The sequence below is a fragment of the Streptomyces sp. NPDC005805 genome (assembly GCF_040630445.1).
Lineage (GTDB): Bacteria > Actinomycetota > Actinomycetes > Streptomycetales > Streptomycetaceae > Streptomyces.
Genome location: NZ_JBEXXN010000028.1, coordinates 1 through 56,915, shown reverse-complemented (window position 1 = coordinate 56,915; position 56,915 = coordinate 1). Strand labels below are relative to the sequence as shown.

The 56,915-nt window shown below is 74.5% G+C and carries 44 protein-coding genes, 3 tRNA genes and 3 pseudogenes (1 of these 50 running past the window's edge); 21 read left to right on the top strand and 29 right to left on the bottom strand.

The window, feature by feature from the left end; genetic code table 11:
- Positions 1-384 carry the 5' portion of a hypothetical protein gene (locus tag ABZ457_RS17605; RefSeq protein ID WP_359158464.1) on the bottom strand. Its footprint begins 132 nt before the window's first position, so the window shows 384 of its 516 coding nt (coding positions 1-384); its start codon is at positions 382-384; its stop codon lies off the left edge, out of view.
- A 293-nt stretch (positions 385-677) separates the two neighbouring features.
- Between ABZ457_RS17605 and ABZ457_RS17600 the strand changes: the two genes are divergently transcribed.
- From ABZ457_RS17600 to ABZ457_RS17590, 3 genes are all read left to right on the top strand, one after another.
- The gene (locus ABZ457_RS17600) at positions 678-1,313 is read left to right on the top strand and encodes an NAD(P)H-dependent oxidoreductase (protein WP_359158463.1); all 636 of its coding nucleotides are present in this window, start codon (positions 678-680) and stop codon (positions 1,311-1,313) included.
- A 130-nt stretch (positions 1,314-1,443) separates the two neighbouring features.
- On the top strand, positions 1,444-1,746 hold the full coding sequence (gene cutA / locus ABZ457_RS17595; RefSeq protein ID WP_359158486.1) for a divalent-cation tolerance protein CutA: 303 nt from the start codon (positions 1,444-1,446) through the stop codon (positions 1,744-1,746).
- Positions 1,743-2,186: a gamma-glutamylcyclotransferase family protein gene (locus ABZ457_RS17590; RefSeq protein WP_359158462.1), complete on the top strand. Its 444-nt coding sequence runs from the start codon at positions 1,743-1,745 to the stop codon at positions 2,184-2,186. Before cutA ends, ABZ457_RS17590 begins: the two co-directional genes overlap by 4 nt.
- Positions 2,187-2,211: 25 nt before the next feature.
- Here the strand turns inward: ABZ457_RS17590 and ABZ457_RS17585 are convergent, their stop codons facing one another.
- The 3 genes from ABZ457_RS17585 to ABZ457_RS17575 all read right to left on the bottom strand — a co-directional run bounded on the left by ABZ457_RS17585 (position 2,212) and on the right by ABZ457_RS17575 (position 5,875).
- Positions 2,212-4,374: a molybdopterin oxidoreductase family protein gene (locus ABZ457_RS17585; protein ID WP_359158461.1), complete on the bottom strand. Its 2,163-nt coding sequence runs from the start codon at positions 4,372-4,374 to the stop codon at positions 2,212-2,214.
- A gap of 182 nt (positions 4,375-4,556) precedes the next feature.
- Positions 4,557-5,138, bottom strand: a complete 582-nt coding sequence (locus tag ABZ457_RS17580) for a TIGR03086 family metal-binding protein (protein ID WP_359158460.1) — start codon at positions 5,136-5,138, stop codon at positions 4,557-4,559.
- Between the two features lie 29 nt (positions 5,139-5,167).
- Positions 5,168-5,875, bottom strand: a complete 708-nt coding sequence (locus tag ABZ457_RS17575; protein ID WP_359158459.1) for an ElyC/SanA/YdcF family protein — start codon at positions 5,873-5,875, stop codon at positions 5,168-5,170.
- Between the two features lie 78 nt (positions 5,876-5,953).
- Between ABZ457_RS17575 and ABZ457_RS17570 the strand changes: the two genes are divergently transcribed.
- The 6 genes and pseudogenes from ABZ457_RS17570 (at position 5,954) to ABZ457_RS17545 (ending at position 14,594) form a co-directional block, all read left to right on the top strand.
- Positions 5,954-6,694, top strand: coding sequence for a hypothetical protein (locus ABZ457_RS17570; RefSeq protein WP_359158458.1), 741 nt, complete (start codon positions 5,954-5,956; stop codon positions 6,692-6,694).
- A 344-nt stretch (positions 6,695-7,038) separates the two neighbouring features.
- A pseudogene (locus ABZ457_RS17565) lies at positions 7,039-8,018 on the top strand (CbiX/SirB N-terminal domain-containing protein).
- 105 nt (positions 8,019-8,123) lie between these two features.
- On the top strand, positions 8,124-9,620 hold the full coding sequence (locus ABZ457_RS17560; protein ID WP_359158457.1) for a deoxyguanosinetriphosphate triphosphohydrolase: 1,497 nt from the start codon (positions 8,124-8,126) through the stop codon (positions 9,618-9,620).
- A gap of 311 nt (positions 9,621-9,931) precedes the next feature.
- Positions 9,932-11,209, top strand: coding sequence for an FAD-dependent oxidoreductase (locus ABZ457_RS17555; RefSeq protein WP_359158456.1), 1,278 nt, complete (start codon positions 9,932-9,934; stop codon positions 11,207-11,209).
- Positions 11,210-11,273: 64 nt separating this feature from the next.
- Positions 11,274-13,190: a DNA primase gene (dnaG, locus tag ABZ457_RS17550; protein WP_359158455.1), complete on the top strand. Its 1,917-nt coding sequence runs from the start codon at positions 11,274-11,276 to the stop codon at positions 13,188-13,190.
- 213 nt (positions 13,191-13,403) lie between these two features.
- Positions 13,404-14,594 (top strand): RNA polymerase sigma factor, encoded by a 1,191-nt coding sequence (locus ABZ457_RS17545; protein ID WP_359158485.1) that lies wholly within the window; start codon positions 13,404-13,406, stop codon positions 14,592-14,594.
- A gap of 87 nt (positions 14,595-14,681) precedes the next feature.
- On the opposite strand, the gene ABZ457_RS17540 is transcribed toward ABZ457_RS17545, so the two are convergent.
- From ABZ457_RS17540 to ABZ457_RS17525, 4 genes are all read right to left on the bottom strand, one after another.
- Complete coding sequence (locus ABZ457_RS17540; RefSeq protein ID WP_359158454.1) at positions 14,682-16,640, bottom strand: ABC transporter ATP-binding protein; 1,959 nt, start codon at positions 16,638-16,640, stop codon at positions 14,682-14,684.
- Positions 16,637-18,370, bottom strand: coding sequence for an ABC transporter ATP-binding protein (locus ABZ457_RS17535; protein ID WP_359158453.1), 1,734 nt, complete (start codon positions 18,368-18,370; stop codon positions 16,637-16,639). Before ABZ457_RS17535 ends, ABZ457_RS17540 begins: the two co-directional genes overlap by 4 nt.
- Positions 18,371-18,548: 178 nt before the next feature.
- Positions 18,549-19,997 (bottom strand): FGGY family carbohydrate kinase, encoded by a 1,449-nt coding sequence (locus ABZ457_RS17530; protein WP_359158452.1) that lies wholly within the window; start codon positions 19,995-19,997, stop codon positions 18,549-18,551.
- A 107-nt stretch (positions 19,998-20,104) separates the two neighbouring features.
- On the bottom strand, positions 20,105-20,404 hold the full coding sequence (locus tag ABZ457_RS17525; protein ID WP_359158451.1) for a YtxH domain-containing protein: 300 nt from the start codon (positions 20,402-20,404) through the stop codon (positions 20,105-20,107).
- 173 nt (positions 20,405-20,577) lie between these two features.
- On the opposite strand from ABZ457_RS17525, the gene ABZ457_RS17520 reads away from it, so the two are divergent.
- From ABZ457_RS17520 to ABZ457_RS17510, 3 genes are all read left to right on the top strand, one after another.
- Positions 20,578-20,650 (top strand) — tRNA-Asn (locus ABZ457_RS17520).
- 5 nt (positions 20,651-20,655) lie between these two features.
- Positions 20,656-20,728, top strand: a tRNA-Asn gene (locus ABZ457_RS17515).
- Positions 20,729-20,941: 213 nt separating this feature from the next.
- Positions 20,942-21,018, top strand: a tRNA-Ile gene (locus ABZ457_RS17510).
- A 130-nt stretch (positions 21,019-21,148) separates the two neighbouring features.
- On the opposite strand, the pseudogene ABZ457_RS17505 reads toward ABZ457_RS17510, so the two are convergent.
- The 7 genes and pseudogenes from ABZ457_RS17505 to ABZ457_RS17475 form a co-directional block, all read right to left on the bottom strand.
- Positions 21,149-21,672 (bottom strand): annotated as a pseudogene (locus ABZ457_RS17505) (MepB family protein).
- A 49-nt stretch (positions 21,673-21,721) separates the two neighbouring features.
- On the bottom strand, positions 21,722-22,171 hold the full coding sequence (gene mnhG, locus ABZ457_RS17500) for a monovalent cation/H(+) antiporter subunit G (protein ID WP_359158450.1): 450 nt from the start codon (positions 22,169-22,171) through the stop codon (positions 21,722-21,724).
- Positions 22,168-22,560 carry an MrpF/PhaF family protein gene (locus ABZ457_RS17495; protein WP_359158449.1) on the bottom strand — a complete coding sequence of 131 codons (393 nt, stop codon included), beginning with the start codon at positions 22,558-22,560 and terminating at the stop codon, positions 22,168-22,170. The genes mnhG and ABZ457_RS17495 overlap by 4 nt, the downstream gene beginning before the upstream one ends.
- 37 nt (positions 22,561-22,597) lie before the next feature.
- Positions 22,598-23,230, bottom strand: coding sequence for a Na+/H+ antiporter subunit E (locus ABZ457_RS17490; protein ID WP_359158448.1), 633 nt, complete (start codon positions 23,228-23,230; stop codon positions 22,598-22,600).
- Positions 23,227-24,867: a Na+/H+ antiporter subunit D gene (locus ABZ457_RS17485; RefSeq protein ID WP_359158447.1), complete on the bottom strand. Its 1,641-nt coding sequence runs from the start codon at positions 24,865-24,867 to the stop codon at positions 23,227-23,229. The genes ABZ457_RS17490 and ABZ457_RS17485 overlap by 4 nt, the downstream gene beginning before the upstream one ends.
- The gene (locus tag ABZ457_RS17480; RefSeq protein ID WP_359158446.1) at positions 24,864-25,628 is read right to left on the bottom strand and encodes a Na(+)/H(+) antiporter subunit C; all 765 of its coding nucleotides are present in this window, start codon (positions 25,626-25,628) and stop codon (positions 24,864-24,866) included. Before ABZ457_RS17480 ends, ABZ457_RS17485 begins: the two co-directional genes overlap by 4 nt.
- Positions 25,625-28,528 (bottom strand): Na+/H+ antiporter subunit A, encoded by a 2,904-nt coding sequence (locus ABZ457_RS17475; protein WP_359158445.1) that lies wholly within the window; start codon positions 28,526-28,528, stop codon positions 25,625-25,627. Before ABZ457_RS17475 ends, ABZ457_RS17480 begins: the two co-directional genes overlap by 4 nt.
- A 409-nt stretch (positions 28,529-28,937) precedes the next feature.
- Here ABZ457_RS17475 and ABZ457_RS17470 point away from each other — a divergent pair, with 409 nt between their 5' ends.
- Both ABZ457_RS17470 and ABZ457_RS17465 read left to right on the top strand, forming a co-directional pair.
- Complete coding sequence (locus ABZ457_RS17470) at positions 28,938-29,810, top strand: universal stress protein (protein WP_359158444.1); 873 nt, start codon at positions 28,938-28,940, stop codon at positions 29,808-29,810.
- 478 nt (positions 29,811-30,288) lie between these two features.
- Positions 30,289-32,061, top strand: coding sequence for a GAF domain-containing sensor histidine kinase (locus tag ABZ457_RS17465; protein WP_359158484.1), 1,773 nt, complete (start codon positions 30,289-30,291; stop codon positions 32,059-32,061).
- A gap of 38 nt (positions 32,062-32,099) precedes the next feature.
- Here the strand turns inward: ABZ457_RS17465 and ABZ457_RS17460 are convergent, their stop codons facing one another.
- A complete protein-coding gene (locus tag ABZ457_RS17460; RefSeq protein ID WP_359158443.1) occupies positions 32,100-32,516 on the bottom strand; it encodes a VOC family protein in 417 nt (138 codons plus the stop codon).
- Between the two features lie 531 nt (positions 32,517-33,047).
- Here ABZ457_RS17460 and ABZ457_RS17455 point away from each other — a divergent pair.
- A complete protein-coding gene (locus ABZ457_RS17455) occupies positions 33,048-34,817 on the top strand; it encodes an RICIN domain-containing protein (RefSeq protein WP_359158442.1) in 1,770 nt (589 codons plus the stop codon).
- Positions 34,818-35,509: 692 nt separating this feature from the next.
- Here ABZ457_RS17455 and ABZ457_RS17450 read toward each other — a convergent pair.
- From ABZ457_RS17450 to ABZ457_RS17425, 6 genes and pseudogenes are all read right to left on the bottom strand, one after another.
- Positions 35,510-36,940: a carboxyl transferase domain-containing protein gene (locus ABZ457_RS17450; RefSeq protein WP_359158441.1), complete on the bottom strand. Its 1,431-nt coding sequence runs from the start codon at positions 36,938-36,940 to the stop codon at positions 35,510-35,512.
- Complete coding sequence (locus ABZ457_RS17445) at positions 36,933-38,411, bottom strand: acyl-CoA synthetase (RefSeq protein WP_359158440.1); 1,479 nt, start codon at positions 38,409-38,411, stop codon at positions 36,933-36,935. Before ABZ457_RS17445 ends, ABZ457_RS17450 begins: the two co-directional genes overlap by 8 nt.
- 165 nt (positions 38,412-38,576) lie before the next feature.
- Positions 38,577-39,793 (bottom strand): annotated as a pseudogene (locus ABZ457_RS17440) (MFS transporter).
- A gap of 153 nt (positions 39,794-39,946) precedes the next feature.
- Entirely contained in the window at positions 39,947-41,434 is a 1,488-nt protein-coding gene (locus ABZ457_RS17435) for a GAF domain-containing protein (RefSeq protein WP_359158439.1), read from the bottom strand.
- A 371-nt stretch (positions 41,435-41,805) separates the two neighbouring features.
- Positions 41,806-42,951: a rod shape-determining protein gene (locus tag ABZ457_RS17430; protein ID WP_359158438.1), complete on the bottom strand. Its 1,146-nt coding sequence runs from the start codon at positions 42,949-42,951 to the stop codon at positions 41,806-41,808.
- Positions 42,952-43,101: 150 nt separating this feature from the next.
- Positions 43,102-43,665 carry a hypothetical protein gene (locus ABZ457_RS17425; RefSeq protein ID WP_359158437.1) on the bottom strand — a complete coding sequence of 188 codons (564 nt, stop codon included), beginning with the start codon at positions 43,663-43,665 and terminating at the stop codon, positions 43,102-43,104.
- A gap of 383 nt (positions 43,666-44,048) precedes the next feature.
- Between ABZ457_RS17425 and ABZ457_RS17420 the strand changes: the two genes are divergently transcribed.
- Positions 44,049-44,567, top strand: coding sequence for a hypothetical protein (locus ABZ457_RS17420; RefSeq protein ID WP_359158436.1), 519 nt, complete (start codon positions 44,049-44,051; stop codon positions 44,565-44,567).
- Positions 44,568-44,633: 66 nt separating this feature from the next.
- Here the strand turns inward: ABZ457_RS17420 and ABZ457_RS17415 are convergent, their stop codons facing one another.
- Positions 44,634-45,071, bottom strand: a complete 438-nt coding sequence (locus ABZ457_RS17415) for a MarR family transcriptional regulator (RefSeq protein WP_359158435.1) — start codon at positions 45,069-45,071, stop codon at positions 44,634-44,636.
- A gap of 91 nt (positions 45,072-45,162) precedes the next feature.
- Between ABZ457_RS17415 and ABZ457_RS17410 the strand changes: the two genes are divergently transcribed.
- A complete protein-coding gene (locus ABZ457_RS17410) occupies positions 45,163-46,179 on the top strand; it encodes an NADP-dependent oxidoreductase (protein WP_359158434.1) in 1,017 nt (338 codons plus the stop codon).
- Positions 46,180-46,339: 160 nt separating this feature from the next.
- Entirely contained in the window at positions 46,340-46,762 is a 423-nt protein-coding gene (locus tag ABZ457_RS17405) for an organic hydroperoxide resistance protein (protein ID WP_359158433.1), read from the top strand.
- 93 nt (positions 46,763-46,855) lie between these two features.
- Here ABZ457_RS17405 and ABZ457_RS17400 read toward each other — a convergent pair whose 3' ends face one another.
- Complete coding sequence (locus ABZ457_RS17400; RefSeq protein WP_359158432.1) at positions 46,856-49,444, bottom strand: M14 family zinc carboxypeptidase; 2,589 nt, start codon at positions 49,442-49,444, stop codon at positions 46,856-46,858.
- Positions 49,445-49,603: 159 nt separating this feature from the next.
- On the bottom strand, positions 49,604-50,836 hold the full coding sequence (locus tag ABZ457_RS17395) for a S1 family peptidase (RefSeq protein WP_359158431.1): 1,233 nt from the start codon (positions 50,834-50,836) through the stop codon (positions 49,604-49,606).
- 145 nt (positions 50,837-50,981) lie between these two features.
- On the opposite strand from ABZ457_RS17395, the gene ABZ457_RS17390 reads away from it, so the two are divergent.
- Entirely contained in the window at positions 50,982-51,863 is an 882-nt protein-coding gene (locus tag ABZ457_RS17390; protein ID WP_359158430.1) for an EI24 domain-containing protein, read from the top strand.
- 17 nt (positions 51,864-51,880) lie between these two features.
- Here ABZ457_RS17390 and ABZ457_RS17385 read toward each other — a convergent pair whose 3' ends face one another.
- The 3 genes from ABZ457_RS17385 to ABZ457_RS17375 form a co-directional block, all read right to left on the bottom strand.
- Positions 51,881-52,594 (bottom strand): carbon-nitrogen hydrolase family protein, encoded by a 714-nt coding sequence (locus ABZ457_RS17385; protein ID WP_359158429.1) that lies wholly within the window; start codon positions 52,592-52,594, stop codon positions 51,881-51,883.
- A 50-nt stretch (positions 52,595-52,644) separates the two neighbouring features.
- Positions 52,645-53,907, bottom strand: coding sequence for a pyroglutamyl peptidase (locus tag ABZ457_RS17380; RefSeq protein WP_359158428.1), 1,263 nt, complete (start codon positions 53,905-53,907; stop codon positions 52,645-52,647).
- A gap of 118 nt (positions 53,908-54,025) precedes the next feature.
- Complete coding sequence (locus tag ABZ457_RS17375; RefSeq protein ID WP_359158427.1) at positions 54,026-54,949, bottom strand: SGNH/GDSL hydrolase family protein; 924 nt, start codon at positions 54,947-54,949, stop codon at positions 54,026-54,028.
- Positions 54,950-55,210: 261 nt separating this feature from the next.
- On the opposite strand from ABZ457_RS17375, the gene ABZ457_RS17370 reads away from it, so the two are divergent.
- Positions 55,211-55,705, top strand: coding sequence for a DUF3145 domain-containing protein (locus ABZ457_RS17370; protein ID WP_359158426.1), 495 nt, complete (start codon positions 55,211-55,213; stop codon positions 55,703-55,705).
- A 142-nt stretch (positions 55,706-55,847) separates the two neighbouring features.
- Here ABZ457_RS17370 and ABZ457_RS17365 read toward each other — a convergent pair whose 3' ends face one another.
- Positions 55,848-56,201: an HGxxPAAW family protein gene (locus ABZ457_RS17365; protein ID WP_359158425.1), complete on the bottom strand. Its 354-nt coding sequence runs from the start codon at positions 56,199-56,201 to the stop codon at positions 55,848-55,850.
- Positions 56,202-56,361: 160 nt separating this feature from the next.
- Between ABZ457_RS17365 and ABZ457_RS17360 the strand changes: the two genes are divergently transcribed.
- Positions 56,362-56,805, top strand: coding sequence for a MarR family transcriptional regulator (locus tag ABZ457_RS17360; RefSeq protein WP_359158483.1), 444 nt, complete (start codon positions 56,362-56,364; stop codon positions 56,803-56,805).
- Positions 56,806-56,915 lie beyond the last annotated feature (110 nt).

The following is a 56,915-nucleotide window of genomic DNA, read 5'->3' as shown; positions in this document are numbered from 1 at the left end:
GACGTGGCCGCTCGGGGTGTCCGGCTTGTGGTGGTGGCGCACGGTCACGTCGCCCGTGGCCTCCTTGCCGTTCTTGCAGAGCACGCCGATCCCGTACGTCCCGGAGCGCGTGTCGTGCGGCACGGTGAACTCGCCCACCACGAGCTCCTTGTGCGTGCCCGGCCACAGCTTGAACTCGCCCGCGCCCAGCGAACCGGCGTCGCCGACCCCGCGGCCGTTCTTGCCGCACGCCTCGGTGCTCACGGTGACGGTGTCGCCGGGGGCGACGGCCTGCGGGTAGATCTCCAGCGAGCCGAAGTCCCCGGCGTGGGTCGCCTGGGCGCCCAGGGCCGTCGAGGCGACGACCAGCGCGGCGCCGGTCAGCAGGCGGACGGTGGTGCGCATGTGATCCTCCGTGGAGCGCGGGATGCGGGCTGCGTCTCCTCCGAGAAAAGAGTCCCGGCACGGCCGCTGCCTGCTGATGAGGCATCAGATCAATCGGCCGAAGCATGCGTGTCGCGCTGGACGCGGGGGATTCCCGCAGGTCAGGACGGTGCCTGCGCGGGCTTCCCGGGCGTGGCGCCCGGTGTGGCGAACGGGTGACGGTCCGGTGACGGTCCCCTTACGGTGGGTCACCCGGCGGCCGGGTCCTCGTGGAGCTTGACCTCAAGTTAACTTGAGGTTGAATGCTGCCGTGCATGGACACCGACACGCCCGGCACCACCACGCCCACCCCGACCGCCACCGGCGCCGACCGCGCCCCGCTGCGCCTCGCCGTGATCCTCGGCAGCAACCGTGAGGGACGCTTCGGCCCGACCGTCGCCGAATGGTTCCTCTCCCGTGCCGCCGCCCGCGAGGACTTCGCCGTCTCCTTCGTCGACCTCGGCGAGAACCCGCCACCGGCGGCCCTGACCGCCACCCCCTCGCCCGAGGACGCGGCCCGGCTCGCCGCCGTGACACCGGAACTGGACGCGGCGGACGCCTTCGTCGTTATTACTCCTGAGTACAATCACTCCTTCCCCGCCGTTCTCAAGTCCCTCGTCGACTGGCACTACGGCGAGTGGCAGGCCAAGCCCGTGGCCTTCGTCTCCTACGGGGGCATGTCCGGCGGGCTGCGGGCCGTCGAGCAACTGCGCCAGGTCTTCGCCGAGATGCACGCCGTCACCGTCCGGGACACGGTCTCCTTCCACAACGCCGGGGCCCGCTTCGACGACGCCGGCAACCACCTCGACCCGGCCGGGCCCGACGCGGCGGCCAAGGCGATGCTCGACCAACTGGCCTGGTGGGCGGCCGCGCTCCGGGACGCCAAGGCGGTGCGGCCCTACACGGGGTGACCTCCCCGGGCCCCGGTGCGTACGGTGGACCCGACGCGGGCCCGCGCGCCCGCGTCCGCCCCGGACCCGCCCTGGCTGAGGAGACCGCACCGTGGAGGAACCGCAGGCCGCGCCGCCGCTGCTGGCCGTCATGACCACGACCGACAGTGCCGAGAAGGCGGAACTGCTCGCCCGGGGCGCCGTCGAGGCCCGGCTCGCCGCCTGCGCCCAGGTCTCCGCCCCGGTCGTCTCCGTCTACCACTGGCAGAACGCGATCGAGAGCAGCCAGGAGTGGCAGGTCCTCTTCAAGACCACCCCGGAGTGCTACCCCGCCCTGGAGGCGCACCTCACCGCCGCGCACGACTACGACACCCCGGAGGTCATCGCCTTCCCCGTGGTGCGCGCCTCGGCGGCGTACACGGCGTGGGCGCGGGCGGAGACGGCGGCGCCATGACCGGACCGCTCCCCTTCTTCGTCTATGGCACCCTGCGGCCGGGCGGCCCCAACCACGCGCTCTTCCTGGCCGGCCGCACGGTCGCGGAGGAACCCGCCCTGCTGCCGGGCGCGTTGCTCTACGACGGCCCCGGCTACCCGTACGCGGTCGACGATGCCTCGGGCGCGGGCCGGGTCGCGGGCGAGGTGGTCACGGCCCGCCCGGGGGAGTACGCCCGGCTGCTCGCCGAGCTGGACCGGCTGGAGGAGTACCTCGCGCCGGGCGACCCGCGCAATCTGTACGAGCGGGTCGTGCGCGAGGTCGTCCGCCCCGGCGGCGGCTCGCCGCTGCACGCCTGGGTCTACGTGGCCGGGGCGGAGGTCGCGCGCGGGCTCCTGACGGGCGGCGCCCTCGTCCCGGACGGCGACTGGGCGCGGCGGCGCACGGCCGACCCGGCCTGAGGGGCCGGGCCGCGCGGACGGCCCCTCAGGCCGGGACCGCGACCGGGCCGCCGGCCACCCGTTCCACCCGCACCGCGCACACCTTGAACTCCGGCATCCGCGAGGTCGGGTCGAGCGCCGGGTTGGTCACCGTGTTCACCCGGCCCGCGCCGGGCCAGTGGAAGGGCATGAACACCGTGTCCGGCCGGATCGAGCGGGTGATCCGGGCCGGGCCCTCCGCGCGCCCCCGCCGGGAGACCACCGCCACCGGCTCCCCCTCGGCCACCCCGAGCCGTTCCGCCAGCCGGGGGTGGAGTTCCACGAACGGCCCGGGAGCGGCCGCGTTCAGCTCCTCCACCCGGCGGGTCTGCGCCCCCGACTGGTACTGCGCCACGACCCGTCCCGTGGTCAGCAGCACCGGGTAGGCCGCGTCCGGCTCCTCCCCGGCGGGCCGGTGGGTCACCGGGACGAACCGGGCCCGCCCGTCCGGGGTCGCGAACCGGTCCAGGAACAGCCGGGGCGTGCCGGGGTGGGGTGTCGGCGCGTCCTCGTCGCCGTCTGTGACGGGATCCTCCGGGCAGGGCCAGAACACCCCGTCCTCCGCCGCGATCCGGCGGTAGGTGATCCCCGAGTAGTCCGCGGGCCCGCCCGCCGAGGCCCGGCGCAGTTCGCCGAAGACCTCCTCCGGGTCGGTGGGGAACCCCTTCTCGTGCCCGAGCAGCCCGGCGAGCGCGTGCAGCACCGCCAGATCGCTGCGTACGCCCGGCGGCGGGTCGAGCGCCCGGCGGCGGAGCAGGACCCGGCCCTCCAGGTTGGTCGTCGTACCGGTCTCCTCCGCCCACTGCGTCACCGGCAGCACCACGTCCGCGAGCGCCGCCGTCTCCGAGAGGACGACGTCCGCGACCGCGAGAAAGTCCAGGGACCTGATCCGCTCCTCCACATGGGCCGCGCGCGGGGCCGAGACCACCGGGTTGGAGCCCATCAGCAGCAGGGCCCGGACGTCCCCGCCGAGGGCGTCGAGGAGTTCATAGGCGCTGCGGCCCGGCCCCGGCAGGGACTCGGGCGGCACCCCCCACACCCCGGCGACATGCGCGCGGGCCGCCGGGTCGTCCAGCCGCCGGTAGCCCGGGAGCTGGTCCGCCTTCTGGCCGTGCTCGCGCCCGCCCTGGCCGTTGCCCTGGCCGGTGAGGCAGCCGTAACCGGAGAGCGGGCGTCCGGCCCGGCCGGTGGCCAGGCAGAGGTTGATCCAGGCGCTGACCGTGTCCGTCCCCTTGGACTGCTGCTCGGGGCCCCGGGCGGTGAGCACCATGCCGGTCGGCGCGTCGCAGAACAGCCGGACCGCCTCGCGGAGTTGCGGTACGCCGACGCCGGTGATCCGCTCCACCAGCTCCGGCCAGTGGGCCATCGCCGCCGACCGGGCCTCCGCCCAGCCGGTCGTGCGGGCGGCGATGAACTCCTCGTCCGCGCGCCCCTCCGCGACCACGAGGTGCAGCAGCCCGAGGGCGAGCGCGAGATCGGTGCCGGGGCGGGGCGCGAGATGCAGATCGGCCAGTTCGGCGGTGCGGGTGCGCCGGGGGTCGACCACGATCAGCCGGCCGCCGTTCTCCTTCAGCTCGGTGAGATAGCGCACCGCGGGCGGCATGGTCTCCGCCGGGTTGGAGCCGACGAGGATCACACAGCCGGTCCTCGGCACGTCCTCCAGCGGGAACGGCAGCCCCCGGTCCAGCCCGAAGGCCCTGTGGTGCGCGGCGGCGGCCGAGGACATGCAGAAGCGGCCGTTGTAGTCGATCTGGGAGGTGCCGAGCACCACCCGGGCGAACTTGCCGAGGGTGTACGCCTTCTCGTTGGTCAGGCCCCCGCCGCCGAACACGCCCACGGCGTCCGCGCCGTGCGCGGCCCGGACACCGGACAGTCCGTCCGCGATCGTCCGCAGTGCCTCCTCCCAGGTGGCCGACTCGAGCCGGCCTGTGGCGTGGGACCGGACGAGCGGTTCGGTCAGGCGCACCCGGGAGGAGAGTACGGCGGGGGCGGTGCGGCCCTTGCCGCACAGCGCGCCCCGGTTCACGGGGAAGTCGGCGCGCTCCACCACCTCGGCGACCGCGCCTGCCGCCGCCTCGGCCCCCGTCGCGGCGCGCAGGTTCATCCCGCACTGGAGGGCGCAGTAGGGGCAGTGGGTGGGGGTGCCGGCCCCGCTGGTCTCGTCGCGCATACCGGCCAGCGTGGGACGCGCGTGTTACGCGGGCGGGCGCGGCGCATTACGGGTGCGGTACGCGCCCCTCCGCGCGACCCCGTCGCCGCGGTGAGGTGCGCGGACGGGCCCGGGGCCCGGCGCGCGCGGTCCGCGGCCTGGGGCGTCCGGTCCCGGCCCGGCCCAGGGCCCGGTCCGGTGGGTCAGCCGCGGCGGCCGAGCACGGCCAGCAGCCGGGACTGCGCGCTGTCGCCCGGCGGGGGCTCGACCGGCGGCGCGAACAGACCGGTTCCGGCCAGATCGTCCGCGTACGGCGTGACCTCGGCCAGCGCGAAGTCGACCAGCCGCGCGGGCAGCCGGTCCGGGACGCCGATCGCGCGGGACAGGTCCCAGGCGTGCACCACCGCGTCCGCCGTCATCTGCGCGCAGTAGGCGACCGCGGGCGTCTCCCCGTACGAGAGCACCACCGTCCGGGCCGTCGCGCCCTCGGCCACGAACGCCTCCCGGGCGCCGGCCGCCGCCGCGTCCCAGGCGGCGACCGGGTCCGCGCCGAGGACGTCCCCGTCGTACGCGTCGCCGACCGCCTCCGGGTCCGCGCCCCTGGTCACCAGCTCCGGCACCCAGAGCTGCTCGGCCGTGAGGTGGTTGACCAGATCGCGCACGGACCACTCGGCGCAGGGCGTCGGGGCGTCCCACTGGTCGGGCCCGACCGCGTGGACCCGGGCGGAGAAGAGGTCGAGGGCCTCGGAGTGGCGGGCGAGCAGCGCGGCGGTGTCGTTGTCCATGCGGCAACTGTGGCGCGTCGCGGGCCGGTTCAGCGGGACGCGGCCGCCGACGCCGCCTCCAGCGCGTCGCGGACCCCGGGCTCCCGCGTGCCCAGGAAGTGCGGGTCCGGCTTGAACACCAGGTCGAGTGTCGCCTTGCCCGCCGCGAACAGCTCCCGGGTGCTGCTGTAGTACCAGGTGTGGTCGTGCCGCTCGGAGACCCCGACGCCGTAGGAGTCCACGCCGGCGGCCCGGCACAGGGAGACGGCCCGGCGGATGTGGAAGCTCTGCGTCACCAGCACGGCCCGGTCGACGCCGAAGATCTTCTTCGCGCGGACGCAGGAGTCCCAGGTGTCGAACCCGGCGTAGTCGCTGACGATCCGGTCGTCGGGGACGCCGCGTTCCGTGAGGTAGGTCCGCATGGCGTCCGGCTCGTCGTACTCGACCCGGCTGTTGTCGCCGGTGACCAGGACGACCTTGGCGCGGCCGGTCCGGTACAGCTCGGCGGCCGCGTCCAGCCGGTGCGCGAGGTAGCGGGTGGGGCGGCCGTTCCACAGCCCGGCGCCGAAGACGACCACCACGTCCCGCGCGGGCGCCGCCTCGACCGTGCGCAGCCGGCTGTCGGCGCTCGCGTGGAGCCAGGTCGCGGGCAGCAGCGCGAGCACGCAGCCGAGCATGACCGCCTGCACGGTCCGCCGCCGCGCCCGCCGGCTCGGCCGCGCCACCGCGCGGACCAGTCTTCGGACCTGCTCTCTCATGATCCCCTCCCGCAGGTCAGACGCGTTCCGGCGGAAAAAGGTTCGCTCCGGGGCGGGCCGGGCCGCAGGATCGGCGCCATGACCTCCGCCTCCGCCTCCTCCCTGGCCGCTGGAGTGGCGACCGCCGCCCGCAACAACGCCCTGTGGTGCGCCACCATGTGCCGTGCGCACGGCGTGCCGGGAGTCTTCGGGGAGCGCGTGTGGTCCGCCGCGCGCCCCACGCCCCCGCTGTACCCGGACGCCGTGACCCTCGCCCCGGACGCCTCCGCCGCCGAGGTGCTGGACGCGCTGGGCGACCGCGCCCCGGGCGCCTCGGTCAAGGACTCCTTCGGCGCGCTGGACCTCTCGGACGCGGGGTTCTCCGTCCTCTTCGAGGCGAACTGGCTGTACCGCCCGGCCGGTGCCCCCGCCCCGGCGGCTCCGCCGCGCACCCACTGGTCCGCGGTGACCACCGAGGCGGGACTCACGGAGTGGGCCCACGCCTGGGCCGGCCCGGACGGCCCCGCCACCCTCTGGCGCCCGTCCCTCCTCGCGGACCCGTCCACCACGGTTCTCGCCGCGCACCCCGAACCGGGCGCCGGCCGCCCGGTGGCGGGCGCGGTGGTGACGGCCGCCGGGGGAGCGGCCGGCGTCTCCAACCTCTTCGCCACCGACGACGACCTCGACGCCGCGTGGGCGGGCTGCCTGGCCGCCGTGACGACCCGCCACCCCACCCTCCCGATCGTCGGCTACGAGTCCGGCCCGCCGCTCACCGCCGCCACCGGCCACGGCTGCGCCGCCTTGGGCCCGCTTCGGGTGTGGGTCCCCACCGCCCCCTGACGGCCCGGGCCACGGCCCCGCCCTCACCGCCGCCCGCCACCAGGGCTGCGAGTCCCTGGGCCCCCTCCGGGTGTGGCTCGGCTCCACACCCCCCTGACCCGTTCGCCGGCCGGCCGCCCCTGCGGCCGGCTCGCCGGAGCGCGCCGCTCCGTCCGTTTGGCCCGGCCCCGCCCGGCCCCGCGGGGCCACCCCGACGTGAACGGGTCGCGGTCCCCGGCCGCGACCCGTTCGTGCCGGCCGCATCCGGAAACCGCTCAGCCGGCGAATTCCCCGTGTGAGTCAGGCGAAAAGGTCCGTCACCGTCGCGCAACAAGGAGGCAACCTGCGGCGGACACCATCGGTTCATGACGGAGCCGGAACACCTTCGCGAGTCCCTGCCCCTTCCCACCTCCGCCGCCGACCGGGAGAACCCCGCCGCCGGGGTGCCGCCGCACGAGGTCGCGCAGTTCGACACCACCGCGCAGCTCCTCACCCGCATCACCGCTCAGCTCGGCACCCAGCTGAGTCACGTCCGACTGAACGGAACCCGCCCCGCATGCACCGGACCAGCTCCCGGGCCGCCGACGCCCGGCCCGTCCTCGTCGCCGTCGCCCACGGCAGCCGCGACCCGCGCGCCGCGCGTACCGTGTCCGCGCTCCTCGACCGGGTCCGCGAGCTCCGCCCCGGTCTCGACGTCCGCCTCGGCCACATCGAGCTGAACGAGCCCCGGCTCGACGACACCCTCGCCGGGCTGCGCGGCGCGCCGGCGGTGCTGGTGCCGCTGCTCTTCGGCCGGGGGTACCACGTCACCCACGACCTGCCCCGCGCCGCGGCCGCCGCGGCCCCCGCGCCGGGCGCCGCCGCCCCGCGGATCGCCGCGCCGTTCGGCCCGCACCCGCTGCTGGTCGAGGCCCTGGCCGCCCGGCTCGCCGAGGCCGGCTGGTCGGACCGGGACAGCGGCAGCCGCACGGCCGGTGTGGTCCTCGCGTCCGCCGGGTCCCGCGCCCCCGCGTCCGCCGAGGACACCCGCCGGATCGCCGCGCTGCTCGCCGAACGGCTCGGGGTGCCGGTCGTCGCCGCGTACGCCTCCGCCCTCGCGCCCGCCGTCCCCGCCGCCGTCCGCGCCCTCACCGCGCGCGGCCGGCACCGGATCGCGGTGGCCTCCTGCTTCACCGCCCCCGGCCTGTTCGCCACGCGCTGCGCCACCGCCTCGCCCTGGATCGCGGCCGAACCCCTCGGCGCGCACCCGGCCCTGGCCCGGCTGGTCCTGCACCGCTACGACGAGGCCCTGGCCCGCCCCGGCGTGCCGGCGCCCGCCCGCGCGCAGCACCTCGTGCCCGCCTGAGCCCCGCCGGGCCGGACTCGAGCGCCGGTGGAGCCGCCCCCGGGACCGCGTCACATCAGCCATGTCCTGGTCCCGGCTGTCCGCGCCGCCGGTTACCTTCGGTGCATGGACGGCACTGGCACCACCGGCACCGACGGCATCACCTGGCCCCACGACCCCGAGGCGGCGGCCCCCCGCGCCCCGCGCGGCGGGACATGGCCGCACGACCCCGAGGCACCCGCCACCGCGCCCGGCGCGGCCGACGGCGGCCACCGCGCGGCACCGCGCCCACCCGCCCGCGCCCCCGAGTCGCGGGCCGTCGCCGGCCACACCACCGACGCCTCCGGTGCCGACGGGTACGACGAGCACGCCGTCGAGCGGTACGCGTCCGAGCCCGACAAGCGCCCCGGCCGGACCGCGTTCCAGCGCGACCGGGCCCGGGTCCTGCACTCCTCCGCGCTGCGCCGCCTCGCCGGGAAGACCCAGGTCGTCACGCCCGGCAGCCGCGGCCACTCCTGGGACGCCAGCCCCCGCACCCGGCTGACCCACTCCCTGGAGTGCGCCCAGATCGGCCGCGAGCTGGGCGCGGCCCTCGGCTGCGACCCGGATCTCGTCGAGGCGGCCTGCCTCGCGCACGACATGGGCCACCCGCCCTTCGGCCACAACGGCGAGCAGGCCCTCAACGAGTTCGCCGCCGACTGCGGCGGCTTCGAGGGCAACGCCCAGTCCCTGCGGCTGCTCACCCGTATCGAGCCCAAGCGCTTCACCCGGGACCCGGAGACCGGCGAGCACGTCAGCGTCGGCCTCAACCTCACCCGCGCCGCCCTGGACGCGGCCACCAAGTACCCCTGGCCGCGCGGCGGTCACCCGGCCGACCCCGACCACGTCAAGTTCGGGGTGTACGAGGACGACCTGCCGGTCTTCGCCTGGGTGCGCGAGGGCGCCCCCGAGCACCGCAAGTGCTTCGAGGCGCAGGTGATGGACTGGTCGGACGACGTGGCGTACTCGGTCCACGACTTCGAGGACGGCCTGCACGCCGGGCACATCGACCCCAACTGCCTGCTCTCCGCGACCGAACGGGAGGGCATCTGGGCGGTTGCCATCGGCCGCTATGTGCCCGCCGACACCTCGCCCGACGAGCTGTCCGAGGCCCTGGACCGGCTGATCGACGCCCCGTGGTGGCCGCACCACTACGACGGTTCGGCGGTCGCCCAGGCCCGGTTGAAGGACGCGACCAGCCAGCTCATCGGCCGTTTCGCGCTCGCGGCCGAGGGCGCGACCCGGGAGGCGTTCGGCGGTGGCCGGCTCACCCGCTACGACGCCGAACTGGTCGTTCCGCGCGCGACCCGCAACGAGTGCGCCGTCCTCAAGGCGGTCGCCGACCGCTATGTGATGCAGCGCGCCGAGCAGGAGGTGCTCCGCGCCGACCAGCGGGTGGTGCTCGCCGAGCTGGCCGCCGCGCTCACCGCCCGCGCGCCGGAGGGCCTGGAGCCGCAGTTCCGCGCGCTCTTCGACGCGGCGCCGGACGACCGGGCGCGCAAGCGGGTGATCGTCGACCAGCTCGCCTCGCTGACCGACGCCTCCGCCCGCACTCTGCACGAGCGCCTGCCGCAGCGCCGCTGACCCCGCCCGCGCCGGGCGCGCACCCGTCCCGAGCCCGCCCGCGCCGCGTCCCGGAGGGCGCGCGCCCCGTGCCCGGCCTGGCGCGCCGACCCCGCCCGCCGGCGCGCGCCCCGCGAACGCCCCCGGCGCGCGGCGACCGTCCGCGCGCCGTCCGGGAACGCGGCGCGTGCCGTGATCGTTTGTCGTTTCGTCCGGTATGACACTCCCGAGGGGCACTCCCTCTTCCGCCATCACGCTCAGTGCGGGACGCTCGCAGATGCCGAACAGCACTGGGACGTACGCGGTGCTGGGACTTACGAGGAGGCAACACCGTGGTCGACGCAGATCGGACCTTCGTCATCGTCGGAGGCGGACTGGCCGGGGCCAAGGCCGCCGAGACGCTGCGCGCCGAGGGCTTCACCGGGCGGGTGATCCTCGTCGGGGACGAACGGGACCGCCCGTACGAGCGTCCACCGCTGTCCAAGGGCCTGCTCGCCGGCAAGGAGGAGCGGGACGGCGTCTTCGTCCACGAGCCCGGCTGGTACGCGCGCTCCGAGGTCGAACTCCACCTCGGCCAGACCGCCGTGTCCATCGACCGGGCGGACAAGTCGGTCCGCCTGGGTGACGGCGCCCTCCTCCACTACGACAAGCTGCTGATCGCCACCGGCGCCGAGCCCCGCCGTCTCGACGTGCCCGGCACCGACCTCGCCGGTGTGCACCATCTGCGCCGCCTCTCCCACGCCGACCGGCTCCGCCGCGTCCTCGCCACCCTCGGCAGGGACAACGGCCATCTGGTGATCGCCGGGGCCGGCTGGATCGGCCTGGAGGTCGCCGCGGCCGCCCGGGGGTACGGCGCGGAGGTCACCGTCGTCGAGCCCGAGCCCACCCCGCTGCACGGCGTCATCGGCCCCGAGCTGGGCCAGGTCTTCGCCGATCTGCACCAGCAGCACGGCGTCCGCTTCCACTTCGGCGCCCGCCTCACCGAGATCACCGGCCAGGACGGCATGGTCCTCGCCGCCCGCACCGACGACGGCGAGGAGCACCCCGCCCACGAGGTCCTCGCCGCCATCGGCGCCGCCCCGCGCACCGCGCTCGCCGAGGGTGCCGGCCTGGAGCTGGCCGACCGCGCCCACGGCGGCGGCATCGCGGTGGACGCGAGCCTGCGCACCTCCGACCCCGACATCTACGCGGCGGGGGACGTCGCCGCCCAGCAGCACCCCCTGTTCGGCACCCGGCTGCGCGTCGAGCACTGGGCGAACGCGCTGAACGGCGGGCCCGCCGCCGCCCGCGCCATGCTCGGCAGGGACGTGACGTACGACCGCGTCCCGTACTTCTTCTCCGACCAGTACGACCTCGGCATGGAGTACTCGGGCTGGGCCCCGCCCGGCTCCTACGACCAGGTCGTCCTCCGGGGCGATGTGGGCAAGCGCGAGTTCATCGCCTTCTGGCTCTCCGAGGGCCGGGTCCTCGCCGGGATGAACGTCAATGTGTGGGACGTCACCGAGCCGATCCAGCGGCTGATCCGCGAGCGGACCCCGGTCGACGCCCAGGCCCTGGGCGACCCGGACGTGTCGATCACCGACCTGGCCGGCGGCCCCCGGGGCGACTAGGAGTTGTCCGGCTCCGGCGGCCGGCCCGGGGAGGAGTGTCCCCGCACCCCCGTAGAATTCACGCGTGGCAGGCAGGATCAACGACGACGACGTGAAGGCGGTGCGGGACGCCGTCCCGATCGACGCCGTCGTGTCCGAGTACCTCCAGCTCCGCAACGCGGGCGGCGGCAACCTCAAGGGCCTCTGCCCCTTCCACGACGAGAAGTCCCCCTCCTTCCAGGTCAGCCCCAGCAAGGGTCTCTTCCACTGCTTCGGCTGCCAGGAGGGCGGCGACACGATCGCCTTCGTCATGAAGATCGACCACCTGTCGTTCTCCGAGACGGTGGAGCGCCTCGCCGCCCAGGCCGGCATCACCCTGCGGTACGAGGAGGGCGGGTACAACCCCACCCACCAGCGCGGGGAGCGCATCCGCCTGGTCGAGGCGCACAAGGTGGCCGCCCAGTTCTATGGGGAGCAGCTCGGCTCGCCCGAGGCCGAGATCGGCCGGAAGTTCCTCGCCGAGCGCGGCTTCGACCAGTCCGCCGCCGAGCACTTCGGTGTCGGCTACAGCCCAGCCGGCTGGGACCACCTCACCCGCTTCCTGCGCGGCAAGGGCTTCAGTGACAAGGAGCTGGTCCTCTCCGGCCTCTCCCAGGAGGGCCGCCGGGGCCCGATCGACCGCTTCCGGGGCCGGCTGATGTGGCCCATCCGGGACATCACCGGCGAGGTCGTCGGCTTCGGCGCGCGCAAGCTCCGCGAGGACGACAACGGCCCCAAGTACCTGAACACCCCCGAGACCGCGATCTACAAGAAGTCGCACGTCCTCTACGGCATCGACCTCGCCAAGAAGGAGATCGCCCGCACCAGCCGGGCGGTCGTGGTCGAGGGGTACACGGATGTGATGGCCTGTCACCTCGCGGGCGTCACCACCGCCATCGCGACCTGCGGCACGGCCTTCGGCGGCGACCACATCAAGATCCTCCGACGGCTGCTGATGGACAACGCCACCGCCGAGGTGATCTTCACCTTCGACGGCGACGCGGCCGGTCAGAAGGCCGCCCTGCGCGCTTTCGAGGACGACCAGAAGTTCGCCGCCGAGACCTCCATCGCGATCACCCCGGGCGGGATGGACCCCTGCGAACTGCGGCTCGCCGAGGGGGACCCCTCGGTGCAGAAGCTCGTCGAGTCGCGCACCCCCCTCTTCGAGTTCGCCATCCGCCACACCGTCTCCCGCCACAACCTGGAGACCCCGGCGGGCCGCGCCGCCGCGCTGGACGAGGCGGCGCCCATCGTCGCCGGCATCAAGAACATCGCCATCCAGCACGAGTCGGCCGTCCAGCTCGCGGGCATCCTCGGCATCCTGGACACCCAGTTCGTGGTCAAGCGGGTCGCCCAGCTCGCCCGCTGGGCCCGTGACCGCGGCGGCCGGGGCCCCGGCTCGGGCCCGCAGGACCGCCGCGCCCCCGCGCACCGCGCGGCGGAGACCCCGGCGGCTCCCCAGGCGCCGTCCGGCCCGGCCCTCAACCTGCGCAGCCCCGCCCACCGCACCGAGCGGGAGCTGCTCAAGCTGGCCCTCCAGCACCCCGCCCTGGTCTCGCCCGCCTTCGACGCCTACGGCGCCGACGAGTTCACCGCCCCGCCGTACGCGGCCGTCCGCCGCACCATCGAGGAGGCGGGCGGAGCCGAGCAGGGCGCGGCCGACACCCCCGGCTACCTCGCCCGCGTCCGCGACACCGCCCCCGACGACACCGTCCGCGCCCTCGTCACCGAACTGGCCGTGGAGGCGATCCACGCCCGCACGGTCGACGAGGTCTACGCGGGCGTCCAGCTCGTCCAGGTCCGCCTGCGCGCCGTCGACCGCCGCATCCGCGAGATCCAGGGCACCCTGGCCCGCCTCGGCAACAACGCCGACCCCCAGCAGTACGCGGCCGTGGCCAATGACCTCTGGGTCCTCCAGCAGTACGGCCAGGCCCTCCGCAACCAGGGCGCGGCGGCCCTCTAGCCCACCCGCCGCGCCTGCCGCCCGCGCCGAGCCCGCCCACCGCCTCCGCCGCGCTCCGGCCCGCGCGCCGAGCCCTCCCGCCGCGCCGGAGCGCGCCGCCCGCCCGATCCCGGCAGACCGCCACACAGAGGGCATCCGCGTAACCGCCCGGTCACGCCGGGTCCCAAAAAGTCGCCGCACGCCCCTCGTGGCGGGGATGTGTCGTACCCCACACTGGGGGCGGTGCCTGAGCCCTCGGAGCTGTCGTACGCCCCCGATCCGGCAGCGATCACCCTGGAGGTCGCCCCCGTGCAGACCCGGACCCTGAGCGAGACCGAGACCCCGGCGGTGACGGCACCCGCTGGCCGCGAGGCCGACCAGGTGCCCGCGCAGGGCCTGCCCGCCGGGCACCCGGAGGCGCCGGAGCCCGCGCCCGCCGGACCGGCGGAACTGGTGGAGGACCCCGAACTGCCCGAGCCGCCGCCGCGGCCCACCGGCCGGGCCGCCGACGGCTCGGGCCCCTCCTCGGACCTCTTCCGCCAGTACCTGCGCGAGATCGGGCGCATCCCGCTGCTGACCGCGGCGGAGGAGGTCGAACTCGCCCGCCGGGTCGAGGCCGGGCTCTTCGCCGAGGAACGCCTCGCGGTCACCGACCCGGACTCGCAGCTCGCGGTCGACCTGGACCGGCTCGTCGTCATGGGCCGGGTCGCCAAGCGCCGGCTGATCGAGGCGAACCTGCGGCTCGTGGTCTCGGTCGCCAAGCGGTACGTCGGCCGCGGGCTGACCATGCTCGACCTGGTCCAGGAGGGCAACCTCGGTCTGATCCGGGCCGTCGAGAAGTTCGACTACGCCCGCGGCTACAAGTTCTCGACGTACGCGACCTGGTGGATCCGCCAGGCGATGTCCCGCGCCCTCGCCGACCAGGCCCGCACCATCCGGGTCCCGGTCCATGTGGTGGAGCTGATCAACCGGGTGGTCCGCGTCCAGCGCCGGATGCTCCAGGAACGCGGCTACGAGCCCACCCCCGAGGAGGTCGCCGCCCAGCTCGACCTGCCGCCCGAGCGCGTCGGCGAGGTGCTGCGCCTCGCCCAGGAGCCCGTCTCCCTGCACGCGCCCGTCGGCGAGGAGGACGACGTGGCGCTCGGCGACCTGATCGAGGACGGGGACGCGGCCTCGCCCGTCGAGTCCGCCGCCTTCCTGCTGCTGCGCGAGCACCTGGAGGCGGTCCTCTCCACCCTCGGGGAACGCGAGCGCAAGGTCGTCCAGTTGCGGTACGGGCTGGCCGACGGGCGGCCCCGCACCCTGGAGGAGATCGGGCGGCTGTTCGGCGTCACCCGGGAGCGCATCCGCCAGATCGAGTCCAAGACGCTGAGCCGGCTCCGCGACCACGCCTTCGCGGAACAGCTCCGCGGCTACCTCGACTGAACGACCGGACACCGGCCGCCGGAACACCGGCCGACCGGGCCGGACGACGGAACCGGGGTCGCCCGCCCCGGCCCCGGCCGGCTCCGCTCAGTCGACCTCCGCCACCGCCTGGGCGAACTGCGCCGCGTACAGCCGCGCGTACGCCCCCTGCGCCGCGAGCAGTTCACCGTGGGTGCCCTGCTCCACGATCGCGCCGGCCTCCATCACCAGGATCACGTCCGCGTCCCGGATCGTGGAGAGCCGGTGCGCGATCACGAAGCTGGTCCGGCCGTGCGACAGCCGCGCCATCGCCCGCTGGATCAGCACCTCGGTGCGGGTGTCCACCGAACTGGTCGCCTCGTCGAGGACCAGGATCACCGGATCGGAGAGGAACGCCCGCGCGATGGTGATGAGTTGCTTCTCACCGGCGCTCACCCCGGAGCCCTCGTCGTCGATCACCGTGTCGTAGCCCTCGGGCAGGGTCCGGACGAACCGGTCGGCGTGCGCGGCCCGGGCCGCCTCCTCGATCTCCTCGCGGGTCACCTGCCGGGAGGCCCCGTAGGCGATGTTCTCCGCGATGGTGCCGCCGAACAGCCAGGTGTCCTGGAGGACCATCCCGATCCCGGAGCGCAGTTCCTCGCGCGGCATCCCCGCGATGTCCCGGCCGTCCAGGGTGATCCGCCCGCCGGTCACCTCGTAGAACCGCATCAGCAGATTGACCAGGGTCGTCTTGCCCGCGCCCGTCGGGCCCACGATCGCGACCGTGTGGCCCGGCTCCACCGTGAGGGACAGGTCCTCGATGAGGGGCTTGTCCGGCTCGTAGCGGAAGGAGACCTTCTCCATCGCCACCCGCCCCTCGGCCCGGGCCGGCGGCAGCACCGTCCCGCCCGTGCCCACCACCCGCGCGGGCGCGTCCGGTTCCTGCTCCTGCGCGTCCAGCAGCTCGAAGACCCGCTCGGCGGAGGCGACGCCCGACTGCACCAGGTTCGCCATCGAGGCCACCTGGGTCAGCGGCATCGAGAACTGCCGCGAGTACTGCACGAACGCCTGCACATCACCGATCGACAGCGTCCCCGAGGCCACCCGCAGCCCGCCGACCACCGCGACCAGCACATAGTTGAGGTTGGACACGAAGAACATCAGCGGCTGCATCATCCCGCTGTTGAACTGCGCCCGGAACCCGGCCTCGTACAGCGCCTCGTTCTGCTCGGCGAAGTCCCGCGCGGACTCCTCCTGGCGGCCGAAGACCTTGACCAGGGAGTGCCCGGTGTACATCTCCTCGATGTGCGCGTTGAGCGTGCCCGTCGACTTCCACTGCTGCACGAAGTGCGGCTGCGAGCGCTTGCCGACGCGGGTCGCCACGACCACCGACACCGGGACCGTCACCAGGGCCACCAGCGCCAGCAGCGGGGAGATCCAGAACATCATCGCCAGCACGCCGACGATGGTCAGCAGCGAGTTGATGAGCTGGCCCAGCGACTGCTGGAGGGTCTGGGAGATGTTGTCGATGTCGTTGGTCGCCCGGCTCAGCACCTCACCGCGCCGCGCCCGGTCGAAGTACGACAGGGGCAGCCGGGACAGCTTCGTCTGCACGTCCTCCCGCATCCGGTACACGGTCCGGTTGATGACCGTGATCGACAGCCGGGTCGCCACCAGCATCAGCAGGCCCGCCGCCACGTACACGACCAGCGCGGCGAGGAGGACGTTGCCCACCGCCGTGAAGTCGATGCCCTCGCCCGGGGTGAAGTCCACCCCGGAGAGCATGTCGGCGAGCCCGCCGTCGCCGTCCGCCCGGATGTCCGCGACCGCCTGCTCCTTGGTGGTCCCCTCGGGCAGCTCCCGGCCGACGACCCCCGCGAAGACCAGGTCGGTCGCCATCCCCAGGATCTTCGGCCCGACCACCGACAGCGCGACGCTCAGCACACAGGCGCCCAGCATCACCCAGAGCGCGGCCCGTTCGGGCGCGAGCTGCCGCAGCAGCCGCTTGCCCGAGCCCTTGAAGTCCATGGAACGGTCGCCGGGCGCCCCGCCGGCCATCATCCGTCCCGCCACACCCGGTGCGCTCATGCCGCCTCGGCCTCCGTCAGCTGCGAGAGCACGATCTCCCGGTACGTCTCGTTGGTCTCCATCAGCGCGTGATGGGTGCCCGTCCCCACGACCCGGCCCTCGTCCAGGACCACGATCCGGTCGGCGTCGCGGATGGTGGACACCCGCTGGGCCACGATCACCACGGTCGCGTCGGCGGTCTCGGCGGCGAGCGCGGCCCGCAGGGCGGCGTCCGTCGCGTAGTCGAGGGCGGAGAAGGAGTCGTCGAAGAGGTAGATCTCCGGCCGCTGCACCAGCGTCCGCGCGATGGCCAGCCGCTGCCGCTGGCCGCCGGAGACATTGGTGCCGCCCTGCGCGATCGGCGCGTCCAGACCGGCTTCCAGCCCGCGTACGAAGTCGGCGGCCTGCGCCGTCTCCAGGGCGGCCCACAGCTCCGCGTCGCTCGCGTCCGGGTTCCCGTAGCGCAGATTGGTGGCGACCGTCCCGGAGAAGAGGTACGGCTTCTGCGGCACCAGCCCGACCGTACGGGCGAGCAGCGCCGGGTCGAGCTCCCGGACGTCCACGCCGTCCACGAACACCTCGCCGCCGGTCACGTCGAACAGCCGGGGCACCAGCCCCAGCAGGGTGGACTTGCCGCTGCCGGTGGAGCCGATGACGGCGGTGGTCTCCCCGGGCCGGGCGTTCAGGGAGACGGCGTGCAGCACCGGCTCCTCGGCCCCCGGGTAGCGGAAGTCGACGTCCCGCACCTCCAGCAGCCCCCGGGCGCACAGCTCCCGCACCGGCGCGGGCGGCGGGACGACGCTCGACGCGGTGTCCAGCACCTCCTGGATCCGCTCGGCGCACACCTCGGCCCGCGGCACCATCATGAACATGAAGGTGGCCATCATCACGGCCATCACGATCTGCATCAGATACGCGAGGAACGCGGTCAGCGCGCCGATCTCCATGCCCCCGCCGTCGATGCGGTGGGCGCCGAACCAGACGACCGCGATCGAGGACACGTTCACCACGGTCATCACGGTCGGGAACATCAGGGCCATCAGCCGGCCGGTCGCCATGGAGACGTCGGTCAGCTCCTGGTTGGCCCGCGCGAACCGCCGCTTCTCGTAGTCGTCGCGGACGAAGGCGCGGATCACGCGGTTGCCGGTGATCTGCTCGCGCAGCACCCGGTTCACGGTGTCCAGCCGCTCCTGCATGGTCCGGAACAGCGGCCGCATCCGCCGCACGATCAGGGAGACCGCGATGCCCAGCACCGGCACCACCGCCAGCAGCACCGCGGACAGCGGCACGTCCAGCCCGAGCGCGAGCACGATGCCGCCGACGCACATGATCGGCGCCGAGACCATCAGGGTGAACGCCATCAGCACCAGCATCTGGATCTGCTGGACGTCGTTGGTGGTCCGGGTGATCAGGGACGGCGCCCCGAAGTGCCCGACCTCCCGCGCGGAGAAGCTCTGCACCCGGTCGAAGACGGCGGCCCGCACGTCCCGCCCGAGCGCGGCGGCGGTACGCGCCCCGAGGAAGACGGCCCCGATGTTGCACAGCACCTGGACGACGCTGATGCCGATCATCAGTGCGCCGAGGGACAGGATGTAGCCCGTGTCCCCCTTCACGACACCGTCGTCGATGATGTCCGCGTTGAGGGTCGGCAGATAGAGGGTGGCGCTGGTCTGCAGCAGTTGCAGCACCACCAGCAGGGCGAGGGGGCGTTTGTACGGGCCCAGACGGGTCCGCAGCAGTCGTATCAGCACAGTGCTGTCTCTCGGGTTCGGCAGGATCGGCAGGCTCGGCAAGATCGGAGGACATCCCATCTTCCGGCACCCGCCCGCCGGAACCCCAAGGGTTTTGGCCAAGCCGGGGTCAAGACTGCGCCGGCGACCGGGCTGCGGGCCGGCGGTCCCGCGCAAGCAGCCCCGCCCGGCGCCGTGTTCAGGACAGCGTCTCGGTGAACGCCCCCGGGTGGATCTGCTCGCGGGTCGCCCGGTACTGCTGACGCACCGCCTGCCCGACCGCCGCCTCCTCGCCCGGCTCGAAGACCTGCACGGACGCGGCCTGCCAGGCGGGCGGGGCGGCGGGGGAGTGGGTGCCCCGCGCGACGCCCAGCGCCCAGGCCGCCTGACGGGCCGCGCCCAGCGCCGCGTAGTCGGCGGGCTGGGGCACCACGACCGGGACGCCGAACACCGCGGGCGCCACCGCCTGCACGGCGGGCAGTTCGGCGGCCGCGCCCAGCAGGAACACCCGGCGCACCTCGACGCCCCGCCCGCGCAGCACGTCGAGGGCGTCGGCCAGCGAGCAGAGCATCCCCTCGAAGGAGGCCCGCGCCAGGTGCTCGGGCTTCATCGACTCGCGCCGCAGCCCGCTGAGCGTCCCCGCGGTGTGCGGGAGCTGCGGGGTGCGCTCGCCCTCCAGATAGGGGAGCAGCACCAGACCGGAGGAGCCCGGGGTCGACTTCAGGGCGAGCGCCGACAGCTCCGCGAGGTCCGCGAGACCGAGCAGCTCCGCCGTACCGCGCAGCGCCCGTACGGCGTTGAGGGTGTGCACCACGGGCAGGTGCATCCCGGTCGCGTCGGCGAACGAGGTGATCATCCCGGACGGGTCGGCCAGCGCCTCGTGGTGCACGGCCATCACCGACCCGGACGCCCCCAGCGACACCACCGCGTCCCCGACGCCGACGCCCAGCCCGAAGGCCGCGGCCATCGTCTCGCCGGTGCCGGCCGAGATGAGCAGCCCCTCGGGGGTGGTCCCGGCGGCCTCGGCCGGGCCGAGCACCTCCGGCAGCGCGCAGGGGTGCCCGAGCGCGATCTCCACCAGGTCGGGCCGCCACGCACCGGCGCCGGCGGACCAGAACCCGGTGCCGGACGCGGCCCCGCGGTCGGTGGTCCGGCGCGCGGGCCGGCCGAGGAGCTGCCACACCAGCCAGTCGTGCGGCTGGAGGACCGCGGCGATACGCCGGGCGGCCTCGGGTTCGGTGCGGGCCAGCCAGCGCAGCTTCGCCACCGGCTGGGGAGCCTGCGGCACCGAGCCGACGGCCTCGGCCCAGGCCCGCCGCCCGCCGAGCGCGTCGACGAGGTCGGCGGCGGCGACCTGGGCGCGCTTGTCGTTGCCCACCAGGGCTGGGCGGACCAGGGCGCCCTGCGCGTCGAGCGGGATCAGCCCGTGCGGCTGCGCGGACACGCCGATCGCCTGGACGCTCTCCAGCAGGCCGGACCCGGCCGCCTCGCCGAGCGAGAGCAGCCAGACCTGCGGGTCGACCTCGGTCGACTTCGGCTCGACGGGATGCGGCGCGTATCCCTGGCGCAGCACGGCGCCTGTGTCCGCGTCGCAGACGACGATGCGTGTGTACTCGGACGAACTGTCCAACCCGGCGACTATCCCCATGCAAAGAATTCTGCCGCACGCTCCCGGCGGACGCGGTGTCCGGGGAAGCGGCGGCAGAATCGTCGCGGCGCTGCGGTGCGGTGCGGTGGGTGCGCGGGTGCTGGTCGTCAGGTGTTGGTCGTCCCCCAGTCGTCCTCCGTGCCGGGGCCGCGGTCCTTCAGGGCACGCACCCGCTCGGCGACCGAGTCCGGCACATGGTCGCCGACCTTGCCGCTCACGGCGTGGAACGCCTTGCCGGCCGCCTCGCGCCCGTTGTGCGCGGCGGACTCGGCCGCGTTGCGCACCGCCGGGTTCTGCGAGATCTGCCGCGCGGACTTCTTGAGCTGCTCGTACCGCTCGCGCCCGGCCCGTGCGCCGAGCACAAAGCCGAGGGCCAGTCCGGCGACGAACGTGAGCTTGTACCGCATGGGTGTCACCTTCCGTTGCGTCGGTGCTGCCCGCTTACCCGGCGTGGCCCGTGATCACCCGGCGCCGAACCGATTGGCGGAGCACCCCCCTGCTTGCGCTAATGTATGTGTCGCAGCGAGCGGACGCCCTCCGAGGACGACCCCGGTAGGTACGTTCGGTGCACACGCAGCAATCCCCTGTAGCTCAATTGGCAGAGCAGCCGGCTGTTAACCGGCAGGTTACTGGTTCGAGTCCAGTCGGGGGAGCGCGATCCCCTGTAGCTCAATTGGCAGAGCATTCGGCTGTTAACCGGAGGGTTGCTGGTTCGAGTCCAGCCGGGGGAGCACGGAGACGAAGAGGGCCCGCGAGGGCCCTCTTCGTCGTTTCCGGAACCTTCGGTCCGGGGCCTTCCGGATGATCCCGAGCGGGAAGCGGAACCATGTGGCGACCAGCGGAGTCCTCATGGTCAGGCGTTGTCGACCATGCGAGGGCAGGAGATCGTATGACCGGCTATGCTGCGGCAGACGACGCGCACACATGTGCGCGCCGCGCCGTGAGGGGCGGTAGCTCAGCCGGTTAGAGCAGCGGACTCATAATCCGTCGGCCGTGGGTTCGAGTCCCACCCGCCCCACCACGCGGCTCTCCCAGAGAACCGTTTCTACCTGTGGCACCGTCCGGACGGGGGCCGCCGCTCCGCAGCGGCGGCCCCCGTTCAGTCGTTCGGGCCAAGGTCCAGGTTCTGGAGCCGGACGCCGACTCCGGGCCTACGGGTGGTAGAGGGTCCGGGCCAGCGGCAGGTCGGCCGGGCCTTCGGGGGAGAGGGCGAGGAAGTAGGTCACCTGCCATGCCTGGGTGCTGCGGGCCTGCTTGCTGGTGGTGGTCACCCACGGCGGGTAGACGCGGAATCCTCGCTTCCCGCCGGCTCCGGCGTGGGAGACGATGTTCCGCTCGCGCAGCACCTCGCGCGGGAACACGAACTGCCCGAAGCCGTTGTCGTCCCGGCTGCTGATGACGAAGAGGTCCACTTCGTCCGAGGTGTCGAAGGGGCGGATCGGTCCCTCGCCGGACCGCTGCCACACGGTGACGAACTGGCCCGCTTTCGTCGGGGTGGTCTTCGCCGCGCGGACCGGACCGAGCGGTCATCGAGGGTGAACGCGCATGCCGCGTACTCGGCGCTTTCCGGTTCGGGTACCGGTGGGGAGCAGGCGAACCCGCTCGGGTCGTACACCAGGGCCTTCGCCGCCAGGAGATCGCTGTGAAGGTTCGTCCACGGCCGGTTCGTCACCATGGCGTCATCCTCCCATCGTGTGCCGGTGCGTCGTCGCCGGTAGCCCGGCTCAGCCGGGGGAGCCGCCGCGTCCGGGCTCCCGGCCGCCGTTCTCGGGGCCCGCGTCCGGTTCCGCGTCCGGTTCCGGTTCCGGTTCCGGGTCGAGGGTGGACTCGGGTTCGAGTTCGCGGTCGAGGTCGTCGAAGATCAGTTCGCGGTGGTCGACCTGGCCCGTGCGGTAGGCCGCGCGGGCCACCAGGTGGGAGGCGATCGGGGCCGTCATCAGCTGGAAGAAGCCGATCAGGACCAGGGTGCCCAGGTCGATTCCGCTGCGCAGGCGCAGGATGACCCCGGCCAGGACCAGGAGCATGCCGAGGGTCTGGGGCTTGGTGGCGGCGTGGCTGCGGGTGAGGACGTCGGGCATGCGGAGCATGCCGATCACGCCGAGCAGGCAGACGGCGGCGCCCAGGAAGATGAGGACCGCGCCCGTGGTGTCGGCGGTCCGGGCCCAGAGGTTCATCGGCCCTCCGTCCCTTCGTCGTCCGCGCCGGAAGCGCCGGAAGTGCCGGAAGTACCGGGCGTGGTGTCGGGTTCCGGGGCCGTCGTTCGGGTGCGTGGCGGGCCCGGTGGGCGGTCGCGTACCGCGATGAAGCGGGCGATCGCCACGGACCCGGTGAAGCACAGCAGCGCGAGTACCAGCATGATCGGGAAGTAGTAGGGGTTGCGGTCGAGCGCGGACTTGGCCCCCAGACCCGCGATGATCAGGGCCGCGCAGACGTCCAGGGCGAGCGCGCGGTCCAGCATCGAGGGGCCGCGTGCGATACGGGCGAGGAGCAGCGCGCCCGCCGCCAGGATGAACACCACGGAGCTGACGAGCAGGACGTCGTCGACGGTGGTCAGGGCGCTCATGGGCCGGTCCTCCCGCCGGTGGTGGCGCGTCTCCGTCTCATGCTCCGTCCTCCCCGCGGTCGGTGTCCCGTGTCTCCGGCGGGGCGGCCGGGGGGCGTCCGACCCGGGCGATCTCGTCGGGTGTGCCGAAGGCGCAGACGGTCAGTTCCTCCAGGCGCCACACGGAACGCCGGGCCGCGTCGACCACCGCCGGGTCGTGGGCGTCCAGGATGTGCAGGAAGAGGGTCGCGGTGTCGCGGCGCACCTCGACGACCGAGCCGCCCGGCATATTGCTCACGGAGACCGCCGTGAGGGTGAGCATCAGATCGCCGCGGCAGCGCAGGGGGATGCCGATGACGGCGGCCCGGTAGGGGAGTTCGGCGAAGATCTGGCGGGTGACCCGGACGCCCGAGGAGAACATGTCGTACGTCAGATAGGCGGTCAGCCGCAGGATGCCCCAGGGGTGCAGCCGCAGCCCGAGGTCCACCTGCGGCTGGGGGAAAGCCAGGCTCAGGACCACCGAGACGATCGCGCCGGTCAGCAGGTTGGCCCAGGTCAGCGTCCCCCACAGCAGCACCCAGATCGCGGTGAGCCAGGCGAGTTGCGGGAGGTCGAGGACGCGCGGGTGCCGGGTGCCGATCGCGCAGCTGTAGGGCGGGAGCTTCTTGTTCCGGAAGGAGACGGAGATCATCGGCCGAGCACCGCCTCGATGTAGGGGACGCGCACCAGGAGTTCGGCGCTCGCCCGGTCGGTGAAGGCCGCGAGCGGGCCGGCGAGCACGGTGTACGCCAGGCCGATCAGCACGGTGGCGGCGGTCGCGACGGTCATCGTCCGGGGCAGCCGCAGCGTGGTGGTGACGGGCCGTCCGGTGAGGGTGGCGGCGGCGATGCGGCCGGCGGGGACGGCCGCCCCGGCGGACCCGGCCGGACCGCTCGCGTCGCCCGCGCTGTCGGAGTCGGAGTCGGTGTCGTCGGACTCCAGGACGGTGCCGAGGGCGACCTGCCCCGGCGGGGCGGCCCGCCAGAAGGCGAGGTTCCAGACCTTGGCCACCACATACAGCGTCAGCAGACTGGTCACGGCGGACCCGGCGACCAGCAGCCACGCCCAGGCACCCGCGTCCGCGACACCGGCCCGCATCAGCTGGAGCTTGCCGATGAACCCGGAGAGCGGCGGCACCCCCGCCAGGTTCATCGCCGCCACGAAGAAGAGGACACCCAGCAGCGGAGTGGCCCGGGCCAGACCGCCGACCCGGGTCAGCTCGGTGGTGCCGGTGCGCCGTTCCATCAGGCCGGAGACGAGGAACAGGGCGGTCTGGACGGTGATGTGGTGGGCCACGTAGATCAGCGCGCCGCCGAGGGCCGCGCGGGTGGCGAGGCCGATCCCGAAGATCATGTACCCGATATGGCTGATCAGGGTGAAGGAGAGCAGTCGCTTGAGGTCCGTCTGCGCCACCGCGCCGAGGATGCCGACGACCATCGAGGCGAGCGCCACGGCCATCAGCAGGTCGCCCAGCCGGTTGCCGGGGAAGAGCAGGGTCTCGGTCCGGATGATGCAGTACACGCCCACCTTGGTGAGGAGCCCCGCGAAGACGGCGGTGACGGGCGCGGGCGCGGTCGGGTACGAGTCGGGGAGCCAGGCCGCCACCGGGAAGACCGCCGCCTTGATCGAGAAGACGATCAGCAGCATCACCTGCACCAGCGACTGGACTCCGCTGGGCACATCGGCCAGCCGGACGGCCATCTGCGCCAGGTTCACCGTGCCCAGGGAGGCGTAGGCCATCGCGATGGCGGTGAGGAACAGCATCGAGGAGAAGAGCGAGATGATCACATAGGTCGCCCCGGCCCGGACCCGGGGGCCGGTGCCGCCGATGGTGAGCAGCACATAGCTGGAGACGAGCATGATCTCGAAGCCGACGAAGAGGTTGACCAGGTCGCCGGCGAGGAAGGTGCAGGAGACGCCCGCGACCAGCAGCAGATAGGCGGGGTGGAAGATGGCGAGCGGGGTCTCCTCGTCCCGTTCGGACATGCCCTGGCCCAGGGAGTAGACGAGCACGCAGAGGGTGACGGCGGAGGAGACGGTCAGCATCAGCCCGGCGAGCCGGTCGGCGACCATGGTGATGCCGACGGGCGGGAGGAATTCGCCGAGGTCGACCGCGAGGGGCCCCTGGCGGTCGGCGGCCACCAGCAGCACCACGGAGAGCACGAGCACGGCGGAGAGCACGGCGAGGCTGATGACGCGCTGGACCTGCTTGAGCCGGGTCCCGAAGGCCAGGCTGAGGCCGGTGGCGCAGAGCGGCAGCAGCACGGGCAGCGGCACGATCGCGTTCACTCGGTGTCTCCTCGGCGCGGCGGCTGCTGCTCCTGGTCCCCGGGGTCGTGGTGGCGGGAGTCCGGCCCCCGGTCCGGGCCGTGGCCCCGGCCCCCGGGGTCCCGGCCCGGCCCCTGGTCGTCGTCGTCCCGTTCCTGCCCCGCCGTGATGTCCTCGTCCGCCGCGCCCTCCGACCGCTCGGCCGCGTAGTCCTCCGGGTCCGCGCCGAGGACGTCGTGCCACCAGTCGCCCGAGGTGTCGCGCCCCCGCGCCTGGACGGCCAGGTGGGCGCGGAGCTTGATCCGCAGGCGGCGGCGTTCCGCGCGGCTGCGCAGGCGCTCGTCGGAGGGGGCTTCCCCGGACGGGGCGGACTCGTCCGCGTCCTCCGCCTCGGACGCGCGCGGCGGCCGCTCCCGCATCACCTCGGCACGCAGCGCCACGCGCCGGTCCTCGACGTCGTCCTGGACCTCGTCCGTGCCGGTGATCTGGTGGCTCCGGTAGGCCATCGCGAGCAGGAAGGCGGTGGTGCCGAGGGTGATCACGATCGCGGTGAGGGTGATCGCCTGCGGCAGCGGGTCGGTGACGTCCCGCAGCCGCACGCCCGGGTAGAGGAGGGCGGCCTCCCCGGCCGGGCCGGTGGCGGAGAGCAGGAAGAGGTTGACGCCGTTGCTCGCGACCACCACCCCCAGCAGGACGCGGGTGAGGGGCCGGGCGAGCATCAGCGTTCCGCCGACCGCGCACAGGACCGCCGCGGTGACGAGCAGCGCGACACTGACCGTCATCGGCCACCGCCCCCCGCCCGGCCCGCCGGCGACTCCTCGCGCGCGCCGCGCTCGATCTGGCGGTCCACCTTGGCGCCGAGCGCGCGCACGATGTCGAGCACGACGCCGAAGACCAGCAGATAGACGCCGAAGTCGAAGATCACCGGGGTGCTGATGTGGTAGCTCCCGAGGACCGGCAGGTGTCCGTAGTAGGTCCAGGCGTGCAGCACGGTCCCGTCGATGAGCCCGGCCAGGCCGACGGCGGTGGAGAGGAAGAGGCCCAGGCCGGTGAAGAGACCCGGCTGGAGGGGGGCCGCCTGGGCCAGTTCGACCCGTCCGCCCGCCAGATAACGGGTGATCAGCGCGACGCCGGCGACGAGACCGGCGACGAAGCCGCCGCCCGGCAGGTTCTCCGCGCAGAACAGCAGATAGAGCGAGAGGACCAGGATCGGATGGAAGGCCAGCCGGGCGACCACCTCGAAGACGACCGAGCGGTGCTGCGGCGCCAGCGTCGATCCGGCGGCCAGCCACCGGCGTTCGGGCGCGCCCTCGTCGCCCCGGGGCAGCCCGGCGAGGGGCTGCGTGGACAGCGCCCAGGCGGTGTCGGCCCAGGGTTCCTCCTGGAGGGAGGAGGTGGAGTCCGTGCGCCGGTGGAGATAGACCAGGCTGGTCACGCCGATCGCGGCGGCGGCCAGCACCGCGGACTCGCCCATGGTGTCCCAGGCCCGCAGGTCGACCAGGATCGTCGCGACGACGTCCTTGAGTCCGTGGCGCGCCGTCTCGTCGACCAGCAGGGGCCCGGCCGGTTCGGCGACGCGGGAGCCGCCCGCGACCCAGACCGCGGTGGCCGTGGCCGCCGCCGTCGCGAGGGCCACCGGGATACGGACGACCCGCCGCCAGGGGCTGGTCTTCTCCCGGAAGTGCACCGGCATCCGGCGCAGCACCAGCACGAAGACGATCATGGAGACGGTCTCCACGCTGAACTGGGTGAGCGCCAGGTCGGGCGCGCCCTGGACGACGAAGAGCAGCGCCGTGCCGTAGCCGGTGAGGCCCGCCAGGACGACGGCCTTCATCCGGCGGTCGGCGGTCAGACAGAGCAGGGCCGCCGCGCAGGTCAGCGCGGCCACGGCGCCCTGGAGGGGCATGTCCCACAGGCGAGGGGCGGCCGCCTCGTCCCACGGGCGGTCGTAGGCGAGCACCAGCGCCTGGGCGACCAGCACGACGAGCAGGGTGGTCGCGAGGTAGACGGACGCGGAACCGCGCTGCACGGCACCGGTGACCTGGAGGGCGGTCCGTTCCAGCCCGAGCAGCAGATGGCCGAAGGCGGCGTCGGCGGTCGGCCAGGCGATCCGCCGGGAGAGCGCGGTGACGGGCTCCCGCAGCACGAACAGCGCCGCGCCGGCGAGCCACGGCAGCACGGAGAGCAGCAGCGCGAGGCCGAGGCCGTGCCAGAGCCCCAGATGAATCGGTTCGGCGGGGGTGGGGAAGCTCTCGGCCGCCATCGCCGCCGGCAGCGGCTCCGCCAGCCCCGCCCCCGGCCCGAGGACCAGGCCGGCCGCCGCCAGCACCGCGGGCGCCCCCAGGAAGGACCAGCCCACCGGGCGCACCGGGGTGTCCGCGACGCCCGGCCTGCGCCCGAACGCACCCCAGACGAACCGCAGGCTGTACGCCATGGTCAGCGCCGATCCGACGGCGATGGCCGCGAGCGCCCACCGGTCCGCCGTGGTGCCCGCGAGCAGTGCCTCGTAGACCGCCTCCTTGGCGGCGAAGCCCAGCAGCGGCGGCAGGGCGGCCATGGAGGCGGCGGCCACCACCGCGACGGCGCACACCTGGGGGAGGGCGCTGCCCACGCCGGAGAGTCTGCGCAGGTCACGGGTACCGGTCGCCCGGTCGACGATGCCGGTGACCAGGAAGAGGGCCGCCTTGAAGAGGGCGTGGGCCAGGATCATGGCCCCGGCGGCGAGGGCGGTGTCGTAGCTCCCGGCGCCCGCCAGCACGGTGAGCAGGCCGAGCTGACTGACCGTCCCGTAGGCGAGCACCAGCTTCAGGTCGTACAGCCGCAGGGCCCGCCAGCCGCCGAGGAGCATCGTGGCGCAGCCGAGCACCAGCACCACCGGCCGCCAGAGGGGGACCTCGGCGAAGCCGGGCGCGAGCCGGGCGACCAGGTACACACCGGCCTTGACCATCGCCGCCGCGTGCAGATAGGCGCTGACGGGGGTGGGGGCGGCCATCGCGTTCGGCAGCCACATGCTGAACGGCCAGATCGCCGACTTGGAGAGCGCCCCGCACAGGACCAGCAGCACGGCGGTGGAGACGGCCGCGGTCGCCTCCGGCGGGTTGGCGACGATCTCCGAGATCCGGTAGGTGCCGGCGGTCTGACCGAGGATCAGGAAGCCGGTCAGCATGGCCAGTCCGCCGAAGGTGGTGACCATCAGGGCCTGGAGGGCGGAGCGGCGGTTCTGCTTCCGCTCGCTGCCGTGGCCGATCAGCAGATAGGAGAAGACCGTGGTCAGCTCCCAGAAGACGTACAGCAGGATCAGGTCGTCGGCGAGGACCAGTCCGATCATCGCGCCCGCGAAGGCCAGCAGGTTCCCGGCGAACGGGCCGAGCCGCTCGGGGGCGTCCCGGAAGTACGCGGCGCAGTAGAGGACGACCACCGTGCCGATGCCGGCCGCGAGCAGCAGCATCAGCTCGGCGAGGGCGTCCAGCCGCAGGGCCACCGAGACGCCGTAGGCGGGAATCCACTCCCAGGACCAGGTCAGCGGCTCGCCCTCGGTGGTCCTGCGCCACCACAGGGCGGCCGCGACCGTCGCGACGGCGGGCGGGACCGCCAGTACGAGGAAGGCGCGCGTGCCGAGCCGCGCGACGAGCCAGGGGGCGCCCGCCGCGAGAAGGAAGGGGAAGACGATCAGTGCGGTCATACGGCTCCGGAGCCGCGGTCGTGACGGACGCCGGGGACGTCGGTCCGTGACCACGACAGGAACCGGGGCAAACCACCGCAGAAGACCATCACTGGACAGAGATACAACGTTTGCGGTCCCGACCCGCTGACAACGCGCCGCGTACGGTCTTTTGCGGGTCCGCACCCGGCCGTACCGGGCTGTGCCCGGTCTCCGGGGCGGTGATGCGCACGGGCGGGGCACGTGTGTGCGAGCCGCACGGGGCGGGCAGGCGAGCGGATGCCGGCCCGCCCGCAGGAGGCGCCCGTGTGCCGAACGGACCACGCGGCAGGGCCGATCGGCCCTCCCCCGGCGGCGCGCGTCCCGGGAAGCTGGACGCAGCGACCGGTCGAGGGGCCGGCACCCGTGTCGTCGTACGGAGGCAGATTCCATGACTCGCGCCGTAGTTGTAGGGGTGGACGGTTCGCCCGAGAGCCTGGCGGCGGCCGACTGGGCCGCCGGGGAGGCACAGGTGCGCGGCCTGCCGCTGCGCATCGTGCACGCCTGGCTCTGGCAGCCGCTGGACATCCCGGTCCTCCAGAACCGGGACGCGGAGGCCGAGTCCGCGCGGGCCGTTCTGCGGGAGGCCGAGGAGCGGGTGACGCACCGGCACCCCGGCCTGGACGTCAGGTCCGAGATCCTGCCCGACACCCCGGTCGCGGCCCTGGTCGCCGAGTCCGGCCGGGCCGCGGTGCTCTGCCTGGGCACCCGGGGCCACGGCGCGCTGCTCGGGTTCCTGCTGGGCTCCTACGGCCAGCAGGTGATCGCCAACGCCACGGGCCCGGTCGTCTCCGTGCGCGCCGAGGACGAGAACCATCTGCTCACCCCGGACGGCGATGTGGTGGTGGGTCAGCAGGGGTCCGCCGAGGAGAGCGCCGATGTGCTGGGCTTCGCCTTCGAGGCGGCGGCGGTCCGGGGCGTCCCGCTGCGGGCGGTGCGCGCCTGGAGCCTGCCGCCGGTCTACACCTGGAGCCCCGGTGGGCTGTCCCTGATCGACGACGCGGGCGGCCTGGAGCCGTACGAGCGCAAGGCGCTGCGGGAGGCGCTGGCCCCCTGGCGCGAGCGCTTCCCGCAGGTGGAGGTCGTCGAGCACGTGGAGATCGGCAGCGCGGGGCAGGTGCTGCTGGAGCAGTCCGCGTCGGCGGGGCTGATGGTCGTCGGGCGGCGTGCCCGGCGCGGCCCGGTCGGCACCCGGATCGGCTCGGCCGCGCATGCGGTGCTGCACCACGCCCGCTGCCCGGTGGCGGTTGTCCCGCACGCCTGAGCCGCGGGGGCGCGCGAGCCCGGGTCCGCCGGGCCGGGCCGCGGGGGACCGGGGTCGTCTGAGCCCCGGCCGCGTGAGCCCGGGCCGGCCGGGCCGGGGTCGCCGGGGTCCGGGCACCCAGTGCCCGTGCCGTTCCCGGGCCGTCTGAGCCCCGGCGCGCGAGCCTTGGCCGCACGGGCACGGGCCGCCGGGCCCGGGCACCCGGCAGCCCGTGCCGCTCCCCGGCCGCGTGACGCCGGAGGCGGTGCGCACCCCCCTGAGACCCGTGCCGGGCGCGGAGGACCGTCCCCCGGTCCGCGCCCGGCCGGTGCCGTCGTGCCCGTCCCGCTCTGCGCGGGGCGGGCACGACGCGTTCTCGCCGGTGCCCGCCGCCGCCCCTCCCACCGCTCGTTAGGGTGGGCCCCGCAGGGGTCGGGGCTCGGGGGCGGAGGGAAGAAGAGTCGTGGGCGTGGAGCCGCCGTTGTCGCCGCTGCCTCGGATGAGGCTGGACGAACTCCTGGAGGAGCTCCAGGTCAGGATCGACGCGGTCCGGGGCACCCGGGACCGGGTGCACAGCCTGCTGGAGGCCGTCGTCTCCGTCGGCCGTGAACTGGACCTCTCCCAGGTGCTGCGGCGCATCGTGGAGGCCGGCGCCCAGCTCGTGGACGCGCGGTACGGGGCCCTCGGGGTGATCGGACCGGACGGCCGGACCCTGTCGCAGTTCCTGACCTCCGGGATGACACCCGAACAGCGCGAGCGGATCGGGCCGCTGCCGGCCGGGCACGGGCTGCTCGGCGAGCTGATCCGCCGTCCGGAACCGCTGCGCCTGGGCGACCTCGGCGCCCACCCCGCCTCGTACGGCTTCCCGGCGCACCACCCCCCGATGCGGACCTTCCTCGGGGTGCCGGTCCGGGTGCGGGACGAGGTGTTCGGCAACCTCTATCTGACCGACAAGCGGGGCGGGCTGGAGTTCGACGCGGAGGACGAGGCGGTCATCACGACCCTCTCGGTGGCGGCGGGCGTGGCGATCGACAACGCGCGCCTGTACGAGAGTTCGCAGCGCCAGCAGCGCTGGCTGCGCGCGGGCGCCGAGGTGACCAACCGTCTCCTCTCCGGCGGCGCCCGCCACGAGGTGCTGGAGCTGATCGCGCGCCGGGCCGGGGAGATCGCCGGGGCCCGCCTCGCCTCCGTCGTGGTTCCGGTCAAGGGTGCGGACGACCTGGCCGTGGAGGTCTCGGTGGGCGACGACGCCCTCCAGGGGCGGACGGCGCCGGCGGAGGGCACCCTCGCGGGTGCGGCCCGCGCGGCCGGGGCGCCGGTTGTCTCCGGGTGCCTGGCGGAGGACGACCGCTTCGCGGGGGACCCGCACGCGGTGGTCCGCCCCGGTGCGGAACCCGGTCGCGGTCCCGGGCCCGGCGCGGAACCCGGGGCAGCCCCCCGCCCCGGGCCGGGGCCCGGCCCGGAACCAGGTGCCGGGCCGGAACCAGGCCCCGGTCCCGGTCCCGCCGTGGCCGTGCCGCTCGGGTCCGGGGCCGGCGGCGCGCTGGTCCTGGTGCGCGACGCCGGCCGGCCCGTGTTCGCCGAGGCGGAGCTGGAACCCCTCGAAGCCTTCGCCGGTCAGGCGGCCCTCGCCCTCGAACTGGCGGAACGCCGCCGGGACGCCGAGCAGCTCGTCCTCTTCGAGGACCGCGACCGGATCGCCCGCGATCTGCACGACCTCGCCATCCAGCGCCTGTTCGCCACCGGGATGACCCTCCAGAGCGCGGCCCGCCTGGTGGACCACCCGGGCGCGGCCGAGCGCGTGAGCCGGGCCGTGGACGACCTGGACGAGACCATCAAGATCATCCGGTCGACCGTCTTCGGGCTGCGGACCCGGGACGAGGGGCCCGCCCCCAGCCTGCGCGCCCGCGCGTCCCGCGCGGTCGGGGACGCGGTGACCGCGCTCGGCTTCCCGCCCCGGCTGAGCATGGAGGGGCTGCTCGACACGGACGTCCCGCCGGGTGTCGCGGACCACGTGGTCGCCGCCCTCGCGGAGCTGCTGAGCAACGCGGCCCGCCACGCCCACGCGACCCGGGTCGACGTCGTCCTGCGGGCGACGGCCGAGGAGGTGCGCCTCACGGTCACGGACAACGGCCGGGGCATCCCGCGCGAGGGGCGGCGCAGCGGTCTGGCCAACCTCGCCGAACGCGCCCGGGCGGTGCGCGGCACCTTCGAGTTCGCCGCGCCCGAGGAGGGCGGCACCCGGCTCACCTGGACCGCCCCGCTCCGCTGACCCGCCGGCCTGGCCCGTACGTCCCGTGGCGCGAGGGCTCAGCCCTGCGGTTCGTGGATGTCGACCATCCACGCGATGCCGAACCGGTCCGTGCACATGCCGAACACATCGCCCCACATCTGCTTCTCCAGCGGAACCGTCACGGTGCCGTCGGCGGAGAGCTTCTCCCAGTAGCCCTTCAGCTCGTCCGCGTTGTCGCCGCTGAGGCTCACCGCGAAATTGGTGCCGGGGGAGTGGGGCATCCCGGGCGGTGTGTCGGCGCACATCAGGGTGAAGCCGGCCGGGGTCTCCAGCATTCCGTGCATGATCTGGTTCGCTTCGTCGCCGGTGAGGTCCGGGTTCATCTCGCCGAAGGTGCTCAGACGCAGGTCGCCGCCGAGGACGCTCCGGTAGAACTCCAGCGCCTGCTTCGCGTCGCCGGAGAAACTGATGTACGGGTTGAGGCGAGTGGCCATGGCGAATCCCTTCCTGGTGATTTCGTGGCGATTTGCCGGGATCGCAGCGTAGTCCTGTCCGGACACCGGAAACGCGTCACCGGAGCGTGTTTCCGGACCGTTCCCGGCCCGGCCGTCGCCGGACCGGGGGTTTCGCGCGGTAACCCCCTTCCCGGTGGACTGTTTTCGGGCAAGCGTCAAGGAGTTCTCCATGAATGCGCTGCCATTGTTGTACTTACTCGTGTTCCAGAAACCGGTTCCGCGGGGGCGGGGACGGTCCGGTCCGCCGGGTCGTTTGGGCCGCCTTGTGGAACTCTTGTTACTGGCCGGGCAGTTGTGTCAAGGTGAGACTTCTTGTGATCCACAGGACGCCATTGTGATCAACCGTTCGAATTCTTTGCGGGCGAGCCTCTCCAAAAGAGGGGGCGCCGTCCCCGGAAAGGTGTGTACCAACAGGTGACCGCCTTTCCGCCGGCCGTCGGTGTGCTGCCGACCGGAACCGACGGTCGCACAGCAACCCCCCACCGCAAAGCCATGGATGGAAAGACGTCTATGCAGCACCCCAGCACGCCCGGGAGCGTGCCCCCCGACCAGCCGGGCCGCACTCCGGGGGTCTCCGACGAGGAGCTCGCCGCCGAGTTGTACGGCGGCGCCGCCGACCTGTCCGCGTACCCCGTCGCCGCGCTGCTCGCCCGGCACTGGCAACCGGTCTTCGACTACGCGGCGTTGTGCGCACCCTCCGCGAAAACCGCGTCGATGCTCGCCACGGCGGCTTTCTCCCAGGTGCTCGACAATCTCGCGCGCAACGGCGTGGGCGGCGCGGTCCGCCCGCAGCTGCTGGTCACCACCCGGCATATCGCCAAGGCGTGGGCCCGCGACCCGCGCGTGACCACGATGCTCCCCGGACTGTCGATTCCCGAGCCCCCGGCCGAGAACCGGCAATTGGTCTCCCGCGCTTTCCACGCAATGCCGATGGTCGCGCAGGTCCTGCTCTGGCATGCCGAGACCGAGGCCGAAGGCATATCGATACCCGCCGGTTTGCTCGGCCTCGATCCCCGGCTCGCCTCCGACCAACTGGAGCAGGCGCGCGAACAGTTCCGGGGCGCCTGTGTGCGCACCCACCGCGAGTACGCGCCCACCGGCGAATGCCGCCACTACAACCGACTTCTCGACATATCACTGCGCCGCGGCGGAAGCCTCATCCCCGACATCCAGGTGCACCTTTCCGAGTGCCGCTACTGCGGGTACGCGGCCGACCAGCTCGACCAGTCGGGCGGACGCCTCGGGGTTCTCCTCGCGGAGGCGCTGCTCGGCGGCGCGGCCGCCGGGTACCTGGGGTCCCGGCCCGGCCGCCGCCGGCAGGCCCGGCTGAAGGACGGCGGACCGGACGCGCCCACCGGGCCGGACCGCGGCGGTCCCGGCGCGTCCGCCGGGCGGAGCGGCGGGCGGCACTCGCGTTCGCCGGGTGCCCGGGGCGGCGCGCCGGCGGCCCGCGCCCGGGTGCGCACCGCCCGCACCGCGCTGCCCGAGCTGGTGCTGCGCGGCCGGCGCGCCGCGGTGGAACGGCCCGGGCCGACGGCGCTGGGCCTCGGGACGGCGGTCGTCGTCACCGGCGTCCTCGTCGGCACCCTGGTCTCCCTGCTGTGGTCCGACGAGACCGACCACACGGGCGCCACGGCCCCCAGCGGGGCGGTCACCGGCACCGCCCCGGGCACACCGGGCACGCCCGCGCCCGACCCCTCGGCGACCTCGGCCGGCAGCCAGGCCGGGCCCCTCACCCTCGCGCTGCGCAACATCGACGCGGACCTCTGCGTCGACTTCGCGGGCGGCGAGGCGGACGCGGGCGCCGACGTGCTGATGGCCGCCTGCTCCACCGCGCCCAGCCAGCGCTGGGTCTACGAGCGGGACGGCCGGCTGCGCAGCGCCCTCGCTCCGGGTCTCTGCCTCGACTCCCGGAGCCTGGAGGGCATCCTCGTCGCCGGCGACTGCACCGGCCGTAGCGCGCCCGACGCGGCGGACGTCCGCTACGACCTCACCCTCCAGGGCGAGATCGTCCCGCGCTGGAACGAGGGTCTCGCGGTCGTCCCGGCCGCCCCCGACGCCGGTTCCCCGGTCGCCGTCAAGGTCCGCGACGACTCACCGGCCCAGCGCTGGGCGACCAACGGCGCCCCCCGCTCCGGCACCCCGGGAGCCTCCGGCACGGCGGGCGACGCGCCCTTCGCGGAGAAGGCCGACGCCCCTGACCCGTCGGCCTCGTCCCGCTCCGCCCCGGCGGCGGCCCCCCTCCACCAGATCGGCGCCCCGCCCGCCCGGTGGCGGTGAGCCCGGGCGGGGCCGGGCCCTGCCGACCGGGCCGTGCCCGCGCCCGGCGCGGGCCTCGCCCCTCGGCGCTGCGCCGGGGGGCGCCCGGCCCGGCCACCCGCGGTGTGGCTTGTGACGGAGACCCGGCCTTGTGGGCCACGCCGCGCCCGAGCCCGCCCGCAGTGGGTTCGGGGCAGCGCCGGGTGTCCCGGAGACGGCGGCCGGTTGCGCGGCGCGCGGCGGAGCCCGGCTTTACCGGCCACGCTGTGGCGTTGCGTGGTCGCGGCCCGGGCACGCAGGCGGACCGGGCCCGGGTCGGCCGGACGCCCCATCTCCGCCGGGCACCGCTCGGCCGTGCGCGCCGGGTTCGACCGTCAATGGCGGCCCGGCCGGGCCGCCTTGACCGCACCCCGGGGCGTGGCCGGGCGCGGTGGCGGTGAGCCCGGGCGGGGCCGGGCCCTGCCGACCGGGCCGTGCCCGCGCCCGGCGCGGTCCGGCAGCCGGACCGGCCGGATGCCCGCCTCCGCCGAGCGACGCTCGGTAGCGCGCCGCACGGGGGCCGGCACGGGGCCGCCCCCGTGCGACGAGCCGGGGCGTGGCCCGGACTTGAAGGCGGGCACCCGCATGGGGCGGAGCCAGGGGCACGGAGACAGGCCGCCCCGGGCGGTGAGCCCGGCGCGGGCAGTGGTGTCGGCGGGCCCCCGCGGGGCCGCTCAGCGCGGTGCCCCCGGGCCCACGATGCCGCGGATGACGCCCAGGTCGGCCAGGTCCTGGGGGCGGAGGCGGAGTTGGTCGGCGGTGTGGGCGACGCGGGACGGGTCGCGCTTGAGGATCGCCGCGGCCAGTTCCGGGGCGATCACCGAGAAGTAACTGTCCGGCGTGGCCCAGGTGTTGTCCGGCGCGGCCAGGGCCAGCGCGCCGCCCGAGCCGCCCTCCCCGATCAGCAGCGTCGTCACGGGGGTGGCCGCCGAGGCGACGGCCGTGAACAGGTCCGCGATCGCCGCGCCCGAGGCCGCCCGCTCCGCCGCGTCGCCGTTCGCCGCGCCCGGGGTGTCGACGAGAGTCAGCACCGGGAGCCCGAAGCGGCCGGCCAGCCGCACCACCCGCGCGGCCGTCCGGTACCCGGACGGCAGGGTCGCCGTCCCCGCCTGCGCCACGTACGCCACCGGCCGCCCCTCGTGCAGCCCGACCCCGCACAGCATCCCGGGGTCGTCCCCGCCGCACCGGTCGCCGCGCAGCGGCTCCCGCCGGTCGAAGTGGTCGTCCAGGTAGGCCGCCGCACGCGGCCGCGCCGGATTCCGGGCCGCGCGGACGGCGTCCCAGCCCGACCGCGGCAGGACCGGGTCCTTGGCGAGCGCCCGCGGCACCGCCGCCGGTCCGGGCGTCGCGCGCACTTCGCCCGCGTCCGCGTGCCCGAGGGCCGTGACCCAGAAGCCCAGCACCTCCCGCAGCGCCTCCGGCCGGACCACCGCGTCGACCTGGCCGGCCGTGAGCTGGCCCTCCGCCGTGTACGCGGCCGGGTCCGCGTCCGCCGGGCGGACCCGGGAGCCCGCGAAGCCGACCTGTGCGCCGGGCAGCGCGAGGATCACGTCCGCCGCCGCCCCGAGGACCGCCCAGCCGCCGCCCGTCGTCGGGTCGCGCAGCACCGCGATGTGCGCGACGCCCGCCTCCCGCAGCCGCACCGCCGCCCGCGCCACCCGCTGGAGCTGGGACAGCGCGATCATGCCCTCCTGCATCCGGCTGCCGCCCGTCGCGATCAGCGAGACCAGCGGGACGCGCTCCTCCCGGGCGCGCGCGTACGCCGCCTCCAGCCGGTCGCCCGCCCGGGCGCTCAGCGAACCGCCCAGGAATCCGAACTCGAAGGAGACCAGGACGCAGCGCCGCCCGCCGATCACCGCCTCGCCCCAGACGACCGACTCGGCCGAGCCGGTGCGCCGCGCGGCCCGGTCGCGGGCCGCGCCGTAGCCCTCCCAGCCCAGCGGTCCGTCGTCGGTGGCGGGCACCTCGGCGACCTCGTGCTCCGTGAACGCGTCCGCCACCAGCGCCACGGCCTTCCGCGCGCCCGTCCTCCCGGTGCCCGGCCCGGCGGAGCCCGTAGTCGTGTGCGTCGTGGAACCCGTCGCGCTGCTCGTCGGCTCAGTCATCGCCCAGCGCCCGCTTCATGATCTTCCCCATGTCGTTGCGCGGCAGCGCGTCCAGGAACCGGACCTCGCGCGGCCGCTTGTGCGGTGCCAGCTGGGCGGCGACATGCGCGCCCAGCTCCTCGGCGGACGGCGGGGCGGCGGCATCCGCGGCCACCACCCAGGCGACCACCCGCTCCCCGAGATCCGCGTCCGGCGCCCCCGTGACCGCCGCCTCGCGCACCCCGGGATGGTCGAGGAGGACGTTCTCGATCTCGCCCGCGCCGATCTTGTAGCCACCGCTCTTGATCAGGTCGGTGGCCCGGCGGCCGACGATCCGCACCTGGCCGTCCGCCTCCCGCACCGCCATGTCGCCGGTGCGGAACCAGTCGCCGTCGAAGGCCGCGGCGGTCGCGTCCGGCTGGTTCAGATACCCGGTGAACAGGTTCGGCCCGCGGACCTGGATCTCGCCGATGGTCTCGCCGTCCCGGGTGTCGAACTCGCTCCCGTCGTCGTCCACCAGCCGCAGGTCCACCCCGCGCAGCGGCAGGCCCACCGTCCCGGGGCGGGCGTCGGAGTCCGGGCGGACGCTGGTGTTCATCAGCGTCTCCGTCATCCCGTACCGCTCGACGACCCGGCGGCCGGTCGCGGCCGTGATCCGCGCGTGGTCCGGCAGCGGGAGGGCCGCCGAGCCCGAGACGAGCAGCCGCGCCCCGGCGAGCGCCTTCACCAGCTCCGGGTCCGAGGCCAGGGACTCGGCGACGCGGTGGTACATGGTCGGCACGCCGAACAGCATGGTGCCGCCGCCGGCCAGCTCCCGGCCCACACCCTCGGGCGTGAACCGGCCCAGGTGCCGCACCTCGCCGCCGTGCCGCAGCGGGCCGAGAATCCCCAGGATCAGCCCGTGCACATGGAACAGCGGCAGCGCGTGGACGAGGACGTCGTCGGCGGTCCACGCCCAGGCGTCCGCGAGGGCGTCCAGGGTGGCGGCGACGGCCCGGCGGGGGAGGACGGCGCCCTTGGGCGGCCCGGTCGTCCCGGAGGTGTAGACGACGAACGCGGGGGCCTCACCGTTCACGGGCTCACCGCCGGGCACGGGTCCGTCGCCGGTCACCGGGACGTGCACCGGGATGTCCACCCGCTCCAGGCCCGCGAGCCCGGCGGGCAGTTCCGCGCCGGGGGCGGCCAGCACCAGCGAGGGCGCGCTGTCGGCGAGGATGTGCGCCAGCTCCCGTTGTCCGGTCCTCGGGTTGAGCGGCACCACGGGGACGCCCGCCAGCAGGGCGGCCACCGCGCCCACGGCGGTCTCCAGCTCGGGCACCGCCCAGAGCGCGACCCGGCCCTCCCGGCCGGTGCTCCCCAGGCGGGCGGCGAGGGCCCCGGCGGCGCCGGCCAGTTCGCGGTAGCTGAGGGACCTGTCCCCGAAGCGCAGGGCGGTCCGGTCCGGACGGCCGGCCGCGGCCGGGTCCGTCAGGGCCGGGAAGAGCGCACTCACTCGTCGACCTCCAGTCGTCGCCTGCCGCGCCCGCCGGCGCGACCCTGCCAGGCATCATGGCCTGCCGGGCCCGCCGACCGCACCGCCACCCCGTGGAACCGGCCGTTCCCCGACCGGGACCCGACCGGGACGCGAGCTCCGCCCCCCGCCCGGGGCCAGGGCCCGTCAGGCCGTCGGCCGCAGCGTCCGCATCCGCCCGTACGCGTACACGCACCCCGCCAGGGCCAGGTCCGAGAGGAGCATGAAGCCGATGGAGTACGAGTCCTTGGCGCTGTAGATCGCGCCCATCACCAGCGGCGGGACGAAGCCGCCCAGCCCGCCCATCGCCCCGACGATCCCGGTGACCGACCCGACCCGCGGCTGCGGGGTGACCTGCGAGACGAGCGCGAAGACGCTGCCGCTCGCGGTGCCAAGACCGGCCGCCATGCACAGCAGGGCGATCGTGCCCACCGGGTCCAGCCCGGGGTCGAAGGCCTGCACAACGGCCAGCAGGGCGACGAAGCCCAGCGCCCCGGCCGTGACCACGGCCGGGTGCGTCCGGTCCGACAGCCAGCCGCCGATCGGCCGGAACACGACGGTCACCAGGGCGAATCCGGCGGCCTTGGTGCCCGCGTCCGTGGGGCTCAGCTCGTACCAGGTCTTCAGGTACGTGGGCAGATAGACGCCGAACGCGACGATCCCGCCGAAGCCGATCGCGTACAGCGCCGACAGCTCCCAGGTCACGCGCAGCCGCCCGGCCTGCCCCAGCCGGTGGCCGAGGGAGGTCTCGGGGCCCTTGCGGTCCGGGTGGTCGGTGAGGAACACCGCCGCCAGTGCCGCGTACACCGCGAGCGCCACCGCCACCACCAGGAAGGGCAGGTTCTCGCCGTGCTCGGCGATCCGGGGCGTGAAGTAGCCGGACAGGGCCACACCGCCCATGCCCATCCCGAAGACGCCCAGCGCCAGACCCCGTCCGAGGGCGGGAACCAGGAGTTGACCAGCGGGATGCCGATGGCGAACGTGGTCCCGCCGAGCCCGAGCAGAAAGCCGACCGCCAGCATCGCCGCATAGGAGTCACGGGCCGGGATCAGCAGCAGGACGGGCACGATGGTGAGCGCCGACACCAGCGGGAACATCCGCTTCGAGCCCAGCTTGTCGGTGAGCGCGCCCGCCGGGATGCGGCCCAGCGAGCCGACCAGCACGGGGACGGCGACCAGCAGCGACTGCTGGAAGGAGCTGAGCCCGAGACGGTCCTTGTACGCCCCGCCGAGCGGGGAGATCAGGTTCCACGCCCAGAAGGTCAGCGTGAAGCCGATCGTCGCCACGATCAGGTTGCGGTACGCGGCGGCGGGCGGCTTCACCGCCGGTGCGGCGGCCGGCGGGGGCTTCTCGACGGTGTCCACGGGCCAAGTCAAGGAGCTGAACGGGGGCGGGTCGCGCGCTGCTGCGCCAACCGGCTGACGGTTCCGGCCCGGCGCGGCCCCGGCCCGGTTGACGGCCCCGGCCCGGCCCGGCGCGGTCCCGGCCCGGCGCGGCCTCACCCCGGGCAGCGCGTTCTAGCGCGCCGCCTCCCAGACGAACGTCGTTCCCCGACCGCCGTCCGCCCGCCGCCCGTCGTCGTGGACCCGCAGCCGTACCGCGTCCTCGCCACCGCCACCCCCGTCGCCCAGGACGGCCGTCACATCCACCTCCACCGTGATCTCGGCGACCTCCGCCCGGTGGCGTGCCGCGTCCAGGGCCGTGCGCAGCGCGCTCAGCAGCGGCTCCTCCAGCGCGGCGGGCACCAGCGCGTCCACCGCCCCCGTGAAGCGGACCGACGGGGTGAACCCCAGTGGCACCGCCGCCCCATGGGTCTCGCGCAGCACCCGGCCGCGGACGGTCGCCGGGGCCTCGGCGGGCGGCTGCTGGAGCGCGAGGATCGCCGTCCGCACCTCCTGGATGGTCGAGTCCAGCTCGTCGACCGCCTGCTCCAGCAGTTTGTCTGCGTCCGGGTCGTCGGCCCGCCGGCGGGTGGACTCCAGCATCATCTCCGTGGCGAACAGCCGCTGGACGACCAGATCGTGCAGGTCGCGCGCGATCCGGTCGCGGTCCTCGTAGACGGCCAGCCGCTCCCGGTCGGCCTGCGCGTCCGCGAGGACGAGGGCGAGGGCCGCGTGGGACGCGAACTGGGTCGCCAGCAGCCGTTCGACCGCCGAGTAGGGGCGGCCGTGCCGGTCCCGGGGGAGGGCCAGAGTGCCGATCAGCCGTCCGCCGCTCTGCAGGGGCAGCATCATCGAGGGGCCGAAACGGTTGCGCACCGGGGTCGTCATCCGTGGGTCGGTCGCCGAGTCCTCGATGAAAACCGGGCGTCCGCCGAGGAGTTCGGCCAGCACGGGGGAGCCGGGCCGGATCGTGGTGCCGACCACGCCGTCCGGGTCGTCCAGCCCGGCGGCGGCCACGATCTCCATACCGCCCTCGGCGGTGGGCTGGAGGACCACCCCGGCCGCCGCGCCGGCGAGGACGCGGGCCCGGTCGGCGACCGTCGTGAGCGCGTCGTCCGCGCTGCTGCCCGAGAGCAGGGCGGCGGTGACGGCCGCCGCGCCCTCGATCCAGTGCTGCCGCCGGCGGGCGCTCTCGTACAGGCGGGCGTTGCCGATCGCGGTGCCGGCCTGGGCGGCGAGCACCCCGAGCAGGGCGAGGTCCTGGTCGGTGAAGGCGCGGTCCGGGCCGTGGGCCGCGTAGAGGTGCCCGAGCACCTCGGAGCGCACGCGCACCGGGACGCCGAGGAAGGCGCGCGCCCGGCCCGGGGCCCCGGACCCGGTCCGCGTCCCGAGGGCCGTGCGCAGCCGTTCGCCGAACCGGTCCGGGCCGCAGGGCGGCTGTGCGATCCGGTCCCGCTCGGCGGGGCAGAGTCCCACGGTGAACACCTCACCCACCAGGCCGTGTTCGAGGTCGAGGACGGTCAGCACGGCGTACCGGGCCCCGGTGAGGGAGACCGCCCCGGCGGCGATGTGCCGCAGGGCGGGCCGGAGTTCACGCCCGCGCTCGGCTCCGGCACCGACCACCGCCTCGAACACCCCGGGCAGCCCGGCCGACGCGGGCGCCTGCGCGGGGTCCCTGTGTGCGCCGGGCCCGTGTGCCGCGCCACCCTGTGCGCCCGTTCCCTGTGGTGGGCCGCCATGTGCGTCCGGCCCGTGTGCCGCTCCCCCCTGTGCGCCCGGCCCGTGTGCCGCGCCGCCCTGTGCACCGGCACCATGTGCCGCGCTGCCATGTGCGCCAGCCCCATGTGCCCCCGCCCCATGTGCCGGGCCACCGCGTGCCGGAACGCCATATGAGGGAACGCCATATGGCGGGACACCATGTGCCCCGCCACCACCCGTCGCGCCGCGCCGCCCGGGCTCCGGCCCCGGCCCCGTCGGCTCCTCCTCGCCCGCGGTCAGCGGAAATCCGCGCCCGGGTCGGAGTCGCCGCCCCCGTGGCCGGCCATCGCGTTCTCCGGCTCCTCGGGGAAGACCGGCCGCATCGCCGGCTGCGCCTCCGGAATGCTCTCCGCCAGCGGGTCGAGGATCATCGGCCGGATGCGCCCCTCCAGCATCGCGCCGAGGCCCTGGATCGTGCAGGTGTCGGGCCGCTCGGCGATCTGCACCGGCATGCCCGTCGCGTCCCGCAGCATCTGGTCCAGGCCCGGCAGCAGCGCGCTGCCGCCCACCATCATGATCCCGCGGTCCACGAGGTCCGCCACCAGGTCCGGCGGGCAGACCCGCAGCACCTTGCCGATGCCGTCGAGCACCGAGGTCAGCGGCGTCTGGATCGCGTCCCGCACCGCGGCGGTGTCCACCCGGACCGAGCGGGCGAGCCCGGTGGCGACGTCCCGGCCGTGGATCTCGGTGACCGCCGGGCCCTGATCGGTGAGGCCGTTGCCGCGCAGGGCCAGTTGCAGGGGGCGCACCGACTGGCTGGGGAGCAGCAGTTCGTGCTGGTGGCGCAGGTGCTGGATGACGGCGTAGTCGATGGCGTTGCCGCCCACCGGGATGCGTTCGGCGGTGACGATCGAGCCGAGGGAGAGGACGGCGATCTGGGTGGTCGCCGCCCCGCACACCATGATCATGGTCGCGGTCGGCTGCTCGACCGGGAGTCCGCAGCCCACGGCCGCCGCGATCAGGGTGTCCACCAGCTCGACCCGCCGCGCGCCGAGGCCCACCAGGGTCTCCACCGTCGCCCGCTGGGCCAGCGGGTCGCTGTCGTGCGGGGTGCTCGCGGCGGCGCGCAGCCGGGGCTTGCGGCGCAGCTGGCGGCGGAGCTTCTCGCCGAGGAGGTGGCGGAGCATCCGCTGCGCCATCTCGATGTCGACGACCGTGCCGCCGGAGACCGGGCGGGCGACCCGGATGTAGTCGGGCGTGCGGCCCGTCATCTTCTCGGCGAGCGCGCCGACGGCGATCAGGGCGCCGGTGCGGGTGTTCACCGCGGCGACACTCGGCTCGTCCACGACGAGCCCCGAGCCCTTCACGAAGACGCGGGTGCGCGCCGCCCCGAGGTCGACGGCGACGTGGCAGCGGTGCAACTGCTCAAGACTGACGGTCACGGCAAGTCCTCCCGAGTGCGGTACGTACCTGTCTCGCATCGTGGGTGCGTCAGGGACGGGGCGCGCGCTGTGCTGCGCCGGTCGGGGGCGCGCCGCGGGCAGGCGGTGGACGGGCCGGGAGGAGGGCCGCGCCCGGCGCCCGGCGGGGCGTCAGCCGACCTGCTGGAGCAGGCCCCAGGTGAAGTCGGCGACCCGCTCGGCGCCGTCCGCGGGGTCGGTGAGGGCCAGCCGGAAGCGGGTCGGGGCGGTGCCCGGGAGCGGGCGGGCCGGCGGGAAGGCGCGGGCCACCTCGTCCACCGTCGCGGACCAGGGCCGCAGGTCCGCCGCCGTCTTCAGGGCCGGGCCGGGGGCGTCCGGGGCGCGGACCAGCCACTCGTTCCACACGGCGCCGCCGTCCGCGAGGGCCATGACCTCGAAGCGGAGGTCCGGCCAGAGCGGGACGGGCCAGAGCAGGGCCTCGCACTCCAGGTCGCCGATCCGCCGGCGGGCGGTGGACTCGGGCGCGCCGAGGACCGAGCGGTAGCGGGTGAGGGCGCCGCGCCCGCGCGGGGAACGGGACATGGCCTGCCAGCGCCGGTTCGCCTCCCGCATCCGCGCGACGGTGACGCCCAGGGCGCGGCGGGCGTCCTCGACCAGTTCCGGCCGCTGATCGGCCATGCGCCGCAGCAGGACGAGCTGGAAGTCGAGCGGTCCGAAGGGGGCGTCGGTACTCATGCCCGACATCCTGCCCCGGCGGGGGCGAGCGGCCACGCCGTGGAAGGAGGGATTCCACACAGGATCCTCACAGGGGGGTCTGCCTCTGGTGCCCCACCGCCGCATAGCCTCCTTTGGCCATGGATTACTGCCACCCGTGCGGACGGCATCTCAACGGCGCCCTGGCCTGTGCCGGGTGCGGTACCCCCGTCGAGGAGCTCCGCCGCCACAGCGCCGCCGCGCCCGCCGCGGCCCCGGACGACGCCCGTGCACCGGACGTGACGCCGGAGCCCGCGGCCGCGAGCCCCGGGCCCCGCAGTGCCCGTCGGCAGGCGTCACGGGCGAAGGGGCGCAGGCCCGCGCCGGCGGGACGCCGGGCACGCCGCAGACGCGGGCGCACGGTGGTGATCGGGACGGTCGGTCTGGTGCTGGCGGCCGGCGCGCTGAGCCTCGCGGAGCTGGCGACCGAGAGCGCGGGCGAGGGCGCGGCCACCTCGGTGGAGGAGCGGGCCGTCGCGGAGCCGGAGGAGATCGTCGAGCCCTCGGTGTCCGTCGCGCCGCCGGACGGGCCCGCGAAGGTGACCGAGAAGCCGAGGGCCTCCGCCGGCTCCCCCCGGCCGGGCGGTGAGGCGACCGGCAAGGGCAACGGTGCCCCGGGCGGCGAGTCCTCGAAGCAGGCCGGTGAGCCCGGCGACGGCGACGGCTCCGAGCCGTCCGCGAGCGAGCCGCCCGACGGGGACGGCCCGTCCCCGTCCGCGAGCCAGGACCCGCCGGAGGGCGGTGAGTCCCCGGAGTCGCCCGGTGAGCCCGGCGGGCCGGGCGAGGGCGACGACCCGCCGCCACCGCCCCAGGCACCCCCGTCCCAGCAGCCCGCCCCGACGCCGACCCCGACGTGCGACCGCTTCCTGTGGTGGTGTCTGTGAGCCGCCGGGCGGCGTGACGGGCCCGGGCCCGTCACCTGATCCGCGTACCGGGCGTCAGGCCGGGTGTCAGGAGCCCGCCGGTGCGCCCAGCATGCGCTGGAGCAGGTCGCGCAGGGCCGTCCGCTCCTGCGTCGAGAGCTCGGCCAGGGGCTCCTGGGCGAAGTCCAGGGAGGTGCGCAGCAGACGGGCCGTGGCCCGGCCCTCGTCCGTCGCCGCGGCGACCTTCACCCGGCGGTCGGCCGGGTCCGGGCGGCGTTCCACCAGGCCGCGGGCCTCCAGGCGGTCGACGATGCCGGTGATGTTGGAGGGCTCGCACTTCATCCGCTGGGCGATGCGCCGCATGGGCAGCGGCTCCAGGGAGAGCAGACCGAGGACCCGCGCCTGCGCGCCGGTCAGCGAGTGCTCGGCCGCGGCCTGCTCGTACTCGTCGTGGTAGCGGGCGACGACGGCGCCGATCAGTTCGACGACCTCGACGGTCAGGGGGTCGGTTCCGGGGATGCCCATGGACGCCACCCTACCGATTTACTTGACAACATGAAATATCCAGGGGCATGGTTGTTTCAGAACATGAAACATCTCTCTGGAGGCTCGCAGCATGTCCGTCCTTCCCGCGTCCGGCCGTGAATGGCACCTCGCCGCCCGTCCGCACGGCTTCCCGAAGCCCGAGGACTTCGCCCTGCGGGAGGTCCCGGTGGACGCCCCCGGCAAGGGGCGGGTCCTCGTGCGGAACCTGCACTTCTCCGTGGACCCCTACATGCGCGGCCGGATGAACGACGTGAAGTCCTACGTCCCGCCGTTCCAGCTGGACCACCCCATGGACGGCGGGGCCGTCGGCGAGGTCGTCGCCTCGGACGCCGAGGGCTTCGAGGTGGGCGACCACGTCCTGCACGGCCTCGGCTGGCGCGAGTACGCGAGCGTCCCCGCCGAGCACGCGGTCAAGGTCGACGCCGCCAGGGCGCCCCTCTCCGCGTACCTGGGCGTGCTCGGCATGACCGGCCTCACGGCCTACGCGGGCCTCTTCGAGGTCGCCTCCTTCAAGGAGGGGGACGCGGTCTTCGTCTCCGGCGCCGCCGGTGCGGTCGGCAGCCAGGTCGGCCAGATGGCCCGGATCAAGGGCGCCTCGCGGGTGATCGGCTCGGCCGGCTCGGACGAGAAGGTGCGGCGCCTGGTCGAGGAGTACGGTTTCGACGCCGCGTTCAACTACAAGAACGGGCCGGTCCTGGAGCAGCTGAAGGAGGCCGCCCCCGACGGCATCGACGTCTACTTCGACAACGTCGGCGGCGACCACCTGGAGGCCGCGATCTCCGTCTTCAACGTCGGCGGGCGCGCCACCCTCTGCGGCATGATCGCCCAGTACAACAACACCGAGCCCACCCCCGGCCCGCGCAACCTCGCCCTCCTCATCGGCAAGCGGCTGCGGCTCCAGGGCATGCTCGTCAACGACCACAAGCACCTCCAGGAGCAGTTCGTGGCGGACGTGGCCGGGTGGATCGCCTCCGGTGAGCTCAAGTACGACGAGACGGTCGTCGAGGGCATCGAGAAGGGCTACGACGCCTTCGCGGGCCTGCTGCGCGGCGAGAACACCGGGAAGATGATCGTCTCCCTCGCCTGATCCCGCCTGATCCCGCCTGATCCCGCCTGATCCCGCCTGATCCCGCGGCCCCCGCGCCGCTGAGACGCCCCGGCACCGCGCACGGGCCACCCGTTAGGCTCGTGCGCAGCCGTCGCGATCGTGGGCGCGAGTCGCGGCGAACCAGCAGGAGGAAGACCAGATGTCCATCCAGCAGTCCGACGTGCTCTACACCGCCGTGGCCACCGCAGAGAACGGCCGCGACGGGCGCGTCGCCACCGACGACGGGCAGCTCGACGTCGTCGTCAACCCGCCGAAGGCCATGGGCGGCAGCGGCGCCGGCACCAACCCCGAGCAGCTCTTCGCCGCCGGGTACAGCGCCTGCTTCCAGGGCGCCCTCGGTGTCGTCGCCCGCCAGGAGAACGCCGACATCAGCGGCTCGACGGTCACCGCCGAGGTCGGCATCGGCAGGAACGACGACGGCTTCGGCATCATCGTGAAGATCTCCGCGAACATCCCGAACGTGGACGCGGCCACCGCGAAGGACCTGATCGAGAAGGCCCACCAGGTCTGCCCGTACTCCAAGGCGACCCGCGGCAACATCACGGTCGACCTGGCGGTCTGAGTCCGCACCGGACACGGCTCCGCACACGGCACACGGCCGAGGGCCGTACCCCCGCGCAGGGGGTACGGCCCTCGGCCCGTTCGTGACCCGGGCTCAGCGCGTCAGCAGCGCCCTGCCGAGCTGCGCGTAGAGGCCCTTGGGGTGCGCCCGGAACAGCGGCTGGGTGCCGAAGAGGACCACCCGCGCCCCCGAGGCCGCCTCACCGGACACCACCGACGCCTTGCCCGCCGCGTCCGACGGGCCGCCCGTGCCGTTCTCCGAAGCCCGCCAGTGGCCGGAGACCAGCGGGTTCCCCTTGGCGTAGGTCTGCTCCGCGCGCACGCCCGCGCCCAGGCCGGTGAACCAGCCCGGGGAGTAGACGAAGGTGTGCTCCGGCGCGCCGCCGGTGACCGGGCCGCCCGCGTTCCGCACCCGGACCACGCCGTTGGCGTCCCCGTTGCCCGCCACCGCGGTCGCCTTCAGCAGCCCGGCCGCCGCGTTGAACGCCGCGCCCTGCGCGCCGACGCCGACCACGGACACCCCGCTCGCCCCGAACGCCTTCCGCGCGGCCGGGGTCAGCCTCGCGTGGTCCAGCCCGGAGGACACGAACAGCACATCCGCCGAGGCCCAGTCGAAGCCCGCGTTCAGCGTCTCGGTCGACACCGGCCGCACCGCGAAGCCCATCTCCCGCAGCGCGAACAGCTCGCCCGGGGTGACCGCCGCCGCGACCCGGGTCCGGCGCAGCTCCGCCGTGCCCTTCTCCCCGGGCCGGGTGGCGGTGAACTCCACGCCCAGCTCCCGGGCCAGCGTCCGCGCCACCGCGCGCGCCGAACCCGGCACCAGGGCCGCGCCGTCCGCCGCCCGGCGCACCCGCACCCCCTTGTCCAGCAGGGAGTTGAGGGCCTGGATCTCCTTCGGGTCGTCCAGCCGCAGCCGCAGGTCACCGAAGGGGGCGACGCCGCCCGTCGGGGCAGCCGCCGTGACCGCGCGCACCGGCACGCGCGGCGCGCGCTCGGAGTCGACCACCGTCGCGCCCCACAGCCGCCCCAGGCTCCAGCCGGAGATGTCGTACATCGTGGAGACGTCCGCGCTGATGTCCCGGCCGTCCGCCAGGATCACATTGGCGATACCGCGCTTGGGCTGGTGCATGTCGACCAGGTACGAACCCGCCCGGTACGTCCGCCCGTCGAGCCGGAACGCGGTCCGCGCCCGGGTCACCCGCACGTCGTTGGCGACCAGATGGTCCACCAGCCGGGCCGCCGCGACCGCCGAGCGGGCGCCGCCGCCCGCCGGGATCACGTAGGTGCGCGGGAACTCGGTGGTGTACACGTCCTCCGGCCCGATGCCCGGGACCCCCGGGACGGTCTCCTCGGAGACCGGGCGCTGCGCCTCACCGGCCGCCCCGCGCCGGAAGGTCTCGATCTGGTCCGCGATCACCGAGGCCCGGTTGCGGTCCGTGTACGCGAGGGTCGCGCGCATCGCCGCGCCCGCGATGTCGGTGTTGACCGCCGCCCGGCGGCGAAGCTCCGTCTCCGGCAGGGAGGTGTAGGCGTTGTTGTTGACCACCAGCGGGAACTCGATGGTGTGCGAGGCCACCGCGCCCTGGAACGGCATGTACTGCGGGGTGAAGATCGGCGGCCAGTCGTCCCAGCCCTCCTCCTCGTCCCGGAACGGGATCACGACCGGCCGCACCCCGTCCTTCGCCTCCGTGTAGCCGAGGCCGTTGACCGCCTTCTCCATGCCGAGGGCGTTGGCGTAGGCGTTCTTCAGGAACAGGTCGTACTCGTAGTTCTCGCCGTGCGGCGGGGTGGTGGGCTCGATCAGGGTGCCGTTGACGTAGCCGTGCAGGTCCAGCATCACGGCCGGCTGCTTCTCGATCGCGATGCGCCGGATCGCGCGGGTCTCGGGCTGGCTCGCGGTGATGAAGTCCCGGTTGAGATCGAAGCCGTTGGCGTTGGCGCGGGTGCCCGCGATCCGGCCGTCCGGGTTGGCGGTGATGTTCAGATAGAGGCGGTTGCGGGAGAGCAGCTTCGCCGTCCCGGGGTCCTTCGCCTTCGCCAGCTCCTCGACCAGCTTCAGGGCCGCGTCCGTGCCCTCCCACTCGTTGCCGTGGATGTTGTTGTTGAGGAACACCGGCGTCTTGTAGGACGCCTTGACCGTGCGGTCCTTCGCCGCGCGGGCCGGGCTGTTCTCGATCAGCTCGCGCATCCGCTCCTGCTCGCGCGCCTCCCGGCGGCTCTCGGGGGCGGTGACCGTCACCAGGTACAGCTCGTGGCCGCCCGCCGAGCGCCCGGCGACCTCCACACTGACCCGGTCGCCCAGCTTCTGGAGGGCGTTCAGGCGCGGCGCGATGCCGTGGTACGGGACCAGGCCCAGCTTGATCGACCTGTCCGCCGGGTTCTCGGGCGGGGCGGCGAGGACGGTCCGGCGCGGGTAGCCGCCGGTGCGGGCCGGGGTGTGGGCGGGGGCGGCCGACTCGGCGGTGAGCGCCCGTGCGGCGGCCTCGGCCGGGGCGCGTGCGGTCCCGGCGTCCGGGGCCGCGCCCGGGCGGCCCGCGTCCCGCACGGGCCCCGGCTCGGGCACCCTCGGCCCGGGGGCCGCACCGGCGGGCGGGGCGAGCAGGGCGCCCGCGAGGGAGGCGGCGAGCACCGGGAGGGCGGTGCGCCAGGCTGTGCGTACGACGGTGGGGCGTGGGGATCCCATACGGTACGGACCTTTCGACGGCCGGGGTGATCTGTACACGATCAGTACGCGAGGTCTACCGGTTCGCTCGCCGCACGACAAGGGGCGCCCGGCGGGTGCGGTGGCATCCGGCCCGGCGGGCGGCGCACCCGGGTTACGGCGCTCGCCGTGACCACCGCCTCAGTTTGTGACCAGCAGGCTGACCCCGTAGGCGGAGAGGGCCGGGCCGAGGGGCTGGTACAAGGAGGAGTTCTTCTCGCCGACCTTCTCCCCGCACTTGTTGTCCTGGCCGTGGAAGATCCCCGCCGTCACCAGGCCCAGGGCCCGGGTGCCCGCGACGACCGCACCGCCGCTGTCACCGGGTTCGACGCACATGTCCGTCTGCACCTGGCCGGTTTTGGTGCCGCCCGCCGTGCTCGCGCTCACGTTCACTGCCTCGACCACGCCGCAGGTGAGCTTGGTGGTCCTCCCCGACTTGCAGACGAAGGCCCCGGGGACGGCGTTCTGCCGGCCTGTGACCGCCATGACGAAGCCGGGGCCCTGCACACCCGCCAGGGGTACCCAGTAGCTGGGCAGGGAGTTGAGGATCAGGGCGTGGTCCTGGCTGCCGTTGGCGTACCCGCTGTTCACCCCAAAGAGAGCGCCGTTCTTGAACCAGAAGTCGCTGGTGTTGCCCTGCATGCAGTGGCCGGCGGTCAGGGTCGCGTGCGCTCCGTTGGCGGTACGCACGTTGAAGCCGGTGGAGCACCTCTTGCCATTGGCGTTGTGGATGTCCTGGCCACCGGCGACGCTGCCTGCCGCCTCCCCCAGCTGCCCGCCGCCGGCCCGCTCCACCCGGACGCGGTCGGGCGCGGCGCGCACCAGCTGCGCGAAGGGCCCCTTCGCCAGCCCGGCCGCCCCCGTGGCGGCGGAGACCGTGAGCCTGCGCCGCTCCGTGTCCACGTACCACGTGCGCACGCCCGCCGGCGCCTCCACGGAGGCCGCCGCGTCCAAACGCTCCTTCAGCGCATGCAGTTCGGCGACTTCGGCGCCGACGGTGTGGGGAATTCCTCCCGCCGCGCGCACGGCCGAGGCGGCGACGTCGTCCCGGACGTTCACGTGCAGCTTGCCGGAATTGCGGTCGATCCACATTCCGAGGGAAGTGGAACCCGTTTTATCATCGAGCTTTTCGGCAGCGGCAACGGACTTCTCCTGGGCCCGCAGGCGCCGGTGGGCCTCCGTGACGGTGACCCGGTGGGCCGAGGCGTACTCCGTGGCCACGGCCTCGGAGCCGGCGGACTTTGTCCGGGCGTCGGCGGCTGGACCGGGCGGTGCCGCGGCGGTCGCGGCCTGGGTGCCAGATACTGCGGAAAACCCAGTGGCGGCCATACAGAAGGCCGCCACGACCGCCGCTCCCCGTCCTGCTCTGTTCATGTCCCCATTCCTCTCGTCGGTGGTTCCGACGATGAAACGCGGAATCGGTGCGGGAATTCTTGAGGCGGTACTACTCACTCGTCCGCCGGGCGAGCCTACGAGGGTGCCCCGCCGCCCCCGGGCGGACGCGATCTAGGCTGGGCGCATGCGTGATCTCGCGGCCGGCTTCGGCTACTTGGTGAAGGGCCAGCGCTGGGTCGTCCGGCACGGCCGCTGGTTCGGCTTCGGGCTGCTGCCCGGACTGGTGACCCTCGTGCTGTACGCGGGCGCGCTCTACGGGCTCGTCGGCGGCGCGGACGACCTCGCGGCGTGGGCGACCCCGTTCGCCGACGACTGGTCCTCGCCCTGGCTGGACGTGCTGCGCGGCACGCTCACCGTCCTGGTCTTCGCGTTCGGCCTGTTCCTCGCGGTGATCACGTTCACCGCCGTGACCCTGCTGGTCGGCCAGCCGTTCTACGAGTCCCTTTCCGAGCAGGTGGACCGGACCGAGGGCGGCCGTGTCCCGCAGTCCAAGCTGCCGCTCTGGCGCGAACTGTGGATCTCGGCCCGGGACTCGGTGCGGGTGCTGGCGCGGGTCGCGTTCTTCGGGGTGCTGCTCTTCGCCTGCGGGTTCATCCCGGTGGCGGGCCAGACGGTCGTCCCGGTGATCGGCTTCTGCGTCTCCGGCTTCTTCCTCGCGGAGGAGCTGGCGGCGGTGGCGCTCCAGCGCCGGGGCGTGGAGCTGACGGAGCGTCTGGCGCTGCTGCGGGCGCGGCGGCTGCGCGCCCTGGGCTTCGGGGTGCCGCTGGTGCTGGCGTTCCTGGTCCCGTTCGTGGCGGTGCTGCTGATGCCGGGCGCGGTGGCGGGCGCGACGCTGATGGCCCGCGACCTGGTCCCGGCGGGTCCGGGGGGCGTGGGTCCCGAGGACGCGGCTCGTGGTGAGGTGGCCGCCCCGGGCCCGGCGGACCCGGCGGACGCGGGGCGCACCCCGGCGCCGGTGCACTGGCCGGAGGCGGGCGGACCGGACGCGGGCCGGGCGGCGCGGTAGGGGTTCCGGGCGGCCGCCTACGGCAGGTCCAGCACGGCGAGGCCCGGGGCCGCCGGGCCCGCCGTGGTGAGCAGGGCCCCGTCCGGGCCCCAGGCGGCGCTGCCGCCGAAGCACTCGCCCTCGTCGCCCGGGCCGATCTGGTTTGCCAGCAGGACATGCAGCCCGTGGTCCCGGGCGCGGGCCGGATACACGGTCTCGAAGGAGTCGTTGGCCGCGTTCAGCACCGAACTCGCCACATACACCGCGCAGTCGTCCGCCGCCGCGCGCTCCGCCAGGCCGGGGAAGCGGTTGTCGTAGCAGACCGCGACGGCGAAGCGGACCCCGCCGAGGGTGAAGCGCCCGTCCCGGTCGCCCGGGGCGAAGACCTCCCGCTCCGGGCCGTGCAGGTGCCGCTTGTCGTAGCGGGCGAGCAGGCCGCCGTCCGGGCCGAGGACCAGGGCGGAGATCGCGGGACGCGGCCCGCCGGTGCGCACTGCGCCGCCGACGAGGGCCGCCGTCCCCGTCTCCCGGCACGCCTCGCGTACGGGATCGAGCCGGGCGTCGTCCTCGGTGAACCAGGCGCCGGGGGCGGCGGCGATCGGGGCCAGCGCGTACCCGTTGAGGGAGAGCTCGCAGAACGCGGTGAACGCCGCGCCCCACGCCGCCGCCTCCCGGACCAGGGCGGTGGTGGCGCGGACGTTCGCCGCGAGGTCGCCGGGGACGGACCTGAACTGGGCTGCCGCGATCCTCATACGTCCATGATGCGGGGCGCCCGCCCGGCCGGTGCCGTCAGCCCCTCCCGTCAGCCTTTCGCGTCCGCCGCCGTCACGAGGATCGCGCGGACCTGGGCGATGATGTCCAGCCGGTTGCGCACGAACTCCGGGTCCGTGATCTCCGAGGTGTTGCCGGGGCCGAACTGGAGGACGGGCGTGTGCACATGGCCGCCCGGGACGTCGAGGCCGAGGCGGTCGCGGAGCAGGGTGGCCCGGTAGGCGATCTCGTTGGAGAGGTAGTCCCCGCCGCCGCCCGCGCGGGCCGCCGAGCCCGGTGTCGGGCCCTCGGGGCGCACCACGGGCGCGGTGCCGCCCGCCGGGACCTCCGTCACCGAGGTGTTGTCGTACACCGGGAAGCGGCCGGTGGGCGCGGCCGTGATCGCCGCGTACGGCAGGGTGGTCACCGTCCACTGCGGCTGGGACGCCGGGTCGGCGACCGGGACGAGACCCGTGCGGGAGACGTTCTCGTTGTCCCCGAAGCCGCCCCGCCAGGCGCCGTTGAAGCGCTCGACGTCGAAGCGGCCCACCCGGCCCTGGCTCACCGTGGTGAACAGGTCGGCGCGCGGCAGGACGGGCGCGAGGGCGCGTTCCACCTCGCCGTCCGCGAAGTCCTGCCAGCGGACGGGGAAGACGGCGGTCTCGACGCGGGCCGGGCCGTCCGCCGTGCGGATCCAGGTGCCGTCGAGCGCGAGAGCGCTCGCGCCGGACGGGTTGCTGATCCGGATGTCCCGGTCCAGCGTGAACGGGTCGAAGCCGGTGAGCACGATCCGGCGGACGCCCTTGCCCGCCGGGAGGTCCAGGGTGTCCTGGCCGCGCGAGGTCTGCTCCAGGCGCTCCAGCAGCCGGGCCCGCGCGGTGTCGTCCAGGCCGAACGCGGGCCGCCACTGGCGCAGTTCGGCGCTCATACCGAGCCGGGCCCAGTACAGCGGCCGGTCGTCGTCCCGGCTGAGGTCCCCGCCCGCCGGGCCCCGGCCCTGCGCCCGGGCCACCGCCCGTTCCCACAGCGCCCCGCCGTGCCGGGCGACGGCCCGCTCGGCCTCCCGGTAGGAGCCCGCCCCGGCCAGCGCCCGGCCCAACGCGGGGGCCGCGGAGGCGAATCCGCTGCGGCGCAGGATCTCCTGCGGGGCCGTCTGCGTGAGGCGCTGCTCCTCGACGGTGAGCGGGGCGGGGGCCCCGGCACCGGTTCCGGGGGCCGCGGGCCCGGCGAGGGCGGGCGGTACGGCGGTGAGGGCGAGGGCGGCCGAGACGGCCAGGGTCAGGCCGATCCGGGCGCGTATCCACTGGCGGGGCACGGGAGTCCTTCCGTCGGGGTGGCGGGTGGGCGGAAGTATCGCCTCCGGCGGCGGGCGACGGCTATGGGGATCTCGGCCGTTCCGGGTGACGGGGATGTGCGTGGCCTGGCGTGGTCGCTCAGGCGTCGGGGGCGGTGATGTTGCGGTAGGCGATCTCCGCGAGGCGGCGCTGCCCGTCCCGGCTCGGGTGGAACCAGTCCCAGCGGCTCAACTGCTGCTTGCCGAAACGGAATCCGAAGACCTCGCCGTCGTCCCAGCGGCAGCGTTCGTCCTCGGCGCAGACGTCCTTGAGGACCGCGTTGTACGCCACCACCCGCTGGTGGACGGTCTCCCGGCGCTGCTGGGCGGCGGGGCCGTCGTTGCCCGCGTCTCCGAGCATGGTGGCGCAGATGCCGAGTTCCCAGATCCCGCGCCCGAGGGGGTCGTCGCGGCCCGTCTCCCAGAGGCGCTTGAGGTCCGGCACGCTCGACACGTACACCTGGGTCTTCGGGGCGGTGGTGCGCAGCACCTTCATGGACTGCTCCACGGAGGTCCGGAAGGCGTGGACGGGGGTCATCCGGTCCACCGTGTCGGCGCAGGCGTCGTTGGCGCCGACCATCACCGTGACCAGGTCCGGTCGGCGGGCGGCGGCCTCGGCCATCTGGTCGGGCAGGTCGGCCGCGTCGGCGCCGCTGACGGCGTGGTTCCAGCTCCGGGTGCCGACACCGGCCGGTCCGAGCAGGCGCAGGGCGACGGAGTTCACCGTGGCGTCCGAGCCGGTGGCCCAGGAGACCTCCGGGCAGTCGGCGAGGATGCCGCAGGCGTCGAAGCCGCGCGTGATGGAGTCGCCGACGGCGGCGACCGACCGGGGCGCGGTGTTCCACACGGGGGTGGGGCTGGGGGAGGGCGAGGGGCGCGCGGAGGGCTTCCGGGACGTGGACGCGGTGTCGTGCGGTGACGGAGAGTCACATGCGGTCAGTGCGGCGGCGGTGAGGCCCGCGAGTGCGAGGGCGGTGGCTGCTGCGGTGAGTCGCGGCCGGAGTGGCGCGGCGCGCAGGCGCATCCCCTGATTCCCCTTCCCGACCCCCGGCCAGTCGACTCCTGGCGGGTGAAAGCTGTGTGCGTACGGGCCCTGGAGCGAGAGTACGCCACCCCTCGGGGGCGCCCGCGCGGTAGCTTTTTCCCGTCGACCCAGAGGCGTGCCGCCCAGTGGGGTCAGTAAATTACATCACGTCACATGATGCCCCTTTTGTGGAGTTTCAGGTCGGATGCTGTTTACTGAGGCCGCTGGGAAGGTGACCCTCGTCCCACACTGGAGGTCCCGGTGACGACACGCGGCGTTCTGTACGTTCACTCCGCCCCTCGCGCGCTGTGCCCCCACGTCGAGTGGGCGGTCGGGGGTGTCCTCGGCACGCGGGTCCAGCTCGACTGGATCCGGCAGCCGGCGTCGCCCGGCACGTGGAGAGCCGAGTTCTCCTGGCAGGGCGAGACGGGGACGGCCTCCAAGCTGGCGTCCGCGCTGCGGGGCTGGCATCTGCTGCGCTTCGAGGTGACGGCGGAGCCCTGCGCGACGGCGGAGGGCGAGCGCTACAGCGCCACGCCCGAACTCGGGATCTTCCACGCGGTGACCGGCATCCACGGCGACATCCTGATCCCCGAGGACCGCCTGAGGGCTGCGCTGGCGCGGTCCGTCCAGGGGGAGACGGATCTGGAGGCGGAGATCGCGAAGCTGCTGGGGAAGCCGTGGGACGACGAGCTGGAGCCGTTCCGGTACGCGGGGGAGGGGGCGCCGGTGCGGTGGCTCCACCAGGTGGTGTGACCGCGCCCACCCACCGCCCATCGACCACGGCGGGCGCCCCCCACCGGGCCCCCTCGCCGGGGCTCCGCCCCACACCTCGCGCCTCAAACGCCGGCGGGGCTTGAACGGGAGCGCTCTCCGGATGTGCGGTGGTCGGCTCGGGTCAGTCGGCGGGGGCGGGGGCGGGGGTCGGAGTGACAGTCCGGGCCCTGGTCCGGCCGCGGCCCGCCAGACGGCAGCCGACGCAGTCGGGGTGTCCCCCCGCCGCTACGGTGTCGCGGACGCGCCAGGACTGCTGGGCGGGCGGGCGCGGCCCGCTCGCCTTGCCCCAGCCGGCCAGGTGCAGCACCCATGTCACCAGGACGGCCAGTGCGATCACCGCTCCGCCGGTCGCCATCAGGGCGGGCGAGACCCACACCAGCCCCGTCCCGGCGACGGTGAATCCGAGCACCGCGATGCCCGTGCCTGTCCATCCTGCCACCGTGTGGCCGAGGTCCTCGTCCCCGTGCATGCCCATGCTGCGTTCCTCCGTGCCGAGCCCGGTGCGATCCTGGTGCGGGCTGTGAGCGACTGCTCGATGATTTATCTCGCGAGCTAAGTTACTTGGATGGTAAGGGGATGGTGTGGGGAAGGGCAAGGCGCGCCCCGCGGCGACGGCCGCCGAGGCGCAGTACGCGATGGACCGGATGATCGCGACGGCCCAGTTCGGGCAGCAGGACATCGCCCGGCGGCTCGGGATCAACGTCACCGACCTCACCTGTATCGGCTTCCTCATCGAGGCGCAGGCGGCCGGTGAGGCGCTGGGCGCGGGGGATTTGGCGGGGCGGGCCCGGCTGACCACCGGCGCGGTGACGGGAGTGCTGAACCGGCTGGAGAAGGCGGGCTACGTCCGCAGGGTTCCGGACCCCGCGGATCGGCGACGGGTGACCGTGGTCATGGAGGAGTCCGCGCAGCAGCGCATCCTGACGGTTTACGGGCCGTTCTACGAGCGGCTGGGCGCCCTCTTCGCCACGTACGGTCCGGACGAGGTCGCGGTCCTCGCGGACTGGTTCCGGCAGGCGACGGAGCTGTTCCGGGAGTCGCTGGACGAGATCCGGGACGGCGAGCCGCCCTCCCCCTGAACCGAGTCTCCGGACTCCCCGCCCCGGACGCCCAGCATGTAGGCGAGCTGGTCGAGCATCTCGTTGCGCGTGGTCGAGTACTTGTCCTCGTCCGGGAGCACCATCGTGTA

What these genes read in the sequence shown, in the direction of transcription:
- ABZ457_RS17525 (WP_359158451.1), bottom strand. Translation starts at nt 20,404, where the DNA reads ATGCGGTACAAGCTCACGTTCGTCGCCGGACTGGCCCTCGGCTTTGTG.
- ABZ457_RS17570 (WP_359158458.1), top strand. Translation starts at nt 5,954, where the DNA reads ATGACCTCCGCCTCCGCCTCCTCCCTGGCCGCTGGAGTGGCGACCGCC.
- ABZ457_RS17360 (WP_359158483.1), top strand. Translation starts at nt 56,362, where the DNA reads ATGGACCGGATGATCGCGACGGCCCAGTTCGGGCAGCAGGACATCGCC.
- ABZ457_RS17415 (WP_359158435.1), bottom strand. Translation starts at nt 45,071, where the DNA reads ATGGGCATCCCCGGAACCGACCCCCTGACCGTCGAGGTCGTCGAACTG.
- ABZ457_RS17495 (WP_359158449.1), bottom strand. Translation starts at nt 22,560, where the DNA reads ATGAGCGCCCTGACCACCGTCGACGACGTCCTGCTCGTCAGCTCCGTG.
- ABZ457_RS17530 (WP_359158452.1), bottom strand. Translation starts at nt 19,997, where the DNA reads ATGGGGATAGTCGCCGGGTTGGACAGTTCGTCCGAGTACACACGCATC.
- ABZ457_RS17590 (WP_359158462.1), top strand. Translation starts at nt 1,743, where the DNA reads ATGACCGGACCGCTCCCCTTCTTCGTCTATGGCACCCTGCGGCCGGGC.
- ABZ457_RS17465 (WP_359158484.1), top strand. Translation starts at nt 30,289, where the DNA reads ATGAGGCTGGACGAACTCCTGGAGGAGCTCCAGGTCAGGATCGACGCG.
- ABZ457_RS17540 (WP_359158454.1), bottom strand. Translation starts at nt 16,640, where the DNA reads ATGAGCGCACCGGGTGTGGCGGGACGGATGATGGCCGGCGGGGCGCCC.
- ABZ457_RS17575 (WP_359158459.1), bottom strand. Translation starts at nt 5,875, where the DNA reads ATGAGAGAGCAGGTCCGAAGACTGGTCCGCGCGGTGGCGCGGCCGAGC.
- ABZ457_RS17490 (WP_359158448.1), bottom strand. Translation starts at nt 23,230, where the DNA reads ATGATCTCCGTCTCCTTCCGGAACAAGAAGCTCCCGCCCTACAGCTGC.
- ABZ457_RS17585 (WP_359158461.1), bottom strand. Translation starts at nt 4,374, where the DNA reads ATGCGCGACGAGACCAGCGGGGCCGGCACCCCCACCCACTGCCCCTAC.
- ABZ457_RS17600 (WP_359158463.1), top strand. Translation starts at nt 678, where the DNA reads ATGGACACCGACACGCCCGGCACCACCACGCCCACCCCGACCGCCACC.
- ABZ457_RS17480 (WP_359158446.1), bottom strand. Translation starts at nt 25,628, where the DNA reads ATGACGGTCAGTGTCGCGCTGCTCGTCACCGCGGCGGTCCTGTGCGCG.
- ABZ457_RS17400 (WP_359158432.1), bottom strand. Translation starts at nt 49,444, where the DNA reads ATGGGATCCCCACGCCCCACCGTCGTACGCACAGCCTGGCGCACCGCC.
- ABZ457_RS17580 (WP_359158460.1), bottom strand. Translation starts at nt 5,138, where the DNA reads ATGGACAACGACACCGCCGCGCTGCTCGCCCGCCACTCCGAGGCCCTC.
- ABZ457_RS17365 (WP_359158425.1), bottom strand. Translation starts at nt 56,201, where the DNA reads ATGGGCATGCACGGGGACGAGGACCTCGGCCACACGGTGGCAGGATGG.
- cutA (WP_359158486.1), top strand. Translation starts at nt 1,444, where the DNA reads ATGACCACGACCGACAGTGCCGAGAAGGCGGAACTGCTCGCCCGGGGC.
- ABZ457_RS17560 (WP_359158457.1), top strand. Translation starts at nt 8,124, where the DNA reads ATGGACGGCACTGGCACCACCGGCACCGACGGCATCACCTGGCCCCAC.
- ABZ457_RS17385 (WP_359158429.1), bottom strand. Translation starts at nt 52,594, where the DNA reads ATGAGGATCGCGGCAGCCCAGTTCAGGTCCGTCCCCGGCGACCTCGCG.
- ABZ457_RS17460 (WP_359158443.1), bottom strand. Translation starts at nt 32,516, where the DNA reads ATGGCCACTCGCCTCAACCCGTACATCAGTTTCTCCGGCGACGCGAAG.
- ABZ457_RS17455 (WP_359158442.1), top strand. Translation starts at nt 33,048, where the DNA reads ATGCAGCACCCCAGCACGCCCGGGAGCGTGCCCCCCGACCAGCCGGGC.
- ABZ457_RS17395 (WP_359158431.1), bottom strand. Translation starts at nt 50,836, where the DNA reads ATGAACAGAGCAGGACGGGGAGCGGCGGTCGTGGCGGCCTTCTGTATG.
- mnhG (WP_359158450.1), bottom strand. Translation starts at nt 22,171, where the DNA reads ATGAACCTCTGGGCCCGGACCGCCGACACCACGGGCGCGGTCCTCATC.
- ABZ457_RS17470 (WP_359158444.1), top strand. Translation starts at nt 28,938, where the DNA reads ATGACTCGCGCCGTAGTTGTAGGGGTGGACGGTTCGCCCGAGAGCCTG.
- ABZ457_RS17375 (WP_359158427.1), bottom strand. Translation starts at nt 54,949, where the DNA reads ATGCGCCTGCGCGCCGCGCCACTCCGGCCGCGACTCACCGCAGCAGCC.
- ABZ457_RS17410 (WP_359158434.1), top strand. Translation starts at nt 45,163, where the DNA reads ATGTCCGTCCTTCCCGCGTCCGGCCGTGAATGGCACCTCGCCGCCCGT.
- ABZ457_RS17405 (WP_359158433.1), top strand. Translation starts at nt 46,340, where the DNA reads ATGTCCATCCAGCAGTCCGACGTGCTCTACACCGCCGTGGCCACCGCA.
- ABZ457_RS17390 (WP_359158430.1), top strand. Translation starts at nt 50,982, where the DNA reads ATGCGTGATCTCGCGGCCGGCTTCGGCTACTTGGTGAAGGGCCAGCGC.
- ABZ457_RS17475 (WP_359158445.1), bottom strand. Translation starts at nt 28,528, where the DNA reads ATGACCGCACTGATCGTCTTCCCCTTCCTTCTCGCGGCGGGCGCCCCC.
- ABZ457_RS17450 (WP_359158441.1), bottom strand. Translation starts at nt 36,940, where the DNA reads ATGACTGAGCCGACGAGCAGCGCGACGGGTTCCACGACGCACACGACT.
- ABZ457_RS17425 (WP_359158437.1), bottom strand. Translation starts at nt 43,665, where the DNA reads ATGAGTACCGACGCCCCCTTCGGACCGCTCGACTTCCAGCTCGTCCTG.